This window comes from Streptomyces sp. NPDC017056, assembly GCF_044332485.1.
Lineage (GTDB): Bacteria > Actinomycetota > Actinomycetes > Streptomycetales > Streptomycetaceae > Streptomyces.
Window position 1 is genome coordinate 1 of sequence record NZ_JBIRPD010000034.1, and the last position, 55860, is coordinate 55860.

Genomic DNA, 55860 nt, shown 5'->3' on the forward strand with positions numbered 1-55860 from the left:
CCCGCGGAGCGGGTACCACATCGCTGCGCGATGTGCAAGCGAACACCCGCGCTGCGCGCGGGTGTTGCGCTCCCGCTCCGCGGGAGCGCTGGCGGGACGCTCCGCGTCCCGCTCACTAAGCCCGCTTCGCGGGCTTAGTGACGCTCCGTCCGCTGCGCTTCCGGAGCTGCGGGGCTTCGCCTCGCTGACCCTGGGCTTCGCCTCACTCCGCCCTGGGCCGGCGGGTCCGCTGCGCTCCCCCGCCTCAAGGTCCTTACGGCTACGCCTCCAGGACCCAGAGGCCCGCTTGCGCGGGCCTGGCTGGCTACGCGGAGCGGGTGTCGCTCATTCGTGTCGGGTTCTGGTGCAGTGGCTGCCTCAGATAGATGCAGCATGTATTGTTGGCAGAAATCTGGGACACCCGCCAGTCACTCGGGAATCTCCCAAGTTCCGAGAGGATGGCCAGATGACCGGTCACTACGAAGCTACCGGACCAGATCCCACGCTGGGCAGCGATTCGATGCGCCGGGTGACGCAGTATCAGACGGCGGGTGTGAACGACCGGTTGAGACTGTTCGCGCTCCTGGAGCTCCGGGCGTGCCCGCGAGCGAGGCGGACAACCTGGTGGCCGGGGCGCAGTGCGAGGTGGTGGAGCTGGACGGCATGGCGCCGGCTTCTCGGGGTGTGCTGTGTTCGCGGACGGCGGGGACGAAGGCGTGATGGCGGTGAGCGAGGCCCTGGGGGCATCGCGGGCCGGGACTGGCCACGGCGCGGCGCCGGTCGGGCGGGGCGGCTGAGCTGGCCGTACATTTCGCGGACGTGAGGCAGCGTGAACGGGCGGACATGGTGCGGCTGGAGGGGTTCGTCCGGGAGTCCGTGCTGCCGCGCGCCCATCCGCACACCACGGCGCGGCGCCAGGTTCTGGAGGTGCTGGGCGAGGCCGGCGGTCTGTGTACGGCGCGGACGGTGAACAGCGACGAGGTCTACATCCTCTGCACGCACGGTGTCGGGCATTACGACCCGGACGACCAACCGCCCTTCAAGGACGGGAGGCCCGGCTGACACAGGGCGGGTGCGTCGATCTGGAACGGATCGGGTGCCGCCTGCATTCCACACGCGGCCATCGAAGGACCATAGAAATAGGAATCGGGGAGGGCTTGGAAATGATTTTGATTCCGCTCAAGGAACACCAGGTCGACCAGAAATTGCGCTTTCGTAACTGGGTCGGATTTCCTACAAGATCCTTTGTGCCTCCGGAGGGGGCGCGTGCCATGGGGGTGTCCGCGACCGGGTCCGGTAAGACGATCACCACCGCTGCGTGCGCTCTGGAGTACTTCCCGGAGGGGCGGATCCTCGTCATGGTGCCCACGCTGGACCTGATCGTGCAGAGTGCCCAGTCCTGGCGGCGGGTCGGGCACCGGGCGCCGATGGTCGCGGTCTGCTCGGTGGACAAGGACGAAGTCCTGGAGCAGCTCGGAGTGCGCACCACCACCAACCCGATCCAGCTCGCCCTGTGGGCCGGCACCGGGCCGGTGGTCGTATTCGCCACGTACGCCTCTCTCGTGGACCGCGAGGACCCCGCCGACGTCACTGGTCGCCGGACTGTCCCTGGGCCGTTGGAATCGGCTCTGGCGGGCGGGGAGCGACTGTACGGGCAGCGGATGGCTCCGTTTGACTTGGCCATTCTGGACGAGGGGCACATGACGGCCGGAGACATGGGGCGGCCGTGGGCGGCGATCCACGACAACAGCCGGATCTCTGTCGACTTCCGGCTCTACCTGACCGCCACCCCGCGCATCCTCGCCGCGCCCCGGCCGCAGCGCGGGCGGGACGGGCGAGAGGTGGTCATCGCGTCGATGGAGGACGACTCCAGCACCTACGGCACCCGGATTTTTGATCTTGGGCTGGCGGAGGCGGTGGAACGCTCGATCCTCGCGGGGTTCGAGATCGACGTGCTGGAGATCCGCGACCCAGATCCGGTCCTGGGCCTGTCCGAGGACGCGCTGCGTGGCCGGCGCATGGCCCTGCTCCAGGCGGCGCTGCTGGAGCATGCGGCGCAGCAGAATCTGCACACCACCATGGTGTTCCACCAGCGGGTGGAGGAGGCGGCGGCGTTCGCCGAGCAGATGCCGCACACGGCCGCCGAACTGTATACCACCGAGGCCTCCGCGGCGGCGCTGGTAGGTGCGGAGGAGCTGCCCGCGTCGTCGATCGACGCCGAGCTGTACGAGCTGGAGGAGGGCCGTCACGTGCCTGCGGACCGGGTGTGGGCGGACTGGCTGTGCGGGGACCATCCCATCGCGCACCGGCGTGCGGTGATCCAGCGGTTCGCCAACGGCATCAACGCCCAGAACCGGCGGGTGCACCGGGCGTTCCTGTCCTCCGTACGCGCTCTCGGGGTCGGGGTCGACATCGCCGGCCTGCGCGGGGTCGAGGCCGTGTGCATCGTCGGGTCGCGCAGCTCCCAGGTGGACGTCGTCCAGAACATCGGACGTGCCCTGCGCCCCAACCCGGACGGCACGACCAAGACCGCGCGGATCATCATCCCCGTCTTCCTCCAGCCCGGGGAGGACCCGAAGGACATGGTCGCCTCGGCCAGCTACCAGCCCCTGGTCGACATCCTCCAAGCCCTGCGCTCGCACTCCGAGCGCATGGTCGACCAGCTCGCCTCCCGCGCCCTGACCCGCGGTACCGAACGGCGGCGTATCCACGTCCGGCCCGCCGCCGCGGCCGACCCGGAGAACGGGGACATGCCCGAGGAGAGCAGCGAGGCGCAGCAGGAGGTCGACCGGGTCACTGCGGTCGTGGTCAACTTCGCCTCCCCCCGCGATGCCGCCGACATCGCGGCCCTGACCCGCTGCCGTGTCATCCGTCCCCAGTCCCTGGTCTGGCTCGAGGGCTACCAGGCCCTCATCCGGTGGCGCACCGAGAACGGGATCACCAGCCTGCACGCCGTGCCCTATGACGTCGAGACCGCGGTCGGCGTCACGAAGGACTACCCCCTGGGCCGGTGGGTGCACCAGCAGCGCCGCGCGCACCGCGCAGGTGAACTCGACCCCCACCGCAAAGAGCTCCTCGACGAGGCCGGGATGGTGTGGGAGCCGGGCGACGAAGCATGGGAGAACAAACTCGCCGCACTCCGCTCCTACCGGCGCGCCCACGGGCACCTCGCACCCCGCCAGGACGCGGTGTGGGGCGAGGGCGAGGCAATGGTGCCCATCGGGCAGCACCTGGCCAACCTCCGCCGCACAGGCGGTCTCGGCAAGGACCCAGAACGAGCCGCGGAGCGGGCGGCGCAGCTGGCCACGATCGACCCGGACTGGAACTGCCCCTGGCCGCTCGACTGGCAGCGGCACTACCGCGTCCTGGCCGACCTCGTCGACGCCGACGGCCCCACCGTCCTGACCGAAATCCAGCCCGGCGTGACCTTCGACGGCGACGACCTCGGACGATGGCTGAAGCGGCAGACCAACGCATGGGCTGAACTGTCAGAGGAACAGCAACGGCGGCTGACCGAACTGGGCGTCAAACCCGCCGAGCGGCCCGCTGCGGCCCCGACAGCCAAAAGCGCCGGGAAGACGGCCGAGAAGGCCGCAGCGGCCTTCCAACGCGGCCTCGCGGCCCTTGCCCAGTGGGTCGAGCGGGAAGGCAATCGGCCGGTACCGCGCGGTCACGCCGAAAAGGTCTCGGTCGACGGCGACACGGAGCCGGTGATCGTGAAGCTGGGCGTATGGGTATCGAACACCAAATCGAGGCGGGGCAAACTCACCCAGGAGCAGATGAATGCGCTGCGGGAACTGGGGGTGGACTGGGCCTGACTCGGTCTGGCGCTGAGCCGCAGCGCGCGATAGCCCGGGCCGCAATGACCTGGGCTGTCGAGCTTGTACCCGCTCCGGCTTTGGAGGTGACGGCAGCTTGTATGGCTTCCTCGTGGGGGGCGGAGCTTATGGAGCCAGCAACTGGTCGAAGAACCCGCTCAGCATGAGCTTGGCAGCCTGCCGATCCACGAACTCGGCTCCGCCAAACCGGTACACCTCGTACCCCTGAAGACGAATCCGCCGATCTTCTCGGACCATGTCGGCGTATAGGTCGGGTGCGGCCTTCCCCTCACGCGAGTAGTGCTCCTTCCCGTCCAGCTCGAGAACGTATCGGCGACCGCCGGGAGCGAGCATCAGGAAGTCCATCCGCTGCCGCGTCAGCACCTTGCCTTCCGCTCGTTGGTTCCGCTGATGTTGCGCCAAGGGGTCGTAATGGAGATAGACCTGTGGCAACAGAGCAGGACAGTCGCCGAAGCCTCGCTGCATCGCGTGATCCCAGTAGGTGTTGAACAACAGCTGCTCCGGGGCGTTGAGTGCCCCCCTCAGCCGCTTCAGAAGCGCCTGCAGCCTGAGGTGCTCAGACATCCCGTACATGCCGTCCTGGAGGTGCCACCACTTGCTGAGTTCGCTCCAGGTGAGGCCCGAGGCTCCCACTGGACGGTCATACAGCAGGCAGTGGTCCTTGTTCTTCGTGATCTCGATGACACCACCTGCGACGTCCCTCCAGACGATCTCTGGCTTCAGCTCGGCGGCGAAGATGAGGTTGCGCAGCTCGCCGCGCAGCCCTCGCAAGCCTCCGGTGAAGGTGGTCTGCTCGCGTCGTTCCAGCGCTGCGCGTGCTGGGGCAAAGACCCTGGTCAGGTCAGTAATGAGGCCATTCTTGTGCTCCATCCGGAACGAGTAGTAGCCCTGCTTGTCGTGAAAGGGGACCTCGAACTCGATACCGAGGCGGCGCAGAACGGCCTTGAGACACCGTATGACCGCTCCCGTCTCCGAGTTGTCCATCAGTCCGTCGTGCTCAGGGGCCTGGGGCAAGTCGTCGATCAGCAGGTCGATGAGAGCGTACGCAGCCTCTTCGTCACCGCCGGCGGCCGGGGCGGTGCGAAGCTCGTTGATGGCCGCGCGGTTCAACCTCGTGTATGAGTAGTTGTCACGCTGGACAGTTTCAAAGAAGAGTTCCTGCGGCACCCTGTCCCCCTCAGCCCTCGTCCGGCAGAGCCCGAACGCCGGAATGATGATCTCGCAGGCCACTGACATCGAGCAGGAACTTTCGAAGGCTTTGCGTTGCGGTGGCAGGCACAGATCGACGGCACCTGTGGCAGGTCCGGCTCTCTGCGTGTGTCAGCCGAGGCAGACCCTGGCTTCGGTACTAGCACGCCTGTCAGGGCCGGTGCTCCCGCTCAAAGATCGGACCGTTCGCCTGGGCGCTGCACCTGGTCGCCACGCCCTGACCTTGATCACCAGGTACGTGAGGCCGGTACCGTGCGCAGGGTCGCCAGATCGATCCGGTGCTGGTGGTGAAGTCGGCATCCACGTCGCCCCCCGTCCCAACCTCTCTCCCGCCGATAGCCACCCTGCGGTCGTCAGCGGCGTCGTGACCAGAACCGTGAGACCCATATCAGCCTCGGGCTGACAGCGGCACTCGAGATGGACCGGCGGGTGGGCGGTCAATGAGTTTGGTGAAGAAGCCGGCGAGCAGCGGCTGGGCGCGGTCCCGGTCGCGGAGTTCGTCGTGGCCGAAGCGGAACACCTCGTAGCCGCGGAACTTCAGGTCGCGGTCCCCGGCCATGGTCGCAGCGTATTTCGCGCTGTCGGGTTCGGTCCCTTCGTTGCGGGTGTAGTGCTGCATGCCGTCGACTTCCAGCACCACTCGCCGGTTTCCCGGGAGCAGCATGAGGAAGTCCATCCGCAGGTTCTGCATGGCATGCGCGCCGCGTTGGCGAAGGTTCTTGGGGTCCCAGTGCAGCCAGATCTCCGGCAGGAGGGCGGGCACGTCGTTCAAGCGGTCCCGGTTGGCGTGGTGATAGTGCCAGAACAGATTCTTCTGTCCTGGGGAGTTTGGTGGCAGAGAAGCCTCCATGCGGCTGTAGAGGGTTCGCGCCGCCTGCTCCTGATCAGTGATATCCCGGGTTTCCTGCCACCAGTCCAGAAGGTCTCGCCAGAGCAGTCCCTCCTTGCCGACGGGGCGGTCGTAGACCAGCACCTCGTCGGCGCGCTCGGCTACCTCGATGTCGTTGTCGAGGGCGCTGGTGAAGCGGATGTCGGGCTTGCCCAGGGTGGCGAAGATGAGGTTGCGCGGTCGGCGTGCGGTACCGCGGCCATGCTCGACAAGCTGGAAGTGGGGGTAGCCGTCTACTTCTCCGTGCTGGCTCAGTTGGGCGCCGGCGAGGTTCAGGTGCCGGTTAGCCATCTCGACGAAGCGGCGCTGCGCCGGCTCGTCGGGTAGAACGGCGGGGGATGCCAGGTCCTCGAGGAAGTGTCCGAAGCGAGGGTGCGGTGCTTCGAAGGCACCAAGCTGCTCGAAGAACTGCTCGGTCGTCCAGTCGTCCGGGAACCGAATCACGTGGCGCTCGATCTGGCTGCGCAGGCTGTTTGTCGGGGTGGTCCACCCGCCGAGTGGATCGTTGTCCAGGTGCCACAGTCGGCCCAGCAGGCTCATGAAGCGGTCCGGGTAGCCGAGGTGGTCGGACAGGTCGAGGTCTCTGGCCAGCTCGCGCCTGGTCCGGCCCGGGATGTGCACGTGGTGGCGGCCGATCCATAGAACATCCTGCAGCGCCATCCGCTCGGCCTGGTCGAGCTCCTCCTGCTCAAGAACCGCTGCGGCGACATCCGGCAGGCGGTCGTCGGGGCAGGCTTTCAGGCCGGCTACCAGGCGCTCGTGCTTGGTACTGCCCTCGCTGGGCTCGGGAAGGCCGAGGCGCTCGCACAGCGCCGGCAGTTCCTTCTCGGTGTAGCGCCTGTACAGCGTGAGGAGCACGCCGTCGATCAGCCTCCGCAACAGCGCGATGTCTATCTGGTCCCCCATCCCATGATGATGGGGGACGCCCAGACACGATTCCACATGTCCGCTCACCTTGCCTGGCATCCGAATTCGCAGTGCGCTCCCGCACCGCCCTCTACCTTGATGGGCATGTCGCACGAATCGATTCACGAGCACCTGCTGATATCGGCCCGAAAGTGGGCACGTACGGCTGTCGACGCGTACCTGGAGGAGCCCATCGACCAGGACTTCGCCGTGCACCACATGGCGGTCGCGGTGGAACACGCGTCCAAGGCGTACCTGGCGTCTATCGCTCCTGTGCTCCTCGCGTCGGAGAAGCAGCCGAGCGTGGACGACCTCCTGGTCCTGAGCGGCAACGAAGACAAGTAAAGAAGGGCCGCGCCGGCCTCAAGACCATCGGCGGTGAAGGGGCCATCCTCAGGGCAGCGCAACTCCTCGGCCCCGAGCACAAGACGCCTGCCAAGCTCAAGGAACTGCGGGAGTCCCGCAACGGCATCACCCACATGGGGTGGGGCCAACCCGTCACCGAGTGCCGCGAACTCCTAGCCGCGGGCATCGAGCACATCAACGCGCTCCTGAAGGCCCTGTCGACAGAACCCGACGGATTCTGGGGGCCTCACCTCGAAGCCTGCACCGCACTGGTGGCCCAGGCCACCAGCGAGATGGAGATCCGGTACCACGCGAAACTCCGCCAAGCCCGCGAGCGCTTCGCCGAGACCACCCGACGCCTGTCCGAAACCGAGATCGCCGAACTCGTCAGCAGTCTCTCCGCGCTGCCGACGGCCGCCCCGTGGCCGCTGTCCGCACCCGCGGAATGCCCCGCATGCGGCCACACCGGCTTCGCAAGCGGCCGGGACAAATCTGGAGAGTACGGCGAGGTCTGGTTCCTCCCCCGGCACTTCGGGTGCCGCGTGTGCGGGCTCAGACTCACGCAGTGGGAACTTGACCTTGCGGGGATCAAGGGCCAGATACTCAACGACGACGAAAAGCCCGACCTTTACTGGGAATCCGACTTCGAGGCGTACTGAGGGAGCAGGCTGAGGCTCCTCCGCGGTCCACCCCCATTCGCCGAGGAACTCGGACAGTACGCGGCGCGGCTGTTCCTCGCGGGCAAACTACTGGGCGAGGACGTCGCGGTCGGCGTACGGGGCGACGGCGGTCAGGACCATGCTGGAGTTCGGCCGGCTCCAGCGCCTCCACCTGCCACTGCACCGGGCGCTCAATGTCGAAACCGGCGGGCAAAGGCCGGCCACCCCGGGTCGCCGCGCTTGCCCTCGGTTAGGGGCAGCTCGTACGCGTAGATCTGGTCGTAGGTCAGCAGCACCCGCTCCGTCGCAGGACGATGTCGGCGAGCGCCCGGGGGCCGCTGTCTTTCGGCAGCTGGTCGGCGCGACGGCGACCTCGGCCGGGACGGCGCGAGTCCCCGCCGCAGGTGAGCATGCAGTCACCAGCTCCAGGTCCGTGTCAGCAAGGGTATGAATGCCGAAACGCAGGAGGTAAGGGCGTTCCGTGCCGCGCACTACGGGTCAGCGTTGAGGCCACCAACGGTGGCGCGGGCGGGTGGGAAAGCTGACCGGTGCACTACGGCGGTGGGGGGCGATGACGTGGACCGGCGAGTAGTCGCCGACAGTGATGTTGATCGTCTGCACCGCTTGGTGCACCTGGCCCACCGTGGGCTCCTGCTCTCCCGGTTCCATGGTGGCACGCAGTTCGGCAACGAACTCCAGCAGCCGGTTGCGTACCTGTTCGAGGATGTCGTGGAGAGCCGAGGCGTGAACCGACCAGTAGATTCTCTCCACCACCACCCCGTGGCCGGAACGCTCGCTGGTCATCAGGCGGGCCAGTTCTGCACTGCCGGGTATGCCCAGTTTGAGCGGTGCGTGGGGGTCCTGACCCGCTATCAGGTTCTGGATCTTGCCGACACTGAACGTGACGGGCAGCTGCTCGGATATCAGGTCGTGGGCGATGTCGGGGAGATCGAGAGCACTGATGGTCTCGTTGCGTCCCTGCCAGAATCGGGAGTGGGAGTCCGCCTGCAGGGGTGCGGAGATCGTCCGGTAGGTGGGCAGCGGCGCGTCGGGGCTGGGGTAGCCCTGCAGTTCGTTGCGTGCCCAGGAGCGCAAGGGCTCGGAGAACGCGCGGCCGCCCAGGACGATCACGAGCCGCAGAAGTTGCTGAATGGGAACCGACGCGTCCAAGACATCCTGCTCGAACTTGTCCAGGGGCGGTTGCTTGGGCATGCGGACTACTCGCTTCTTGCTTCTTGCGTGGGGGACGGACAGGACGCCAAGACCTGTTACCGAGGGAGTTCCAGTGGGGCGCCGGCCGGGACGGTGGCGGTGGCGTCCTGTTCCGCGTAGGCGACCGGTGCGCTCACGGTCACGGGAGAGTTATCCCCGACGGTGATGTGGATGCTGGTGAAGGCACGCTGGACCTGCTCAGACGTCGGCTCTTCCTGCCCGTTCGGCAGGGCAGAGCGCAGTTCGGCGACGAATTCAGTGAGCCGTGTGCGTATCTGGTCGAGGATGCCTTCCAAGGTTGCCGTACTGACGGACCAGTACACCGACGTGACGGCCAAGGTGGGATTGCCCTGCCGCTGACGCTGGTCATGGCTCATTAGCCGGGCAACCTGCGCCATGTTCGCCCCCGCGAGTCGGATGTGCTCCCCTTCCCTGGAGCCTGCGGTCACCTGGATCTCGTGGACGCCCCAGGTGATCGTGATCTCGTTCCCGACGCCCTCCACTGTTTCGGGCAGGTCCCGGGGGCTGATCTCCTGCCCCTTGAAGTGGCCGTTCCCCGCGAGCACGTCGGCCTTCAGTTGCGCCGGGACCTTCCGGTATTCCGGCACCTCTCCCACAGCGTCGCTGTATCCCTTCAGCTCCTGTTGGGCCCATGTGCGCAGAGAGGCGGAGGAGGCGTGCGCACCCATGATCAGAACTTGGCGCAGGATCGAAGCGAGCGCGACTGAGTCGTCCAAGACGTCGCGCTCAAGACGCGCCAGCCTGCTGAGGGATTGGTTCACGAAGGCTCCCTGGTCGGAAGAGTGCGCGTGGAACTCATGTCGGAGGGTTCAGGTCATCTCGAGGATGGCGACGACCGCGGCGACCACAGCAGCAATCGAGCCGACGGCCGTCCAGACGACGGCTGAGCGGTGCCACCACGGCGGGGCGGGGGCAGGTTGCGCCGTCGGATTGATGCTGGTGCTGGCAGTACCTCCTTGCTCGGCATAAGAGAAGGGCGCCGAAACGTTGACCGGAGAGTGGTCTCCTCCCGTGATGTCAATGCGCTGTCCGGTCCCCGAGCGGGACGGCGAAGACGAGGGATCAGCCATGGGTTCAGAATCGGAGGTCATACCGCCTCATTCCAACGACATCAGTTCGCCGGACCGTAGCAGCCGCCACTGACATTGCTGCTTGAACTCAAGGCAGCAGTCCGTACATGGCGCGAGGTACCCAGTCTTTCAAGGGCTTCTGTTCTCTTCTCGGATCATGCGTCGGAGGCTGGTGCGTGCCGCGCCCAGGTCTGCCTCGAGGCTCGTCACCTGGCTGTGGAGCGCGTGATTGTCTTCGGTTGCCTGACGGAGCGCGTCCTGGAGTCGCTGGTTGTCTCGGGCGAGGTGGTCGACGCGTTCAGTCAGGTCCTTGGTGCCGAGGCCGTCGAGTTGCTGTCCGAGCTGGTTCCGGAGCCCCTGCCGCATCCGCTCCTTCTCCTCCCGAAGGTCTCGGACCTCCTGCCTGGCCAGCTCGAGTTCCGTGCGCAGCGTCGCGTTGGGGGTTCGGGTGTCTGCGGGGCGCGTGGCCTTGGGCTGCTGGCGTTGCTGGGCGGCTTCGATGTGTTCGCGGATGCCTTCGGTGTAGGTGAGCCAGGTGGAGACACCGGCGGTGCGGGCGACCGCGGTATGCGTGATCTTTTTGCCCTGTTGTTCCAGAGTGGTGAGGGCGGCGAGGGCGCGCTGGCGTTTGTCGAGGCTGTCGCGGCGGCGGGCCTGGACGAGGGTGTGCGCGTTGCCGTGGGGGTTCATGCCGGGTTCGTCCTCGTGATCACGGTGAGGGGCAGGAGGGTGTGGGTGCCGGCGCGGGCTTTGCGCAGGATGGCGCTGGCTTCTTCGATCTCCTGGCGTTCGGCGTCGGGGAGGGCTGCGAGTTGGCGGCGCATGCGGTCGGTGACCTGCTCGTAGGCGCTGATCTGGGCAGTGAGGGCGGTGGGGACAAATTCGGCGGCGTCCATGGCCTGGGCTGTTTCGCGGTCGGCGCGTAGTTCGTTGATGTGCTGTTCGATCGCTGTGAGGTAGGAGGGGTCGGGGCGGTAGTAGCCGCAGCCTGCGCATTGGAAGCGGATGGGGCAGGAGCTGCCGCCGGCTTTGACGTTGCTGGGTTCGGTGCAGCCGCCGTAGGGGACGGCGACGGAGCGCAGCTCGTATGCGGAATCGGAGCAGGGGCTGGGTCGGCCGTGGTTGTCGACGACGTGTGCGGAGAGTTTGGTGACGGCGTCGCGTTTTCGTTTGAGGGAGACGGTGTAGTAGCGCTGGGTGGTGCTGACGGATTTGTGGTCCATCAGTTCGCGCAGGACGTCGAGGGGGGTTCCGGCGTCTGCGTGGCGTTGTGCGTAGGAGTGGCGGAAGGCGTAGGCGTAGATGAGGGCACGGTCGAAGGGCAGTGGGTTGCCGTGCAGGTCGGCGCCTTCGTCGTGGAGGTGGGGGATGGAGTCGACCCAGTGGCGCAGGGTTTCGCCGAGGTAGCTGGTGTGCAGGTAGGGGCGGGTGGCGAGGTGGGTCAGGGCGGGGAAGAGGAAGTCTGCACCGGCTGCCGGGAGGGTGGGCTGGAGCTGGTCGCGTCGGGCTCTCCAGGTGCGGATGGCTTCGGCGGTGGATGCGGTGATGGGCAAGCGTCGGCGGTACCGGCGGGTCTTGTGGTTGTTCCAGATCAGGGAGATCTGATCGTTGCGGGTCTCCAGGCAGTCCAGGGACAGGGAGAGGACTTCAAGGGGGCGTCGCCCGGTGTCCCTGAGCAGGATGTAGAGAGTGCGGTACATCAGTTGCAGGTCTGCGGGGGCGAGGGTGCGCTGGCCTCGGGCCTTGCCCTGCCCGAGGAGGTCGAGGTGGGCGTCGAGCTGGCGGATCACCGGCTCGGGGATGGCTTTGCCGATTTCTCCCTCGTTGGCTTCCTCTTGTGCGATGCGGTGGGTGGTGGGGTCGCGGACGAAGGCGGCTGAGAGGTTTTCGGTGGTCCCGGAGCGCCGGCTGTAGTCGATCAGGGCGAAAAAGTGGCTCGCGATGGACATCCGGTAGTTCCAGCCGACGGGTTCGCCGTCCAGTTTGAGCGCGGTGCGGAACGCCTCGACCACCGCGGTGACGTCGTCGTAGCGCAGCCGTGCGGGGTCGTCGGTGCCCGGGCGGGGTGCGAGGGCCCGGGAAGCGAGCTCCACCCCACGCAGCGTGCGGCCGAACTCGTCCGCTCCGGGGCGCTGCTGGATCGTCCAGGTCCGCAGCAGATCGCGCAGCCACCGCTGCTGGATCGTGCGCAGGTCGACGGTCTTGGGAGTTCTGATGCCCGCTGGTGTGCGGGACCCCTGGCCCAGTGCACGCAGGTCAAGGATGTCGTCCTGGGCCGGTGCTGTTCCGGTGTACTCGGCGTGGGCGGCCTGGACCGCGGTGCGGACGCGGGTGAGGAGCCTGAGGACGGCGACGGTGGAGCGCGGGCACATCTGCTCGTCGGTGACGGCGCTGACGAGTGTGGTACTCCCGGCCAGGTCGCGGACCATGCGGCGGACCTGAGCGGGCTCGAAGACCCGCAGCCACGGTTCTGCCTGCTGCAGGCCGTAGAGGACCTCAAGGCGCAGCGGCTCAGGCAGAGGGAGAAGACTGAACTGGTGCGGGGCGAGGTACGGGGGCTGCTGCGCAGCCCACGGGGCTACCAGGGCGTCGGGGCGGGAGCGGCGGTGTTCGCGGAAGCGCTGCGCGTGGTGGCGGCACAGGCCCCGGCCGTAGAGGCCCGGCAGCGGGCAGGCGGGTGCCGGGCATGCGGGGATGTCGGTGTAGGGGGCTGCGGTGTCTTCCCACCGTCCGGGGAGTTTGCGGCGGGTGTGGGTCTTCCACTGAGTGTAGTGCGTGAGGCACAGCTGCTTGCAGTGGCGTGGGCGGACACAGCGCTGCCCCTCCTTGCTGAAGCCGCACTGGTCCGGTACCCCGCCGAAGGTCACCCGGTTGCGTTCGGGCACGAAGGTGCGGGCGAACTCGTCGGCCGGCTGGGGCGATGTCTTCTGTTGCTCCCTGCAGAAGGGGCAGAAGATTCCTGCCGGGGAGACCACCGTGTCACACGCCTCCGTGCGGCACAGCGACACCGAGCTGCGAGGCTCATGGACGCTACCGGTGAACAGCCAGCAGTCCGGCCGCCACTCGGTGGGCCGCCAGGCGGGGTCCAGGCGGGCCACTAGCCACGGCCCCCATCCCTCCAGGTGGGAGTCCGGCGAGATGGCGGCGCGCGGTGCGGGCACCAGTGCAGTCATGGACGGGAGGCTCACGGGCGTTCCCTCACAGATTCGACGTACTCGACGGCGGCGCGTGCCTCGGCGTCGTCGACATGGCGATAGCGCTCCATCGACAGTGGTGAAGCGTGGCCCAGCAGCCGCTGCACCACATCCCGGTCCACTCCGTCGCGCAGCCAGCGCGTCGCTGCCGAGTGACGCAGCATGTGCGGGCGGCACGCATGCCCCGCGGTACGGGCCAGGCGGTCGAACATCTCCTTGGTGTTCGGGTACGACATGGCACCGCCCAGCGGCGGGCGGAACAGGTTCACGAAGACCATCTCCGACTCCGCGGCCTGGGCCACCCGGTCCCGCTCGTCCTGGTAGTCCGTGTACAGCGCCACCAGGTCGGCGGTGACCGGCACCATGCGGGAGAAGCGGGACTTCGCCAGAGCCCGGTTGGGGTTGTCGGTGCGGCGGCGGACATGCACGTGCGGGCCCTCGATCCCGCAGCCCACCGCGCGTGAAGAGGTCAGCAGGTGCATGTCGCCACGGTGCAGACCGAGCGCCTCGCCGATCCGCAGACCGGTACAGGCCAGCAGCGCCACCAGGAAGCGGTCCCGCGCTCTCGGGGCGGTGGCGATCATGTGGCGGATCTGTTCGTCGCTGAGGTCCTCGTAGCCCGGCTCAGCGATCCTGAAGCGGAACGAGGCCGCCTGTACCTCGCGCCTCTGGCCGGACTCGCCTGCGTCGTAGCCGGGTGGAGTGAAGCGCAGCAGCTTCGGCTCCGACAGCAGGGCGGTCGTGGAGGCCGGCACCCAGCCATGCGTAGCACCGAAGCGTAGAAACTCCGCCACCGCTGTCATCACCGCGTTCGCCGTCGCCCGAGATCGGAACCGGGCCAGCCCCGGCTGGGCCCTGCTGCTGCGGGACGGCAAGGGCGCCTCGACGAGCCACTGCTGCAGCCCGGCAAGCCCGAGAAAGCCCGGCGTCACCCAGTCCAGTCGCCGCATCAGGCAGTAGTTCAGGTAGAGAGCGACTCTGCCGGCGTAGACCCGCTCGGTATTCGGTGAGCAGTCCCGGGCCCGCAGCGAAGCAAGATAGGCCACCGCCTCGTTCTGCAGACCGTAGGTCCGGGAATCGACCACCACCCACCGGCTCACGCCCGTTGCCGGAGAGACAGCCCGCTCACCCACGTAGATCCGTTCCACGTGCCGAACGTAACCACCACTCCCCCACCCTCACCCCGGGATCGTCACGCAACCATTCCCCCAGGTGACAACCCAAACAAACATCCCTCACACTTCAACCACCCCTAGATAAAGGGCCTGCGGGCTCATGATGAAGAGGCCGTGGAATTGCTGGCCATTCCGCAGGAGCCGCAGAAGGACGTTGCGCAGCCGTCCGTGAATATCGGTACGGAGCCGGAAGAAGGCAAGGACGAAGCCCGTCTGCTGCTGCGTTTCGCGGCTCCGAGGGATCCAGTGATAGTCGCGGACTGGGTGTCCTTCAACGTGATCGACACCGAGCGGCAGGACTGGGCCCGCGGCTGGGCGAAGCTGAAGGCATACGTCGAGCGGGTCGGCAACGCCCGGGTTCCGTACGGACACCGGGAGGGGGCAACACCCCTTGGGCAGTGGGTGGCAGAACAGCGACGGGCGTACGGGGCCGGGCAGATGACTGGCCTGCGCGCGAGGCGACTGGAGAAGCTGGGGATGGTCTGGAGCCTCGCGGATGAGCGGTTCCAGGAGAACCTGGAAGCGGCGAAGGCGTACTACGACGAGCACTGGACGCTGTGCGCGCCCCGGTCCGCGACGATGCTGGACCGGCCGATCGGGCAGTGGCTGTCCAACCTGCGCCGCCCCGGCGCCCTGGAGGGCCACCCCGAGTGGGAGACGGCGCTCGAGGAGGTCGACGAGGACTGGAGCCCGGACTGGTCGGCGGAGTGGCAGCGGCACTACGCCGCGGTGCGCGAGATGCTCGTGGAGGAGAGCGTGTCGGCGTACGTGGAGCCGGGCGTCACCGTGCACGGGATGGACGTCGGCCGGTGGCTGGCCAAGCAGCGGCAGCACGCGGCGTGGCAGGCCCTGACGGACGGCCAGCGCGAGCGCCTGGAGCAGCTCGGGGTCCGGCCGCTGCCCCCAGAGCAGGAAGCGCCCGCGAAGCCGTCCAAAGGTGCCTCCGACGCCTTCGCGCGGGGTGTTGCGGCCCTGGCCCAGTACAAGGACCGCACGGGCTCCGTGACGGTCCCCAGAGCCCACGTAGAGCGGCTGGAGGACGGCACCGAGGTCAAGCTCGGGGTGTTCCTGTCCAACGCCAAGGCCAGGCGCGCCAAACTCACCGCCGACAAGCTGCAGCAGTTGGCCGAGCTCGGACTGGAGTGGGCAGCATGAGCACCGGGCAGCACGACGCGGACGCGTACGGCCAGGAGTTGGCCGGCATCAGCCATCATCAGCACGAGGCCACGGCGGCGCGGTTCACCGTCTTCCAGGCCCTGGCCGCCGCCGGCATCGCGGACGACCAGGCCGACGACATCGTCTCGAAGCTGGAGGCTGGCGCGGTGGCCGGCGCCCACACCTGGATCTCCGGGAGCAGCGCCCCGCACGGCTCCGAGCCGCGGTTCGAGGACGGCTGGCACGCCGGTGTCCGCGACGTCGCCAGCCACCTGCTGCGCATCGCCGACACCACCGCCACCGTGCAGCGCGGGCGCGCCGCGTCCAGCGCCCTGTTGGCCGTACACCTTCAGCAGCCCGCCTCCCCCCGCCCCGCAGAAGGCTTCGGTAGAGGACCCGGGCTCAGCTCCGGCGCTGGACGCGACGGACGTCCTGGCGGCCGCGGAACGCTTCCCGTGGGCCCTGGCCGCACCGGGTGAGCGGCACTGGCCGGACGGGGAGTTCCTAGGCGTCGCGCTGAGCGCGGTGCGCACCGAGGAACGCCAGGGGTACACCGAGCGCCTGGAGGCGTTCGTGGAGCAGCACCGCGCCCGCCTGGAGGAGCTGCTGCGGGCGTACGGGCGGGCAGCAGGCCCGCCTCGCGCGGCCGGTACGCGCTGATCGGGCAGCCCGAGACCCTGGGCCTGGAGCGGATGGAGGCCAACCCGTTCGGTCTGCGCGGCCAGTGGGAGAAAGAGCTGGAGACCGTCTTCCTGGACGACCTCGAGTTCGCGTGGGGGCCACGCATCCGCCTCAGCCGGTGAACAGCCATGAACGAGCAGTGGGGCCAACAACACACCGGCCACCCATTCGGGTGATGGATGTTGAGGTATCCCTCCCCACGGAGGAGGGAGGGAGTTGGCTGTCCGGCGTGGAACAGCGGGGAGACGGCACGCGTTCGCAGCAGGCTGCCGCAGGGGGCAACGGTGCGGGAATCGAAGCCGCTTTCGCCACGGCCGCCGGGCAGGTGACGCAGTTGCCGTGGGATCAGGCGGCGGCGTCGGTGCGGTTCGAGGACCTCGCGCCAGTATCCGCGTTTCCGGTCGTTCCGGGCCGCCGGTGGGGGCCGGGCTGGTGGTGGTCGGCGACCACCGGACGGCACGTCGTACACGGTTCGGCAGCGATGCGCACCCAGCTGATGCTCCTGGACCGGGACCCGGACGTGACCAGCCTGTCCGCTCGTCCGGTACGGCTGCTGTGGCGGGACACGGCCAACGGGCGGGTGCGCTCGTGGGTGCCTCAGCTGTTCGCCCGCCACACGGACGGCACCGGCCTCCTCGCCGACTGTCCCTCCAGCCCGAGCGCCGGTGGAGACAGGGTGCAGCGGGCACGGGTGGTCCTGGAGGCGGCGTGCGCGCGCGTGGGCTGGTCTTACCGGCGTCTCGTGCCACCTCCAGCGGTGGTGGCGGCGAACCTGCGAGGGCTGGCCGGCTACCGCCACCCCCGCTATCAGGGACCGCCCGGGATGCGGGCCGCGCTGGCCGAAGCGTTCGCCGGTCCCCGGCCGCTCACCGACGGCGTAGCCGCGGTGGGCGATTCCTTGCAGGTCCTACCAGCCGCCTATCACGCGCTGTGGTGCGGGTATCTGACAGCGTCTCTCGATGAGCCGCTGCACGAGCGGGCGCTGGTCTGCGCTGACGGAGACCGTGGACGGGGCGTCGATGGGCGGATGAGCAATGCCGGCGGCGATCCGGAGAGAGGTTGAGCTCAGTGGGCGGCACACACGGTAAGAGCCGGCGGCCGGTGGTGGAGGTCGGCGCGCACGTCGTCTACCGGGGGCAGACCTGGCAGGTCGCCGCGCTGCAGGGTCAGCGGGTCTACCTGCTGCAGGAGGACGGTGCCGAAGCGAGCCTGCTGCTGGGGCGGTTGTTCGCCGACCCGGGCTTCGAAGTGGTGGGTGCGCGGGCGCCGGACGCGGTGCCGCAGTGGGGGCTGTTCGAGACCGTTCCGCTGGCGGCCCAGCAGCGGGCGCTGGCGTGGCTGCCGCACATCCGGGAGGTGGAGACGGGGTGGCCGCACCCTGACCGCGGCCGTGACGGTCAGGCGATGCGGGCGGAGTACGACCCGGAGCGGTGGACGCTGGCGCAGCGGGATGCGGCCAAGGCGAAGGAGCTGGCGGCGCTCGGCTTCGCGCGGGTGACGCGTACGACGGTGGAGCGGATGCGGCACGCCTACCACAAGCAGGGCTTGTGGGGGCTGGTCGACAAGCGTGCGGTGCCGGCCCGTGGACGACATCCGACGGGGTATGCCGACGAGCGGGTCGTGGCCGCGGTGCTGGAGGCGCTGCGGCGCCAGCGGGGCCGGTCGAAGGGGACGGTGAAGGGGCTACAGGTATTGGTCGGGCAGGTCCTGGAGGACACGCACGGACGCGGGGTGGTGGAGATGCCGTCGCGCTCGACGTTCTACCGGCTGGTGAGCGTGCTGGCTGACCCGGCCGACCGTCCGGGACGCCCGGCGCGTACCGCCACCGCGCCCACCCGCACCACGTCGGCAGCACCGGTGGTGCTGCGGCCCGGGGAGCAGGTGCAGATCGACACCACCCGTCTGGACATCATGGCCGTCCTCGAGGACGGCAGCCTGGGCCGGCCGGAGCTGACCGTCGCCGTCGACGTCGCCACCCGCTCCATCCTGGCCGCCGTCCTGCGCCCGCACAGCACCAAAGCCGTCGACGCCGCCCTGCTCCTGGCCGAGATGGCTGTTCCGTATCCCGCCCGCCCCACCTGGCCCGCAGCGCTGCATCTGTCGCGGGCCGAAGCGCCCTATGAGCGGATGCTGTCGCTGGACGAACGCCTGGAAGGCGCGGCCGCACGGCCGGTGGTCGTGCCCGAGACGATCGTCGTCGACCGCGGGAAGATCTACCTTTCGCAGGGCTTCGTCGCCGCCTGCGAGACGCTCGGGGTGAGCGTCCAGCCCGCTCCTCCGAGGCGTCCGCAGGCCAAGGCCGTGGTGGAACGGACCTTCGGCTCGATCAACGATCTGTTCTGCCAGCACGCCGCCGGCCACACCGGATCCAATCCCCAGCGCCGCGGCTTGGCGACGGCGGCCGAGACTCGGTGGACGATCCCTCAGCTGCAGGACTTCCTCGACGAATGGATCACCTGCGGCTGGCAGAACCGGCGCCACGACGGGCTGCGCCACACCACCCCGAACCAGATGTGGGCCGCACTGATCACCGTCAGCGGCCACGTGCCGGTGCCGCTGAGCGGGGCCGACTACCTCGAACTGCTGCCCGTGCGCTGGCAGCCCATCACCGAACGCGGCATCCGCCTCGACTACCGAACCTACAACCACGACATCCTCGACCCCCACCGCGGCCAGCGCTCCCCCGTCGCGGCCAGGGACGGCAAGTGGGAGGTCCACCACAACCCCCACGACGCCCGCCAGATCTTCGTCCGCCTCACCGACGGCCAGCTCCACGAAATCCCCTGGGTCCACCACGACCACGTCCACCAGCCCTTCAACGACGCTCTCTGGCGTCATATCCAGACCGAGGTCGAACAACGCGCAGACCGCGAGACGCACGAAGCCGACCTCGCCGACGCCCTCGACCAGCTCCTGCGCCGCACCCGCAGCCCCGCCGGTACGGAACACGAAGCCAGCCCTCGCAAACGATCTCGCGCCCGCAGTACGGCCGTGCAGCTGCCCGACCTGCCCGGGCAGCGGCGCCCCCTCGCAGCAGAGACCGCACCAGCCCCGGAACCGGACTGGAGCGAAAGCCTGGACGACCTCACCAGTACCGACCCGGCCACGGAGCCGGGCACTGGCGATCCGGAAGGCACAAGCGCGGCACCGGCCGAGACAGGCGGCTACGGGCTGTGGGACGCCGAAGCGGAAGCCGAGCAGTGGTGAACCCCTCGCCGGGCACGAGCGATGCACCGGCCCGCAGGTCCCCACGGGCGGCGGACCGGTCTCCCGGGGGCGCGGCAAGCACCACCGATGACACCCCTGATCCGCAGCAGCGATCGGTGACCACCTGGGACGGCTTCCATGCCTTCGTCACCACTCCCGTGGCCGCTCCTCCCCCACCCGGCGCGCCGCCTCGCAGCCTCGCCGAACGCCTGGCCTACCACTCACGGTTCGTCACCGTGCGCACCCCCGCCATCGACGCACTCGCCAAGAACGTGCGCACCCTGATGATCCTCGGCCGCCACCAGGCCGTCACCGCACGGCCGTCCCTCATCGTCACCGGATCCGCCGGCGCCGGGAAAACCACCGCCCTGCTCCAGGTCGGACGCGCCTGCCACCTCGCCCACACCCGCCGCCACGGCGCTGCGGCCACAGCCGGACAGGCCCCGGTCGCCTACGTCCTGGTTCCGCCCGCCGCCAGCGCCAAGACCCTCGCCATCGAATTCGCCCGCTACCTCGGCATCCCCGTCACCGCCGGCATGTCCCAGGCCCAGATCACAGGCGCCGTCTGCCACACCTACACCGCCGCGGGCGTGCAACTGGTGATGATCGACGAGATCCACCGGCTCAACCCCCGCACCACCACCGGCGCCCAGAGCGCCGACCTGCTCAAAGACCTCAGCGAACGCATCGGCGCCACCTTCGTCTACGCCGGCATCGACGTCACCGCCACCCCCTGTTCACCGGCGTTCGTGCGAGGAGCCCAGCTCGCCGGCCGCGCCTCCCTCATCGACTGCGCCGCCTTCCCCGCCCGCCTCGGCGACCAAGAGCCCTTCCGCGACCTCATCACCGCCATGGAAGGCGCGCTCGACCTGCGCCACCACCGGCCCGGAACCCTCCCCCGGCTGGCCCCCTACCTCCACGAGCGCACCGCCGGCCGCATCGGCAGCCTCGCCCGCCTCATCCGCCAGGCCGCCATCACCGCCCTGGTCGACGGCACCGAACGCATCACCAAAACCACCCTCGACGCCATCCGCCTCGACCACCTCGCCGAACAGTACTACCAACCCCGCACCCGGCCCCGGATCCGGAATACCAGCACCCCGTGAGCCGGACAGACATCACCGACCGTGCCGCGGCCGCAGCCATCCCCGCGCAGCAGCGCGGCGTTCTCACCACGCAGGCATGGCTGCAGATCCCGTCAGCCGCACCGGGCGTGCTCCGCTTACGGCCACTGCCCGGCGAAGCGACCGCCTCCTATGCGCAACGCCTCGCCACTGCCTACCGGCTGACGCTGCCCCAGCTCCTCGACGGCGCCGGCATCACCCTTCACCGCCACGGCGCCCCACCAGTGGCCGAACTCCACCTCAACCACAACGCGGCCCAGCACCTCGCCGGCCTGACCCGCACACCACTGCCCCACCTGACGCGCGCCCTGCCCCGGCTCGTCCCCGACGACGACGCCCACCACACCGCTGCCACCGCGTGCTGAAAACGGCTCAACGCCGGGCAGCAGCCCGTCCGCGCCTGCACCCTGTGCACCCGCCACCGTAGCCAGAACGCCACCGGCACCGCCTGGGTCCACCCGGCACCACACCGGCTGGTGTGCCCGCGCCACCAGCAAGCCGCCCCCGACCCGCGGCTCACCTCCACCGTCCGCACCTGGGCCGCGCCGGAGCTTGTCACCGCGCACCACACCCACCAGCACCTCCTACGACACCCACGTGCCACCACCGCCTGGACCGCAGCGCGCGCCATCACCACCCGCTGGTACGACCACCAGCAACACCTCACCCACCGCTGGCACACCCGCCTGACCCGGCTCAGCTCCACCAACCCCCACCTCACCACCACCAGCAGCGCCTCCCCCGCCCTACTGACCCGCGACCTGGTCACCTACCCCGAAACCGTTGCCCTCGCCCGCGCACTCGCCACCCTGCCGAAACGGCCCCATCGCACCACCGACGACGCCCTCAGCCTCATCGCCCAGCGACTCGGGCTGCCCCGTCTGGCCAGCAACGCCAACGAGCCCCCCCCGGGCCTTCCTCATCCACACACGCCACTGACCAGCACCATCCGGGACCCCAGGCTCCCAGAGAGCGCAGCCTCCGATAGACGCGCCACCACACCTACGAGAAACCCAAGATCAATCCCACACAACTACCGGACCACAGACCAACCACCCGAACAACCAAACCGAACACGACCCCAGCCCACACCCACCACGCCCGAACGCAACCACTTCAGCCGCCCCAAGTCCCACCCCAAGGACAGGACACCAGACCACAGCAGCCCAGCCCCCTGAACATCACCGCTCCGTCACATCAGGCGACGCTAGAAGGCCCCAGCGGCGACGCCGAGAGGCCCTGAAAGAAGTCGTTCGCGCTCCGCCTCACCGCCGGCGACGGACGCTCACTTGGGGAAGGTCCCCACCATGGTCGGTGAGGTCGCTTCCTAGAGGGTCGCCACGGTGGTGCCGTCGGCGGAGCGGGTCCTTGGGTCCTCGGTGAGGCTGGTCGAGCCACGATAGCGTGCGAGTGGTTCTTTGGAGTGATGAAGGCCCGCGTGCGAGGTCATAGTGTCGGGCGGATGAGAGTAATGGACGGCAGGTGGCCCGGGTGGGGCGCTGACGCCGGGCTGGTCGTACTGACGTTTCTGCCGGCGCTGCTGTCGCAGCCGTACGTGGACACCTCCGAGCCGGCCTGGACGTCGCTCACCGTGTACGAAACGGTGGGCGTGGGGGTCCTGCTGCTGAGGCGGCGGCTGCCGACCACCGCTTTCGTCGTGGGTTTCGGGGCCTTTTTGGCTGCGCTGGTGGGGAGTGCGAGCGCGGGAGCCAAGCTGTCGCCGCTGGTCTTCCTGCCGCTGGCGGTGCTGCTCTACAGCCTGGGCAACCACGTCGCGAGCTGGAGGCGGACCGTATCGGCGGTCCTCGGCGTCAGCGTGCTGAGCGCGGTCGGTCTGTGGCTGAATCGGATGACGACCGACTCCGGTGACTTCCAGGGCGGCCTGGACGTCCTCGCCGCGCTGGCCCCGATGCCGCTGGCGTGGGCCATGGGGTTCGCCGCGCGGACCCGGCAGGAACTCCTGGCCGCGGCCGAGCGGCGGGCGGCCGACGCACGCCGGGCACAGGCCCTGGAGGCGGCGCAGGCCACGCAACGTGAGCGGGCCCGGATCGCCGGAGAGATGCACGACGTGGTCGCACACTCGCTGACCCTGCTCGTCGTGCACGCGGAGACCCTGCGGGCCCGCGGCGGCGAGCTGCCCAACTGGGCCCGCGTCCAGGCCGACGGGCTGGCGGCGGCGGGCAGGCAGAGCAGCGGCGAGCTGCGTGACCTGCTGCGGGTACTGCGCGACCCCACAGACGCGGCCCCTCTCCAGCCCGTGCCGGGCCTCGATGAGCTGGAGGCGTTGCTGGACAGTCACCGTGCCGCGGGAGGAACGGCCGGGCTGACGATGGGCATCGCGCCGGAGTCCGTACCGGGGCCGGTGCAGCTGGCGACGTATCGCGTCGTGCAGGAGGCACTGGTCAACGCGCGTCGGCATGCGCCCGGGGCGCCGGTCCGGGTGAGTGTCGACGGCGTCGCGGGAGAACTGCGGTGCGAGATCGTGAACGGTCGCGCCCCGCGGCGCGGCACGGCCGGCGCGGGCATCGGGCTCGGCCTGGTCAGCATGGAGGAACGGGTGGGGGCGCTGGACGGCGGACTCACCGCGGGCCCGACTGGTGACGGCGGCTTCCGCGTCGTGGCCACGATGCCGTTGGAGCGTGTGGATGTCTGAGCAGATCAGCGTGTTCGTCGTGGACGACGAGCCGGTCATCCGCGCCGGACTGAGCGCGATCCTGGAGACCCAGGCGGACATCACCGTGGCGGGCACCGCGGGCGACGGTGCGGAAGCCGTCGAGGCGTGCGCGCGGCTGCGGCCGGACGTGCTGCTGATGGACATCCGGATGCCGCGCCGCGACGGGCTGTGGGCGCTGGCCGAGCTGGGCCGCCGCAGACTGCTCGGGCCGGGGCGCAGCCGGGTGCTCATGCTGACGACGTTCGACCTGGACGAGTACGTCGACGACGCGCTGGCGGCCGGGGCGTCCGGTTTCCTGCTGAAGAACAGTTCGTACGAGGAGCTGGCCGGGGCTGTCCGTGCCGCGGCGGCCGGTCACAGCGCGCTGAGCCCGGCGGTGACTCGGCGGATCATCGAGGGCCATCTCAGCGGTCGGCGCCGGCCCGGCGACCAGGAGCTGGCCCGGCTGCGGGACCTCACCGAGCGGGAGGTCGACGTGCTGCGTCTGATCCGGGACGGGCTGAGCAACGCCGAGATCGCCGGCCGGCTCGTGGTGAGCCTGCACACGGTGAAGACGCACGTCAGCCGCGTGCTCACGAAGACCGGCTGCCAGAGCAGGGCGCAGGCGGCGGTACTGGCCAGGGACACCCTGCCCTGACCCGGCCCCGGCGGGCGGGCGGGGCGGGGTGCCGGGTAGCGCGGAGTCATTCCTTGGAGTGACCACGCGTCGCCGGGAAGCCCGCCTTCGAGCGATGTAGCGGGGGCGCGCCGCTGACTGAATGGTCGGTGTGCGCGGGACCCGCGAAAGGCCGCCCGGCGGGTGTCGGCCCGGTCCTCTGCGCGCGCAGCAGCTGTCACGCCGAAGGGAACTTGTCATGTCCTCATACACGCCGTCGCGCCGTCACCGGATCCGTCGGGGGGCGCTGGCCATGGCGTTGGCGACCTGCCTGGGCGCGGCGCTGGTGAGCTGCTCGGATGCCGGGTCGGACGGGGCCGGACGGAGCGCGGCCGGCACAGCGGCCGCCGCGCGGCTGGCCGGCCTGGCGCAGAAGGCGGCGGACACCGGCTCCCTGGGCGTCATCGTCCGCGTCGACTCCGGCGACGGCAAGCCCGTCGAGCTCGCCCGGCAGGCCGCCTGGACAAAGGACGACCACCGCATCGCCGCCGGCGACCGGTTTCGGGTCGGCTCCAACACCAAGACGGTCACCGCCACCCTCGTCCTGCAACAGGTCGCCGACCAGAGGATCGGCCTCGAGGACACGGTGGAGCAGTGGCTGCCCGGACTGGTCAAGGGCGGCGAGGACATCACCGTACGGATGCTGCTCAACCACACCAGCGGCCTGGGCGACTTCCTGCTGACCCCGCAGTTCCTGCCCTCCCTCACCGGTCAGGACAAGCGCGCCTGGACACCGCAGCAGCTGCTCGCCATCACGCCCGCACAGGACCCGCCGGCCGAGCCCGGCGCGAGGTACTCGTACAGCAACGCCAACTACGAGGCGCTGGGACTGATTCTCGAGAAGGCCACCGGGAGCGGCCTGGCCGAGCTGATCAAGAAGAAGATCACCGGGCCGCTCGGCATGAAGGACTCCTACCTCGCCACGAAGGCCGGCTGGAACACCGGCCAGCAGCACGTGACCGGCTACGAGCCGGACGCCGAGCGCCTGAAAGCCATCCTCTCCGGGACCGTTGACCTGCCCGAAGGCGTCGCATTCGCCGGTCCTGAGCGTTCCGGGGACAACATCGACACCTCTGCCATCGACCCGAGCTGGTCCTGGGCGGCCGGCGGCATGGTCTCCACCGCACACGACTGGCAGCGCTTCCTGACCGCGCTGATCTCCGGCGAACTGCTGCCCAAGGCGCAGCTGGAGCAGATGCGCACCACGGTCGACGCTCCCGAGGAGGGCGGCGGCTACGGACTGGGGCTGATGCGGGTGGATACCACCTGCGGCTCCGTCTGGGGGCATACCGGCGGCCTGCCCGGCTACTCCAGCGAGATCTACACCGACGCGAGCGGCCGGCGCAGCGTTGCCGTCCTGACGAGCACGAACTTCGGCATCAAGGAGAAGAAGGCCGCCACCAACAACAAGGCCCTCGTCGAAGGGGCCATCTGTCAGATGCTCGGCAAGCCCCAGCCCTCGGACAGCCCGGCCGGATGACGGCCGCGGACACCAGTGGGCATCGCCTTCGCCGGCGACGGCCGGACGCGGCCGCACCAAGCAATCCCCTACGACCGACCGAGCGCGAAAGTTGCACACCTCACGGCCACTCTGCTCCACAGGATCGGCCGCCTCGCCTTCCGGCGACGCGGACTCACGGTTCTCCCGTGGGCTGTCGTCCTGGGCGCCCTCGGCGCCGCCGTCAGCACCACGAGCACGAACACCAGGCGGGCGGCGCGGGCGAAGACGGCAGCCGGTCAGGCGGGCGGCCAGCTCCGCAGCGCCATGTCGGCCACCTGCCGCAGGTCGTCACGGGTAACGCCACTGGCGGCCTGGACGGCGATGCCGTTCGCGACGGTCATCAGGTAGCGAGCAAGTTGTCCGGAATCGGTGTCGGCGGGCAGGTCGCCTTCGGTGACGGCTCGCCGGAACCGGTCGCGCAGACGCGCGGTGCCCTCGTTGCGCCAGGCGACAAGGGCATCGCGGGCATGGCCCGCGGTGTCACCGGCGGCGAGGGATGCCTGGACACCGAGGCACCCGGCGGGGCACCCGGGGCAAGTGGTGGCCCGCACGGAGCCGTTGAGGAACGCGGTGGCCACCTGCCGGGCGGTCGGCTCCTCCAGGGCACGGGCCACATAGGAGGCGGGGCCCTCGGTGTAGCGCTCCAGCGCCTTGCGGAACAGATTCTCCTTGTTGCCGAAGGCCGCGTACATGCTGGTGCGGGTGATGCCCATGGCACCGGTCAGGTCGGTGAGGCCGGCACCTTCGTAGCCCTTCTCCCAGAAGACCCGCATGGCCCGTTCGAGGGCCTCGTCCGCGTCAAAGCCCCTCGGCCGGCCGATCCGCGCCTGTCGCTGCGTTTCCATGCACCCACCCTACTAGTTCTGTACCGGTCGATACGGAAGCCTGTTACTGTTGCGTTCTAAACCGATCAGTACTGAAGTTTCTGGAGGTCAAAAGCATGTACCTCAAGGACAAGACCGCGGTCGTCACCGGCGGCGGCACCGGGATCGGCCTGGCCACCGCCGCACGACTGGCGGCCGAGGGCGCGCACGTGTTCATCACCGGCCGGCGCAAGGCCGAACTCGACGCGGCCGTCGAGACCATCGGTGCGTCGAGAGCCACCGCGGTGGCCGGAGACATCTCCGACCTGACCGACCTGGACCGGCTGTACGACGCGGTCCGCGCCCGCGGCCGGGGCCTGGACGTGATCTTCGCGAACGCCGCGACCGCCTCACTGGTACCACTGGAGCAGATCACCGAAGAAGACCTCGCCCACGTCTTCGACATCAACGTGCGGGGCACCCTGTTCACCGTGCAGAAGGCGCTGCCGCTGCTCAACGACGGCGCCTCGGTCATCCTGAACGCCTCCACCGCCGCCGACAACGGCGCCGAGGGGTTCGGCCTGTACGCAGCGTCCAAGGCCGCCGTACGGTCCTTCGCCCGGGTCTGGGCCAACGAGCTCAAGGGCCGCGGCGTCCGGGTCAACGCCATCTCGCCGGGCCCGGTTGACACCCCCGGGGTCACCAACCTGGCCGGACAAGAGAACGCGGCCGACCTCCGGGCCAAGCTCGCCGCGGACACCGCACTGGGCCGGATGGCACGCCCCGAGGAGATCGCCGCGGTTGTCGCCTTCCTCGCCTCCGACCAGAGCAGCTTCATCCTCGGCGCCAACCTCTACGCCGACGGCGGCGAGAACCAGATCTGACGCAGCCACTACCCCAACGGCCAGGCACCCGCCGCTGCCCGCAGGGTGCGGCCGGCTCGCTCATCCCCTGGCTCTCAGAACGAGTCGTCCGCAGGCGTCGGCAGCGTACGCAGCACCGCCTCCGGCTGGCAGATCGCGCACGTGGTGGCCACCTCCGGGCCCTGCGCCAGGAGCCGCAGGGCATCCGCGTCGGTGGCCAGGCTGCCGCCCTCCGATCCGGCGGCGCAGTCCATGCGGTGCACCAGGCGCCGCCCGTCCCGCGTCACATCGACGCGCCAGCGGGTGCGCTTCTCCGGCGGCGGCGGATCCAGGACGCTGTAGTCCTGGCCCTCGAGGGGCTGCACGATCGGATGCGGAGCGCTGAACTCGACGACGTGCGGCTGCTGGATCGGGCCGCGCGCGGTGTCCACCCGGCCGGGCAGCGTGAGCTGGTAGGTGTACCACCAGGTGCCCGAGCGGTCACGGCGACGCCGGGTGACGACGACCCGGACCGTCTGCCCGTCCGGCAGCGTCACCTTCACCAGGGGGCCGTCGCCCCAGTGCGCCGACGACTCGTCGTACTCCTCCACATCTCTGGCCCTAAATCGCCCGTCCTTCGGCCGTGGCGCCTGCCCCGCACAACCGGAGGGCGGCCCATGCATGGCGGCACGGGCGGCGGGGCAGGATCGGCCCGCCTCATTGCTGGGGAAAACGAACGAGGTATGGCGGGCCCGGGCCGGCGGCGGCCAGATGCCGGTGACGATCCGGCCCGGCCCACCCATCCCTCGGCGCACGTCCTCTCCCCCGCTGCCCGACCCAGCCAGCGGACGCGGCGGAGGCTGGACGGCGCCGCGCCGCCGGACCGGGCCCGGGCCAACGGCGTCCAGATACCGGTGACGACACCAGCCCGGCCCGCCTACGCCTCCGGACCGCTCGCATCGTCGTCCTCATCGAACTCCGGCATCGGCAAGGGCTCGGCCTCCCGCATCAACTCCGCCGTCCAGAACCGCTCCACCGCAGCGGGACCCTGCACCACCGAAGAGGTCACCGTGGGCTCGGCTGCCCCAACTTTCTCCGCCTGCTCGGCAGGGGCGCGGGAGCCGTCCGGCCAGCTTCGGGCGAAGCGCCGCAGGGCGCGCCGCTGTTCGGCTTCGTGCGCGATCCGGCGGGCCAGGACCGTGCGGTCGACGTGGGGTGCGACGGCGGCGAGGACCAGGCGCTGCAGTTCGTCCGGGTCCAGGGCTTCGACCTCCCACTGCACCGGGTGGGCGGGGTCGAGGCCGTGACGGCGGGCGAAGGCCGGCCAGCGCGGGTCGCCGCGTTTGCCCTCCGCCGGGGGCAGACCGTAGGCGAGGACCTGCTCGTAGGTGAGGGCGACACGTTCGACCGTGGACCAGCAGCCGGTGCGGGCAACGAAGTCGCGCTCGATGTCCTCCCCCGACGCATCGCAGTCGCCGACGAACAGCAGCCGGTGTTCGCGTTCGTCGTGGGCCGCGCGGGTCCGTACGACGTCGACGTAGGACTGGGAGCCGAAGCCGCGGACCACCAGCACCGGGATGCCCAGCTCGCCGACCCAGCTGGTCATCAGCGTGCGCAGCGTGTCCTTCTCGGCCGCGAGGTAGAGCGCGCACGGCTGGCCTTGCGTACGGTCCAGGCCGAACTGGTCGACCGCCTCCCGCAGGAACGCTCCGGCGTCCGGCCAGGCGGGTGGGACGTGGACCTCGCGCAGGGTGTCGACCAGGTCCGGGAAGTCGCCCCGGCGCCGGGCCTCGGCGCACCGCGCCGACAGCCGGCGGTACATCGGCGGCGAATTCGCGATCATGCCCTCGGCGACGAGCCGGTAGTGGAGCTGGCGCAGCGTGCAGTTCGCCGGCCCGTAGCCGTTCGCGATCTGCCGCGCTCGCTCCACCACCGCGGCCCATCGGACTCGCCGTAAGCCCATACCGGTACACGTACCGCTGCGCACCGCTCAGCGCCAAGTGCGCCGGACGGAGCCACGTCGCAGCCGCTGCGTTCTCCCGGCGGCAAACCGGTTTTCAGGGAATGTCACCGTCCCAGTCCCACCGGCTCGCGTCTCCCGGCCGGGGCTCGTACAGGGCCCGCCCGCCGGCGCCGAACTGTCCGATCTCCGTCATCAGCGCGGCCCCGGTGGCGATCTCCTGCGGCGTCCAGCCGGTGATATCGAGCAGCAGGCCATCCAGCGGCCCGCCCACCAGCTCCGCGTACGTCCGGCCCGGCCGCGGGCCCGGGCGGGTCGTCGAAGTCCGTGCCGTAGACCCGGCCGCGCAGCAGCTCCTCATCCCTGTCCCTGTCCATACCGGCCAGGCTCCCAGCACCCACCGACAACGCGGGCGTCCTTCATCCCGGTCACCGAACGACAGTGGACCGGCCCGTCGGCCCCGGTGTGGCCGCCCCGGTCAGCGGTTGAACCCCTGCGGGTAGCGGGTGAGCCGGCGGTGGTAGTCGTCGACGGCGAGCTCGTACCACGGTTCGCCGCGCTGCAGGCGCGGGAGCGTGGTGGCGAGCACCGCGATGGTGATGCCGTCGACGTCGCGGGTGAGAGCTTCCAGGCGGCGCTGGAGGAGGTGTTCGGGCAGGCCGGTCAGGACGACGTGCAGGGTCAGGAAGTGGCGGCTGCGGGGGTAGCGGTGGCGGGCCCAGAAGTCGTACGAGCGGCCGACAGTGTTGCGGGCGCCTTCCCATGCGCGGGGGCCGGCGTAGCGCTCGTAGTCCCAGACCTCCTTCGCCAGGCGGGCGCGGGTCATGGTGCCGTTGTCGACCTCGAACAGGCGCACTTCGCTGGTGGCGGTGGGCAGGGTGAGGACGGCGTCGGTGCTGAAGCTCAGGCCGATCGCTTTGATGGCGTGGTTGACCTCCACCTGCCAGCCGGTCAGGTGGTGGCGGCCGCCGTAGGCGAGGATCGTCTCGGTCACCGCGATGCCGTGCGGCCCGAACCCGGCCCGGATGTCCTGGCCCCGGTACCGGCCCTCGGGCGCGGCGGCAGTTCGTTGCCTTCGGCCAGAGCCTTCAACCCCGCCGGGGTCAGGTTCCAGATCGAATCTCGTCCGTGCTTGCCGTTCGTCTCCGCCAGGCCCTGGGCCTTCAACTGCTGCATCGCCCTGCGTACGTACGACCGACCATCCGAACCCTCCGCTGTGATGACCTGAGCCATCTGCCTGCCGACTCGCATGAAAGTGACCTGCGATTTTGCAATCCATGTTCCGGGCACCTCGCACTCGCTGCGCCACACGGCCCGACATATACGCACGTCAAAGGCCCCGCCGTCAGGACACCGTGATGAGAAGCCCACGGACGCTGAGCCGCGAGTCGGCACCAGCAGCCGCGCAACCAGCACCGGCCTGGACACCCGAAGCCCCGCCGTGACCACACCCCACACGCCCGGCTCCCCCCGCCCCGGCCCCTTCCGCCCGCGCACAACCGGCACGGACCACCGTGCCGCCGCGCAGCCCTCGAAAGGATCAGAAGCGCCGTTCTCAAGACAGCGGAGCGGAGCGGTGCGGGGTGTACCGCCCCATGACAGCCGCGCCCCGGCATACACCGCCCCACGGCAGTGACCCCGCCCTTGCTCAACACCTGACCATCGAAAACACTCAGCCCTGACGTGCCGTCACTTATACCCACCCACCGACACCAAACCAGCACATCGCAGCCTGGGCGACGGCCGCGGCCATCTGTTCGTCTGCGGCGGTCACCTCAACGGCGACGAAACCCGGCTCGTTCAGGCTCGGATGCTGAGGGATCGGCTTCATCTCCGGCTGACGCCATCGCGGGGACGGGCGGTTCGCCGGCCGGGGCATCGACCCGGTCGTGGCCGGAGTGGCCGTACGACGACAGGGCGGGCCGACAAGGTCTGCGGCCGGCCGGCAGCTGGGGTAGGTGCCGTAGCGCGGTTCGGCGAGCAGTGCGCGGGCCTGTTCGGTGATCGCGGTGAGGGAGTCCAGGGGGTGTGACCAGCAGTTGGGGCGTGGCCTACTCGGCGGCGCTGGACGGGTTCGCGCCTGGATCTGACAAACCAATCCGCCGCCGGTCCGCACACCTGCCGTGTCGTGGTTGTGCTCGCGCAGCCATGTGATCACTTTGCCTTTGTCGTACCACTGCGCCGACGACTCAGCGAGATCCCGGCGGGGCGCCTTCTCCAGTGCCACAAGGACGTCGTAGGTGTGCCTCGGCGTGCGCGCCAGCTCGGCGGCGCGGCCTCTGTTCCCAAGCCCCGGGGCAGCATCCCGGGGCTTGCACCAGACACCAGAAACAGGCCCCAGGGCTCGCGCCATGACATGAGCAAAGCCATCGAACGCCCCGAAACGCTCGTCGATCTGGGTGGCTCCGGAAGGTAGGGGCAAGCTCGCTCGCATACGGGGCACGACACGCTTAGATCGAGTTAGAATAAAACGAACTGTAACTTTATTGTGGTGTACCGCTGCAGAGCAGCAGTCGAACCGACCACCCGAAGGCTCACCATGACTAGCTCCCCGAAGCGTCCCCCCTCGCACCCGTCCGCTCCGCCTACCGCAGAAACTCGCTGGGCCCGCTCCGCGCGGCCCCGCACATTGCACATGGGAGAGTTCCGGATCAGCTACGTGCCCGACGGCGTCATCCACCTCAAGCCTGCCTGGCTGCCCGACTCCGCCGCACACCACTGGGCTGCACACCCCGAACACCTCGACAGCTCCGGACACCTGGTTGCCAGTGTGGGCGGGCTCCTGGTGGAACTCGGAGACCGTGCGCTGCTGATCGACGCAGGCTTCGGCCCGCATGAAATCCCGGCAGACCCAAAGAACCCCCTGATAGGAGGCGTCTACGGTGGGCAGTTGCTGACGAGCCTGGCCGCGCTCGGTCGCACACCGGAAGAAATCGAGGCAGTGGCTATCAGCCACCTGCATTTCGACCACATCGGCTGGGCTTGGAGCCCCGCGCCCGGCGGCGAGCACCCGGCCTTCCACCAAGCGAGCTACCTGCTCACAGAGCCCGAGTGGGCACATCGCGACCAAGCTGCTGCACACGGCGTCACCACCACCATGCTGGCCGCACTCGAGCCGCGAGTACGCCTCATCTCACAGAACGAAGAGATCTTCCCCGGAGTGCGCGTGCTCCTCACCCCAGGGCACACACCCGGACACGCCGCCTTCGTACTGACTTCCGGCGGCCAGCGGCTCATCGCCTTCGGCGACGCCCTGCACTCGCCGATCCAAGTGCGCTACCCCCACTGGTCCGCTGCCCCGGACCAGAACCCGCGAATCTCGGCCAGCCATCGTCGCCGGCTTTTGCACGCATTGCAGCAGCCCAACACTCTCGGGTTCGGACCCCATTTCGCCGATGTGGTGTTCGGCCGCGTGCGGCGGGACGCCAGCGGACTCGCGTGGCACCCGGAGCCCTGAGCCGACCACAGTGCACCATTTCGGGGCGCACCCGGTCCACCACATGTCCGGCACGACAACGTACCGGTAATGCCCCAGCGTCATGCTGCGAGTATGCCTAGCATGACCCTGGGCGCAGGACGTTTGGCACGGGGCGGTGCCGGTCTGCCCTGTTCAAACAAGTCGGGTGATATCCATCATCCGAGACGAGCAATCCGCGAGGCACGGCCGCGATGTGAGCGCAGGCCCGGCCGGATGAACTGTTCGTCGATGAGGATTTTGCGGACTGGTATCCGGCTGACGGGAGAAAGGGGCTGTCACCGGCCAGGCTCACGTTGGCGTCCGTGCTGCAGCACACCGAGAACCTGACCGACCGGCAGGCCGCTCAGGCCCTGCGGTGCCGTCGATTGGAAGTACTGCCTGGGCCTGGAGCCGGACCATCCGGGGTTCGACTTCTCCGCACTCAGAGGTCGTTTTCTCCCGTTGTTTCATCCCGTGATGCGTATGTGATCCGGTGATGTCGGGGCGCGCCAGGAGATGGTGTTCTCGCCGGTGAGGCGGCGGGCCATGAGGTCGGTCATGGCCGGGTGGGTCAGGGCTTCGGAGCGGGCCGGGAGGGTTTCGCAGTCGCGGACCAGGCGGCGGCGCAGCATCGGCCAGCCGTAGGTGCGCTCGACCGTCCACCGCTTCGGGATCGGGGTGAATCCCCTGGTCCCGGGGGTGCGTTCGACGATTTCCCTATCGATGCCGAGGGCGGCGGCGTGCTCGACAAAGTGCTTGCGGTAGCCGCCGTCGCCCCAGACCTTGCGCAGGCCCGGGTGGTCGGCGGCGACCTGGTCGAGCAGCCGAGTGCCGGCGGTGGAGTCCTGGACGCTGGCCGCGGTGACCAGCACCGCAAGCAGGAGGCCGAGCGTGTCGGTGATGATGCTTGGCTTGCGGCCCGCGATGTCTTCTTGCCCGCGTCCGTGCCCTGGCTCCTGGCGGGGACGCTGGTGGCGGTCTTGACGCTCTGCGCGTCGATCACGCCGGCCGATGGTTCCGCGTTCCGGCCCTGCTGCTGGCAAACCAGGTCCCGCAGCAGGCCGTTGAACTGGACGAAGACGCCGTCCTTCTGCCACTTGGCGAAGTAGCCGTGGAAGGTTTCCCAGGGTGGGAAGTCGTGCGGCAGGTAGCGCCACTGCACGCCGGTGCGGTCGACGTACAGGATCGCGTTCATGATCTCGCGCAGGTCGTGTTCGGGCGGTCGCCCGATGTCCAGGGCCCGGCCGCGGCGCTCGAAGCGCCAGGCCGTCAGGACAGGCTCGATCAGCTCCCAGCGGGCATCGGACAGATCGCTCGGGTAGGGGCGTCGTGCACTCATGACTGGGGCGTACCGCCGGTGCGGGCGCGCGCCCAGGCATGCGTCCGCCCCTGTGGCAGTGCGGCCGCGGAACGGGCGTCCTGGGATGAGACAGGCGCAAGCCGCCTCGCCCCCCAGGCGTCGTCGCCCCCTCCGGCTCCCAAGAACCAACCGCGCCTCAGATCCCGTCAGCACCACGTTCTCGCAGTTCAAAAAACGTGTCTATTGCAATGAGACAGGAGAAAACGACCTCTTGGTGCGTTCATCGGCAGCGCGGCGACTGCGCGTAGCTCCACCCCTTGGGGCAGGGGGCGACGTGGTCGACGGGCACGACAATGTACTCGGCCTGTGCGCCGCCCGCGGCGCGGAAGGGGTTGACCAGGGCCATGACGGCATCTCCGTGGATGAGGTCGCTGCCTGGCCCGACGGCGTCGATGGTGCCCGAGGCGTCCATGCCGGGCATGGAGGGCCCGGCCACTGCGGCCGGGTGCGCTGCGAGCTCCCGGAACGAAGCATCACGTCCGTTGGGTTGACGGCCGCGGCGGCCACCTTGAGACGGACCTCTCCAGGCCGGGATCGGCGATCGGCAGGTCAATGACTTCCAAGACCTCGGGGCCGCCGAAGCGGTGCAGCGCAGGCACGCATGTCAGAGGGTCTGCTTGCTACGGAGCGGTGGTGGATCGAGAGCGCTGGGCGGGGCCAGCGGCTGTGCACTGCGCCAGGTCCAGGCGCGTTGTCAGGCGTGGAGGGAGCGAAGTCTGCGGGGAGAGTGCGTGTAGGGCAGGGGGAGCGAGGGAGCGGCCGGGGCGGCTGGCAGGCTGCGCCAGCCGTGGTGACGGGCATGCTTTGCCATCTCTGGGTCAGTGCCGACGATCACGCTGGCACCGGCCAGGCGCAGCAGGGGCAGGTCGGAGACGTGGTCGCCGTAAGCGGCGGGGGCGTGCAGGTCGATCCGGTGCCGGTCGGCCAGCTTCCGCACGGCCGCTGCCTTTTCCTCACCGATCATTGGCCGTTCGATGTGTCCGGTGTACCGGCCGTCGACGATCTCCGGCTCTGAACACAGCACAAAGTCTGCGTCCACATAGCGGGCGATCGGAGTGAGGCAGGCGGGGAACGATCCCGACACCAAGACCGTCACCTCTCCGCTCGCGGCGTGCCGCCGCAGGGATTCAAGGGCAGCGGGGTGGAAGAAGCCGCCGAGTCGGAGTTCGGCGACGAACCACTGTTCGGCGAGCTCTTCCACTTCGGCCGCCGGCAGTCCCTGGTAGTTGGTGAAGTAAGCGCGGTTGGTCTCGGTCCGGGAGAGACCGAGAGCCGTCATCGCCCGTAGGCGTCGTCGCTCTTGCGCATAACGGTGCGGTGGCAGGCCGTCAGCGGCCATGCGGTATTGCAGGAACCGGAACATGCTGGTGGCAGTGGTCAACGTGCCATCGACATCGAAAAAAGCTGCCGTGGCTAGCGCGTCCATACTCTGTGGCCTCCTGGAGGTGGGTGATGAGAGCGCGGCGGCACCCGGAGGAACCTGCGCCGCCAGGCCCGCCGACAGTGGCGAGTTCAGGGTCTCCCTTGCACTGTCGTGACGTCGGCACACCTCAGCCCGACCGTCAGACGCAGAGTTCCGGAGGTGGCAGGGGTGCGCTGCGGTGAACCCGCCCGCACTGCTTGGACTGAGGGAGCGTAACGCTCGGCCACATCCCTGCCGCGTCGGTGACGACGACCGCGGTGCCAGGTGCTTAAGGACCTCCGGTGGCTGAGCCACGAGTGATTCCTAGGCCGGGCTGATGTGCACGGCGGTGATCTCTCTACCGTTGAGGAGAGTGGGCCAGGTCGAATTGTTGGGGTAGAGCGCCGGGAGCGCGCCCGGTGTGCCGCCGAAAGAAGGCGGCCTGGAGCGCCGGGGCGGAAGGGGTGAGGCGTTGCCGATGCACCCCACCACCTCCGCCGTGGGCCGGGGCTCCGCGTGCTGCTCGGGGCAGCCCGGCAAGGGCATCGTTGTCAGGCGAGGGCCGGCTTGATGTTCTGGTTCATGCGGAACACGTTGTCCGGGTCGTACTTGCCCTTCAGCTGTGCGAGCCGCTCGTAGTGCTGCGGTCCGTAGGCCGACCTAATGCGCCGCTCACCCTCGTCGACCAGCTCGTTGACGTACACGGCACCCGAGGTGAACTTCTGCAGGGTGTCGTAGGTGTGGCGGCACCAGGCGATGTTGGCGGTGTCGTCCTCCTGGTCGGTCCACCCGGCCAGCAGGGTCACCAGGTAGCCGTCCTGGCGATGCGGGAAGGCCGTGTCCTCGGGGGCGACTCGGGCCATCTTCCCGCCGAGCAGCATGGTGCCCACCAGGGTCAGCTCCGAGGGGCGGCGGCGGAAGCCCTCGGCGAGGGTGGTGAGGGCCTCGTCGGTCAGACTGGGAATCATGAACGAGCGGGTGTAGTAGCGGCGGTGGTGCACCGCATCCGCGTCCAGGAGCTGCTGCACCTGGGGGTAGGTCATGGTCTCACTGGTGCGCGTCACCGGCTCCGGGCCGAAGCCGGCCAGGGAGTCGATGAGTGCGTCGGTGTCCTCGGCCGGGGCGGTGTCGACGTAGCGGATAGCGATCAGCGTCTCGCCGTCCTCCTGATTGAAGAAGGCCACTGCCAGGCCCATCCGGTCGGGGGCGGACGCAGTGAACTCGGCAAGTCCGGCGGCGACGGCTGCGTGGTCGGTGAGCCGGTAGGCGACGATGCCGGTGCGGCAGGGGCCCTGCGGGTGCAGCTGGTACTCAAAGGAGGTCACGATCCCGAAGTTGCCACCGCCTCCGCGGATGGCCCAGTACAGGTCGGCGTCATCGTCCGGGCCGGCCCGCCGGACCTCGCCGTTCGCCAGTACGACGTCCGCGGCGAGCAGGTTGTCGACGGTGAGGCCCTGGGCGCGGCAGAGCCAGCCTACGCCGCCGCCCACGGTCAGCCCGGCGATGCCGGTGTGGGAGACCTGGCCGCCGGTCACCGAGAGACCGAACCGGTAGGCCTCATCGTCAAGCTCGGCCAGCACCAGGCCGGGCTCAGCAATCGCCACCCGCCGCTGCGGGTCGATGCGGATGCCCTTCATCTGGCTCAGATCGATCACGAGACCGTCGTCGATCGATGAGTGGCCGGGGTAGCTGTGCCCCCCGCTGCGGACGGCGATCGGCACATCGTGCTGGGTGGCGAACTGCACGGCCGAGACCACGTCCGCGGCGCCCGCGCACCGCACGATCAGCCCAGGGTGGCGGTTGAAATACCCATTCCAGACCAGCTTGGCGGAGGCGTACCCGGCGTCCTCCGGTGCGAAGACGTTGCCGCGGATGACGGTGCGCAGCTGCTCGATCTCGGCGTCCGGGACGGCCTGCCCGGCACGGTCCTGCAGGGTCATATTCTCTCTCCTTGTGTTCGGTGAATTGCAGCCGGGCGTTCATCGCAGGTGGCTGAGGAAGTCGCGGACGGACTGGACGCGTTCGGCGACGCTGCCGCTGACCGTGATGCTCGGCACGGGCAACCGCTTGACGGTCTCGGCGGACAGTTCGTCGATCAGGCCCCGGAAGCGTTCGCTGATCGGCGGTGGGGACACCGTGAGGGGGAACTCGGCCGGCACGAGCACTGCCCCGTCGTAACGGTTTCTGCAGAAGGACTGCACGACGTGGCCGATCTGCTCCTCGAGCGCCGCGTAGCGGTGCGGTGCGGTGGCGGGCCCCTCTGGCCACTGTGCCTCCTGAGCGGGGTGCAGCCCGTGGGCCAGCCGCGTGCGAAGATAGATCCATTCGTGGAGGACCGAACCGTCGGACACGAAGGTCCCCTGAGCTGCCTCGCCCAGGAGACGCTCACCGAAGCGGCGGATAGTGAGCTGGAACAGCTCCTCGTCGGAGGACTGCTCAAGTGAGGTGCCCTTGCTTCCCTGCGGGTCACGCATGGGGTTGGCATGTGCCTTGGGCAGACCGAGTTCGGCGCTCAGAGCATCCGCGAGGGTGGTCTTGCCGTTGCCGTAGGCGCCGATGAGGGCAAGTCGCACTGTCATGTGAACTCCCAATGGCGTGAGGGGCGGTTACGTGGTGCCGGTCAGGCACTCACGAGCTCGGAGCGAACGTGGTCAGCCACGTCGCGCACGGTGCCGAGCTCATGGAGCTGCGCAGTGTCCAGCTCTAAGCCGTACTCGTTCTTGAGCCGGAGGGAGAGTTCGATGATCACCAGGGAATCGACGCCCATGGCCTCGAAGTCGCCGTCCAAGGTCACGTCCCCGGCGTCGATGACATCGACGTTGGTGAGGAAGTCCGTGATGAGTTCGACGATGGAATCAGTTGAAATATCGGGGGTAAGCACGGTATTTCCTCCCGGCGCGTGCTCGGATGTGGGCTTGGAAGGGGGGCTCAGGTGGTGCGGCAGGTCACCGAGACCGGCTCGAGGGTCGGCCACCGCAGCGCGGAAGCCCCCCAGGTGAAGCCGCCGCCGAAGGCGGTCAGGACGACGCGGTCGCCGGCGGTGAAGGCGGCGTCGTGCGCGAAGCGGGCCAAGGCCAGCGGTATCGATGCCGCGGAGGTGTTGCCGACCCGATCAAGATCAATGACGACCTTCTCGCGGTCCAGTTGCAGCCGGTCGGCTACCGCGTTGAGGATCCTGCGGTTGGCTTGATGGCCCACAAACCAGTTCACGCTCTCGACAGACCAGGCCAGATCCTGCAAGAGCGCCTGAGTGGATGCGGTCATCCGCTCGACCGCCGCCGGATAGACGGCACCGCCGTTCATCGTGAAGTAGCGGCCCTGCCAGCGGTCGGGCTCCGTGGCGGTGCGCTGCCGAGCACCGCCGGCCGGCAGGAGGATGTCGTCCTTGCCGGCCCCGTCGCTGCCCAAGTGGAAGCCGAGGAGAGCACCGGGCTCGTCCGGCTCTCCGGCGCGCAGTACCACCGCGCCCGCCCCGTCGCCGAAGATGACCGCGGTGGTGCGGTCTTCCGGGCTCAAGATGCGCGAGTATGTCTCGGCGCCGATGACCAGCACCTGACGGGCCGCGCCAGAGATGATGTGGGCTGCAGCCACTGACAGGCCGTAGACGAAGCCGGAGCACACCGCGGCAAGGTCGAAGGCCGGCACCCCGGACAGACCCAGCCGGGTGGCCACGTCCGGGGCCGTGGCCGGGCAGGGGTGATCCGGTGTGGTGGTGCACAGCACCACCAGATCGACGCTATCCGTCTGGGCCGACTTCAAGGCAGCCTGCCCCGCTTCGACCGCCAGGTCGCTGGTGGCCACACCTTCCCCGACCCAGCGGCGTTCCTGAATGCCGGTGCGGGCGCGGATCCACTGGTCACTGGTGTCATACTGCTGCGCCAGGTCGTCGTTGGTCACAACCCGCGGGGGCAACGCAGTGCCCAGCCCGCAGAGGACTGCTGCCGCAGTCACGAGGCCACCGCCGGCGCGGCACGGTCGGTCTCGGAGGTGGTGTCGAGCTGCGCGTAGTCCGCTTCCGCCCGCCGGATCGCCTCCTTGACGGACAGCGCCGGGGTGAACCCGAAGATGTCGGTGATCTTCCGCAGGCGTTCCTCGACCGTGCCGCCCACCACGTGCACCGGCATGCCCATCTCCTTGAGCTCACGTAACAGCTTCTCGTCCGCGAGCTGCCGGAACCGTTCGTTGACCGGCCGGTGGCCGTCCAGCACCAGCGGGAACTCGATGGGCAGGTGCACGAACGCGTCGTAGGAGGCCTTGGCGTGCTGCTTCGCCGGGATGCCCATCTGCTCCATGACATCTGCATAGAAGGAGAGCTCGTCGGTCATCTCCACCGACTCCAGGTCCACCGACTCGTTCGGGTTGATCCCGAGGAGGACCCGAACGGTGCCGTAGCACCATTCGTGCAGCGAGGAGCCGTCGGAGATGAACCCGTCGGCCAGATGGCTCTCGTTCACCGCGCGTTCCTGGTTGCGGCGCATGATGAGCATGATGATCTCGGCGGCGGTGCACTCCTCCAGAGTCTTGCCGGGCACCGAGATCGGCAGCAGCTCGCGCATGGTCTTCGCCGAGCTACGCGGGATCCCGGTCAGGTGGGCCACGGCCATCGTCGTGAGGGTCTTGCCCACCGAATACGTGCCAGAGATGGCGAGTCGCATAGGTGTCCTTGGGATCTAGTGACGAATGAGGGAACGTTCCAGCAGCCTGTGGGCGACGGCGCAGCGCACCGTCAAGTCGCCCACAGCGGAGACCACGTCGGCGGTACGCCAGGTCTCCCCCGCTGCTGTGGGCAGCGCCTTGGCTGCTTGTAGGGACGTCGTGATCGGTTCGCTGCCGTGCCAGGGGCGGGAGGCGCCGGCACGCGTGATGTGTGTGCTGCGCATCCACAACGTGTTGCTCTGCGCACGGGTCAGGCCGTCCAGTTCGTACAGGAGCACCTGGCCCAGCTGCAGGGCGGCGACGAACGCGTCGATCATCGAGATCGACTCGAGCAACTCGCCGTCCAGCCCGGCCCCGCGCGCCGGCCACTGTTCGAACCGGCGGGGGCGCAGCAGGGCCGCAAAAAGGCGCGTGACCCGGGGCCACGCGCGTTAAAAAGCACACTTAACTCCGCCGCAGGGATTGCGGCGGAGATAAAAAAGGACCCTGCAGTATTCGCAATCAGCTGTGGGAGGTCGCCCGCAGAAGCAGGTCGCGCAGCTCGCCCTGGGCGTTCTGATCGAGGCTCTGCAGGGGCGAGTCGGCATTGAGGTGCTTGAGGAGCTCCCTCCTGATCGAGGTGCCCTTCGCCGTCAGGTGGAGCTCCTTGGAGCGGCGATCGGTCGGGTGCGGCTTGCGCTCGAGCAGCCCCATGGCCTCCAGCCGGTCGGCCACGAAGGTGATGTTGGACGCCTCGCAGCACATCCGTTTCGCCAGGGCGCGCAGAGTGGTCGGCTCGGTCAGCTCGCGCAGGGCCACCGCCTGTGTCTCGGTCAGGTCCAGCTTCTCGGCCGCTCGCCGGACGTGACGGTTGATGGTCTGCGACAGCTCGTTCACCAAGCTGCAGACCTCGCGGTCGGTGGACGTCGCCATCCGTGCTGTGTCGCGCGTCATGCGGCAACCCTACGGAACCTTCTAGCTCATTGCAATGCTAGCTAGAAATACACTAGCTGATCCGTTTCGGCGCCTGGGTGCGCCATCCCACGCGACCCGGTCCCCCTCCTCTGTCACGCCAAAGGTGCAGGTCAGGGCTGGGGGTGCGTGCCGGCCAGCGGTGCGCCCGGGGCAGTTCGCCTTTCGCCTGCCGGCCGGCGGCGGCGCGCCTGAGGCAGGACGGTTGCGCACATGCTTCTAGTTCGGAATATTTGAACTGCTACGCTCTGCGGGCTGCACGGAGCACGACCGTGCTCGTGAACGTCATGCCCATGCCTTCTCTGAGCCTCGTTACCCACCCTCACCAAAACGGGACAGTCATGCATTCAAGCTCCCCACGCCACCCGGGCCTGGTCCTCACAGCGCTCGCCCTGGCACAGCTGACCATCGGCATCGACTACAACATCGTCTTCGTCGCCCTGCCGGACATCGGCACCGGCGTAGGGTTCTCCGACCAGCAACTGCAGTGGGTCGTCAGCGCCTACGCCGTAGTCTTCGGCGGATTCCTGCTCTTCGGCGGGCGCGCCGCCGATCTGGCAGGCCGCCGCCGCGTGTTCACTATCGGCCTGTCCCTGTATGCGATCGCCTCGCTGATCGGAGGACTGGCTAGCGCACCCGGCCCGCTCATCGCCGCCCGGGCCCTGCAGGGACTGGGCGGCGCCTTTCTCGCCCCCGCCACCCTGTCGCTGGTGACCACCACCTTCGCCGAAGGCCGCGAGCGCAACCGCGCGCTGGGCATCTGGGGGGCCGCGGGCAGCAGCGGCATGGTTCTCGGCTCCCTCCTGGGCGGCGTGCTCACCCAGGCCTTCGGCTGGTCCTCGGTGTTCTTCGTCAACGTGCCTCTCGCCGCCGCCATCGCGCTGCTCGGCTTGCGCGTGCTCCCCGCCGACCCGCCGGCCGACACGAGCCGCTCGTTCGACGTGCCCGGCAGTCTCACCGTCACCGCCGGCGCCACACTGCTGGTCTTCGCCATCGTCGAAGGCCCCGAACTCGGTTGGCTCGCGCCGGTCACCCTGGCCGCCTTCGTGGCGGCCGTGGTCCTGCTCGGCGCCTTCGCCCTCATCGAAAAGCGCAGCTCGGACCCCCTGGTTCCGCTGGCGGTCTTCACCCAGCGCAACCTCAACATCGGTACCGCGATCACGTTCCTGTTCATGGCCACCTTCGGCGCACTGGCCTACTTCCTGACCATGGACCTGCAGCAGGTCCACGGATACGACGCACTGACCACTGGTTTCGCGTTCATCCTGCCCTGTGCCTGCGTGCTGATCGGCACGATGATCGGCGGACGCATGTCCACGGCGTTCGGCGTGCGCGTCACCTTGCTCACCGGCCTGGTCACCGGGGCCATCGGCACCGCCGCCTTCGCCGCCTCCCTGGACGCCCAGGGCAGCTACTGGCTGATGAGCCCGGGCATCGTGGTCTTCAGCCTCGCCCAGGGCGTCGTCTTCACCGCCATGTTCTCCGCTGCCACCGCCGGGGTGCGTGAACAGTTCCAGGGCCTGGCCTCCGGCATCGCCAACAGCGGACAGCAGATCGGCGCCGCGGTCGGCCTGGCCGTGCTCGTGGCCATCACCAACTCGGTCAGCGGCAGCCACCCCACCCCCGCCCGGCTCTCAGCCGGTCTGCAGGCGGCCGTCTTCACCGCAGCCGTAGTCATCCTGCTCGCTACCGGTGCCGCCCTCGGCCTCAAGAAGCAGGCAACAGCCAGCGCCGGCTCCCCCGGCGAACAAAACCCCGCCGAGCCGGCGCCCCGGACGCACGACGCGCTCGCCTGACACGCACCAACCCAAAGGAGGCACCTCCATGGCGGCACCACTCGGTGTGGGCATCATCGGACTCAGCGCCGACGGCGGCTGGGGAGCCAGGGCCCACCTGCCCGCCCTGCAGTCCTTGGACGGATTCGTCGTCCGCGGCCTCTCCGCCAGCAGCAAGGAGGCGGCACAACGGGCACAACGACAGTTCGGCATCGATCTCGCCGTCGACGATCCACACGAACTCGCCCATCACCCGGACATCGACCTGGTCGCCATCTGCGTGCGCGTGCCCCAACATGCCGAACTCGTCCGGGCCTGCACCGAAGCGGGCAAGACCGTCTACTGTGAGTGGCCGCTCGCCCGGACCCTGGCCGAGGCCCAGGAACTCGCCGCCCTCGCCTCCGGGGCCGGCCTGCACACCGCCGTCGGGCTCCAAGCCCGCAGCACCCCCACCGTGCGCTATCTGCGCGACCTGATCGCCGAGGGCTACATCGGCGACGTGCTCTCGACCACGCTCGTCGGCTCCGGCGGCGGCTGGGCCGATACGTGTACCGTCCGGTCGAGTTACACCTTCGACCGAGCCAGCGGGGCGTCGATGCTGACCGTCCCCCTCGGGCACACCCTCGACGCGCTCACCTACGTCCTCGGGCCCATACACGACGTCTCAGCCACCGCCGGTATCAGACGCCCCTACGGCACCAACACCGAGACCGGCGAACAGGTCATCAAGACCGCCCACGACCAGATCGCCGTACACGGCACCCTGGACAGCGGCGCGATCTACGCAGCCCACTACCGGGGCGGCCTTTCGGCCGGCACCAACTTCCTCTGGGAGGTCAACGGCACCGCCGCAGACATCGTCCTACGCGGACCCACAGGGCACCTCCAGTTCGGGCAGGCGCGCATCTTCGGGGCACAGCACGGCGCCGACCTCGAACCGATGCCCGTGCCCACGACGTATCTGCGCACGCCGGACCCTCTCGCAGACAGCGGCGCCTCCACCGTGGCGCACGCCTACGCCCACCTGCTGCAAGACATCGAGGAGGGCACCCACACCGTCCCGGACTTCGAGCACGCCGTCGCACACCACCAAACTCTCGAGGCCATCGAGGCGTCTGCATTGCATGGTTCCCGGAGCGTCCTGTGAACCGAGTGCCCGCCCGGGCCCGAACCGGGCCGAACCTGACGGTCAGCCCGCAGAAAAGCCAAACACAGTGAAAGAACCGAGTCAGTGCCCCTCTGTCCACCAACCATCTGGGGCCCGGCTTACTTCAACGAACCACACCCGTACGCCGGGCCCCCCGGAGACACGCCACGGCTGCGACGGGCCGCTGGACCACCCCAGGGCACACCCCGCCCGCGCGGCCGCAGAAGCGGTCTATCCGTCACCGGCCACCATCTCCACCGCGACCGGCCCCGGCGCGGCGAGATGCGCCTCGTTGATCGGTTTCACGGATCACCAGACGGCCCGGTGGGTGCGGCGGTCCGCTCCACGACGATGGATCACCCGGACGGGCGGCAGGCGCTCACCGCACGACCGTTACGCCGGGCTGCCGGGCAGGGACCACACATCCGGCCCGCCACCGCCCCACTCGACCTGCGGACCCTGCAGATCGACCTGGTCCGGGCCGGCGCCGGCCCGGCGCAAAAACTCCAGCACATCGGCCGGCCGGTAGGCGACACCCAGAAGGGTGCCGTCGACGCGGACGCGCCGCCCGCCGGACGACGCCGGCAACCGCACGACCCCCCAGGGCGACGGAGCACCCATCACCCCACCCTGCGACCCCCGCCGCGACCGTGCACCCGGAGCCCGGCCGGGCGGCGTACGAAGGCGCCGGGCCGCGCTGCCGCCGTACGGCCTACCGCCCCGGGCGGGAAGCACCCCGCCGCGAGGGACTGGGGCAGGACGGGCGCGTCCCGGCCGCCGGTGCCCCAGCGCACACCCCGAGAAGGCTCGGGCACCGGCCACCGCGCCGACGTCAATAGCCGTGACCGCCGAGGACGCCGGCGAACTGACGGTGCTCAAGCAGCCGCCGGCATACGACTCCCAAGGCCCGCAGCGGCGTCCCGGTCTCCCCGTAGCACTTCCCCGCCACCTCCCGCGCCACCCTGGCCGCCAGCTCACCGGTGACACGCAGCACCCGCCCCCACCGGTCCCGGCCGTCCAGCCGGCCCGCGTGCTCGGCCAGCGCACAGCGCAATCCGCTCGGCACGGCCCCGCTCGGTGCCCTCCTGGTCAGGCACGCCCCGGACGCATCCAAGGGCCTGCCGGGCCAGCAGCCCGGTCACTCCGCGGCCCCGTGTGCGCACAGCACCACGTCGTTGGCCCCCTCCCCTACCCGGGCCGACGTGGACGCCTGCTGGCAGACGGCGGCCGCGAGCAACACGTCGGCCAAGAGCCGGCCCGGCTCCGCCAACGTCAACGCCCACTCCTCGGCAGGCACCGTACGGCCGGCCTTCTCCACGTAGCCGATCATCAACGTGCCCCAGCTCAGGCAGAACTCCCACCCCGACTCCGGCGCCCGCCCCCGGCCCTGCCCCCCACCTGTCACGCCCCACACCGCACACCGCCCACCGCGGACCAGGCAGACCGACCAGGGCGGCGGGTCAGCGAAGTGGCAGCAACATGGCGTGGAAGACAGGCGCGTCGGACAGACGGGGCCGGAGGCCGCCGAGCACCCGCCAGCCCCATGACCCCTACAGCGCACGGACCTTGGGATGCCTCTGGTCGACGAGCAGCCTGGCGCGCTCTTCGGTCCGGCCTTCGAGCAGCGCGTCGTACAGCTGCTTGAAGACACCGGTCATGCGCCACGGGACACCGACCATCAACTCACTGAGCGCATACGTGCGCCCGCCCGTCTCCTCGACGGTGTTGGGATCGACGCCGGCCAGCAGACCGCCCCACCACGGGGCGCCGACCGCCAGCAGGGCTCCGCAGGCGTACCCGACGGCCTGGTCACCGTCGTAACCGACCACACACATCCAGCCGGGCCTCGGGCCCCAGACGCCAAGGCCCTGGGCGAAGCGGCCGACGGCCGCCAACGGAACGGTCTTCGCCGCCTCGGTGCACACCTCACGGCAGACCACCAACAGCACCGGGCACAGCACGGCGACATGACAGTGGTCATAGCGCCGTAGGCCACGCCGGCGGCCACGAACGACTCCAAAAACGGTGCCCTATGCGATGAAGCGGAGTAGCACTACAGCACGGGGCAGGAACGTGGAGTGGGATCGTTGCGGACGGACTGCGGGAAATCACGAAGCCGCTGCTCCCGCCACCGAGAGCGCGACCGCAAGGCGGCGGGACCTCGGATACACCTGATGAGACGCTGTTCGCCGCCATCATCTATGTGCTGGTCACCGGATGCGCCTGGCGGCACCTGCCGCCCTGCTTCGCAATCTCGAAGTCGACCGCTCATCGGCGGTTCCTGACCTGGTCCAGAGCCGGCGTCCGGAGCCGGCTGCACAAGGCCGTACTCCACCCACTCGATGACGCCGGCCCCATCGACATCACCCGCGTGGTACTCGACACACCGCCCACATCCGCGCCAAAAAAAGGGGGGCGAACACACAGACCCGAGCCCCGTGGACCGGCGCAAACCGGGTACCAAGATGCACCACCTGCCGGACGCAAACACACTGCCCCCGGCCGCCGGGACCTGTCCGGCGAACATCCACGACAGCAACGGACTGAAACCGACGGCGGCGCGACCCCACACGCAACACGACCCGCACCGCGGCCGCTACTTCAAGCCCCAACGCCTCCCTGCGGACAAGGCATACGACATCCCCACCCTGCGGCGATGGCTCTGGGGCAAACACATCGGCGTCCGTGACGCACGCAAGGGCATCGAACCCAGCAAACGACTCGGGCAGCGCAGGCGAGTGATCGAGCCGACCCTGTCACGGCTGACCGGCTACCGCCGCCTCAGCCCCCGCCACAAACACCACCCCTCCAACTACCCGGCCTTCCTCGGACTGGCAGCCACCCTGTGCTGCTACAAACAACTACTCCGCCTCACCACATAGGACACCGTCTTACCGCCGCCCGTGGAGGCGTTGACCAGGATGTGCGGGGACTCCGCGTCCAGGTCGACGGTGACGATCCGCCCGGCGGCTTCGCGGAGGATGACTTCGGCAAAAGCGCCGCGGCCGTCGCTCTTGGGCAGGGCGGCGGCGAGACGCCGGACGTCGGCGGCGACCGCGCGGGCGTGCCCGGTCAGATGGAGGGCGCTCTGCTCGTAGTCGCCCGGCGCGAGGTCCGGGTCCTTCCACGCGAGGACGGCGGTGACGAGGGCCCCGTACGGGGCGCGGTCCAGGGGGAGGACGGCCTCGATCAGGCCCTGGGGTCGTAGAGCACGGTGTGGGTGTCGCTCACCGGGCGCCCGCCGCGCCGTCGTCCTGGTCACGGTCGCCGGTGCCGGCGTCCGGGACCTGGACGGCGAGGATGCGGGCGCAGCCGCGATCGGCGCGGGCGAACAGCGCCGGGGAGGGCCGGCCGAAGGCGGACGGCTGGACCAGGAGCCGACAGCGGAGGACGCTGAAAGCGCACCGTCCGCACCGCACCACCAGGAGGCCGCCATGGGCTGGGTGGACCCGCAATACGCGCGCCTGCTGCGCGAGGACGGCCGCTACGGCCGCTTGATCGATATGACGCTCCAGCTTCTCCGCGAGCGCGAACGCCAGCACGAGGGCCAGGAGGACACCGTGCCCGGGTGCGGCTCGTGCCAGGACGGGCAGATCACCGTACGGGCCGCCGACGGCACCGAGACCACCGTGCAGTGCCAGCGCTGCGACGGCACCGGCACCGTCCCGGAGCCGCCCGACGACCCGCGCGACGGCGCGGCCGGCAGCTACGGACCCGACCTCGACTGACCGCAGCCCCCAGGCCGACGATGAGGCCCCTCCCAGCGGCCCGCATCGTCGGGCGCCCGTACGCCGTACATCCGCCCGTTCCGAAGGACCCGAGCTCCGTCGTCAAAGGGACGCCCCGCTTGGGTCAGAGGCCCCGGTCAATGAGGATGTCGGCGACGCCGCAGCGCTGGAGCGTTCCCGGCGCAGAATTGCGAACGCGTTCGGCAGCAGCTCGGTCTCCCCAATGACCCTCGTGCTCCGCAACCCCACCGCGGCCGGGCCGGGTGGAGCCAGCCGGGGTGGTGCGCGGTCAATCAGCTCCAGCGCTGGTGCTTGATGCCGCCGTCGAAGCCGGCGTACACCTCCTCGCTGTTGACACCAATGGTCTTGCCGGTGACCTTGTTGGTGAGACGCCAGCCCAGCGAATCCTTGATCTCGCGCCACTTCTGGTTGTTACCGCCGTTGCACGAGTGGGTGTAGACGGTGCCGTTCTTCCTGCTGTCCAAGCACCACCCGTCGGTCGAGTTCTTGAGGATGAAGGTCCCGTCGGCCTGCTTCGTCTCCCGCCAGTTGGTGATCCGCAGGTTGCACTTGTCTGTGCTGACCGTGTCGTGGATGGACGACAGGCAGTAGCCCGTGGCCTTGTTCTTCCACTGAACGGTCTTGGTGGCAGCGAAGGCTTGCCCCGAGCCTCCGACGACAAATGCCGGGGCGAGAACGGCCGCGGCCGCAACCGCACCTATCAGACGCTTCATAAAAGTGCTCCTCCTGGGTCTCTGGGCGACCCCGGCCGGCAGCGGCTGCTTCTCGGCGGATACACGGCGACGGGTACCCGCCCCCCAGAGGACGCAGGCGCCGCCGCGCCCGTGCATGCTCAGACACCGACTGCGTCAGAAGTCGCCGGTCGACGTTGGAAGTTCGAAAAGGCCCCGTTCGCCGCTACACCCGCACCGCGAGCGCTCACCTGTTGACGTGTCCGCCCACTGCCGCGGTGACCGTGGTCTATAGCGGTAATGACAGCCTTAATGCCCACAAAGGCGCATCAAGACCATCGTCAGACTACCTTGCCATGATCATGCCGGGAAAGCGCAGGCCAAGTACCTGACCGATCTGTCAGTGCTCGCTCGCATCATGAACGGCGTGAGCGAGCAGATCGAGGAACCCGAGCAGGTCCCGCCGTGGCGGCCCGAGAACGGGCCCAGCCACGGGTGCGGTGCCGGCCGGCCGGCGACCGGCCGGCCCTGTACGTCTACGGCAGCGGCACCCGGAAGTACGCGCCCGTCATGGCGCGCCTGGACCACGCCAACGACCGCACCGAATACCAGGTCGCCCTCCAGACCAGCCGGGACCGCGGCACCGTGCACCGGGCGTACTGGTGGCCCCGGCCCGGCCTGCGCCCAGCTCACAGCAGCACCTGCGAGCCCACCGACCGCGAGCCCATCCCGACGACCACGCCCGGCTGACCTGCCGGCAACCGAGCAACGGAGCACTGGCCGTGCATGGCGGGCCGGGCGGCGGGACAGGAGCGGTCCGCCTTGTTCCCGGGGAAGATGAACGAGGTACGGCGGGCCCGGGCCGGCGGCGGCCAGACGCCGGTGACGAACCGGCCCAGCCCGCCCCGGATCCTGTCTCAGCGTTCTCGGTACCGGCCCAGGGGCCTGGGCCGGTACGGGACACTAGTGCGGTGACCACCACCCCCGCACCCCGGGCCCTCGGCCGGGGCGTTGCTCAGCTCATCCCCCAGCCCGGCGACGTCTCCGCGGCCGGCCGCGCCACCGCCTCCCTGGCCGCCCTGCGCACCGTTCCCGTCCACGCCGGCGTCCTCGAAGCCGCCGTCGCCCTCCTCGAAGACCTCCAGGACCCGGCACGCGGCGCGGACGACGCCACGGTGGCAGCCGCGGCCGCCACCGTCACCCTGCTGCGCCAGGCCCTGCACCCCGACACCTGACCGGTCAGGCAGCCACTGCGGCATGGGCCTGCCCTGCGCGGCACGGACCGGCGCCAGGCACCGCAGGCAGAGCGGATTCTCTGGGGTAAGTGGTGTGGCGAGAGGCGGGCTTCGAGAACTCAGTGCAGCTCAGCGCCAGTGTGGCCGACGCTACCGGACACAACAGGTGTGGCGCCATCGCCGCCCCACCCCGCACCGCACCCGATGCGCGGACCCCCGAACCGGCGGCAGAGGGTGCGGCCGGGCCGGCATCTGAAGATCCCGCCCCCAGCGTCGCCGGCGGGCGGCTGGATGGTTGACCAGGGTGAGGCGCGGAAGGGGGATGTCGCAGCCCGCCGCGAGTGCCTCGGCCACCGGGTCTCCTCCACCCACCTCCGACCGTGGCCCCCCTTGGTTTCAGGCCAGTGGCGGGAGTGGTTTTCCGGTACGGGGGTGAAAGGTGCGCCGCCGATCGCGGCTGACCGGCGGCCACGTGAGTGACCTGGTGTCCTGGGCCTGCGGCGCTGTGCTCGCAGCACGCCCCGACCCGCTTCGACTCATTGTCTGTAAACGAGCGATTACTCTCCGAGGTCGTCAGGGGAGGATAGCGGCGCCGCTGCGGTTCGCGTTGCGGCCCGGACGAGGGAGGACCGCGTGGCAGCAAGGCTCTACACCCAGAACGAGCGCATCGAGAACCTGCGGGCGCAATTGCAGGGAGCACCGGCAGGGGCACGCGCACAGCGGCGTGCGCAGGCTCCGGTGGAAAGCGGGCTGCTGTACGGCGTGCTGTTGCGGGCCGCAGCCCGGCTGGACGCGGGGTTCGAGCTGACGCCGCTGGAGCGGGACCTGCTGACCCCCCTGGAGAGCCTGCTGTCCCGGGAGGAGGTCCGCGAGATCGGGCGGGTCTACGCGGAGGCCAGTGAGCACAAGACGGCTGCTCTTCCGCAGGCAGTCGTGGGGCGTGCGCTGCAGGAGGGATACACGAGCGAGGACCTGCTGCGGGACGTGAAGGCCATGCCGGCGGTGACGCAGCCCAATGTGTCCGTCATCGACGTGGACGCGCTGGAGAAGGGAACGGAGTGGGACACCGAGGAGTTCCGCCAGGGGTGCGCCGACTACGGGTTCGGCGTGACGCTTGTGGGCTCGTCCGCGCCGCGGCCCGCACCGGACGCGTTGCTGGGGGTGGCTGACATCGGCCTCACGCTGGATCACTTCCGGTGTGTCGACGACACCGACGAAAGCACCAGGGACGAGATCTACTGGGCGCTGAGCAGTTCCAGCGACACCGGCGCGAACACCGCCCGGAAGACACGTGAATACGGCGAGATCGTGAAGGGCAGCGTACGGGACTTCGACGCGGGCACGGTGCTGTTCTCCGGCACGCTGCGCAAGTCGGTGGCCGTGCACATCGCCTGCTGGGAGGCCGACGACAGTTCCAGCGAGTTCTACGACGAACTCATCCGCAGGACCCACCTGATCTCCGAGGAGCTGTGGAAGTTCGCCGAGATCATCGAGTTCTTCCCGGTGGGCCACTACGAGAACATGACCGAGTGGATCAAACTCGGGTCGTTCATCGCCCGGCTGATCGCCGAACTCATCGAGTGGTTCCGCAACGACGACGACCTGGTCCAAGAGCGCACCATCATCTTCGAGCGGCCGGCTCTCGAGGCGCTGGCCGCCAAACCGGAGAAGATGGACTGGTGGTGGTTCGTCGGCGACGGCGGGCAGTTCAAGCTGTACATCAAGATCACCCATGAGACGGGCAGGTTGATGTACATCACCTGTCACAACGACGAGCAGTGGCGCAAAAGCACGCTCTTTCCCTCGGGCACCACGCAGCTGACCCCGGCCGTGGCGGCCCAGCCCGGGCAGTACTCCAAGATGTACTGCGTCCTGCGCACCAACGACAGTTCCGATCTGAAGATCAGCCGCTTCAACGGGCTTTACTGGAACGCATTCAGCAAGCTCGCCGCCACCAGTCCCTCGACCCCGGCGCTGGCCGTCCACGACGGGAAGTTCTACCTGGTCGCCCGCTCCGCCGCGGGGCAGCTGCACTGGGCTCGCGAGGACGACTCCGGGTGGGGCACGTTCCAGCCGCTGCCCTCCGGCTCGACCGCCGTCGCCCCCGCCCTGGCCTCCCACGACGGCAAGCTGTACTGCGTGGTGCGCGGCAACAGCGGCCACGAGCTGTACTGGGCCACCTTCGACGGCACCCGCTGGAGCGGGTTCCAGGAGTTCCCCTCCGGCTCGACCGCCGTCGCCCCCGCCCTGGCCTCCCACGACGGCAAGCTCTTTTGCGTGGTGCGCGGCGACGGCAACCACAACCTGCACTGGGCCACCTTCGACGGCACCCGCTGGAGCAGGTTCAGCCAGTTCCCCTCCGGCTACACCCCGCTGGCCCCCGCACTCGCCCCGTACAACGGCAAGCTGTACTGCGTGGTGCGCGGCAGCAGCGGCCACGAGCTGTACTGGGCCACCTTCGGCGGTTCCACCTGGAGCGCATTCAACAAGATCGACGGAGCGACCAGCCCCACCACTCCCGCCCTGACCTCCTACAACACCTATCTGTGGTGCGTCTACCGCGGCTGACGCACCACCTGCCCGGGTCATGACCTGGACGGAGGGTTCGATGACGGATCCCAGTGAACTACCCCGGCGTCTACATCGAGGAGAACGTCTCGTGAGCCTTTCGGTGTCCTCTGGCCCGACTGCCGTGCCGCTGTTCATCGCCGACTTCGGTACGGGGTTCGAGGGTGTGGTGCGCGTCGACAGCTGGCAAACCCTGCCCCGTGCTGCCGGTGAGGGCGCGGCCTCCGCGGTAACCGGCGCGGCGCTACGCAGCTAATTCGAAAACGGGGGTGGCTTCTGCTGCCTGGCCAACACGGCCGGCACGTCCCTGCAGGAGGTGTTGGCCTCTATCGAGTCCTTCGACGAGGTGACGATCCTGGCGCCGCTCGGCCTGTGGGACAGCGGCGCCGATGAGGCCGACGAGACGGCGAGGGCTGTGACCGCCTGGGCGGCGGCCCACCGGGCGATGGCCATTCTGCACGCCGGCCCGAACCACGACGCCCGGCAGGCCCATGATGCGGCCAGGGCGTTCAAACTGCACGCCGACCAGAGCGCGCACGCGGCCCTCTCCGCGGGGGCTTTGCGGGTGTGAGCGAGTAGGTTCGTTGGTCCCCGGGCTCTGCCGGTCCGTGTCCCTGACAGGCGCGGGTCGGCAGAGCCCGGCCTCGTCATGGATGTGTCAGAGGCGGTGCCTGTCCCGCGCCCTGCCTGGTCGGGTGCCCCGGCGCCCCACTTGCCTATAGAGGTGCTGCGCTTTCATCCGTACCGACCGGTGCACGTGCGTTCGGTTGTACGTCGGCACCTGCCTTTCTAAAATCGGCGGTATGGCGAAGGAAGATCTCAGTCCAGGGACACGGCAAACAATCGAAGACACGCTGGCCGCACATGACATCGTGGTCTACATGAAGGGGACAGCAAGTCTTCCTCAGGACGGCTTCTCGGCACGCATGGTCGAGGTGGTGAAGAAGACGGGCGTCGACTTTCATGTGGTCAACGTCCTCACGGACCCCGTGATCCGCCAAGGCATCAAGGACTTCTCCGACTGGCCGACGATCCCGCAGCTCTATCACAAGGGTCAGTTCATCGGCGGCTCGGACGTCGTCGCCGAGAAGTATCAATCCGGTGAGCTCCAGAAGCTGCTGTCCGAAGCCAAAGGCTGAGCCTGCGGCTTCCCCTCGCGCTTGACGACGAGAACACGGTTACGGTCCTGACCGCGGCCCTCGAAGACCCAGATCTCGTTCGCCCGCAGCTTGACCCGCACCTTCATGCCGATGAACCGGGCGGGCACCGCGTAGTCGCACTGGCGGACGGTGAACCGCCCGTTGCGGTGGGCCAGCGGCGTCAGGTTGTGGCTCTCAATCTCGTTGCCCAAACCGTGGCTCCCTATCCCGCTAACCTGCTGGCTCTAATTCACCTTGTTAGAAACACACAACCCGTTCTCACTCAAAAGCGGGGCGGCTCCCCTTCTGAGACTTGCATTGTGCGAAGTCTGCTCTCCCGCTGGATGACGAACTTTGGGATTCTTGAAGCGTCCTCATCTGCTCCGACCGATTGACGGCCCGGGTGAAGGTGAAGAGGCTCGGGTTGGCGGCACTGGCGGTTGTGCGGGACCTCCGCGATGTGCGGGCTCCGGTCTCGGCGGAGGAGCTGGAGCAGTTCGAGACCGACGCGCTGGCTGGGTTGTCAGCCTGTGCGCGCCAGATCACTCCCGCTGGTTGAGGGCCCTGGTCAACTGACGGTTGGCGTCCCGCGCCGCCTCCAGTTCAGCCTGCCGCTCCTCCAAGAGGCGGCTCAGTTCGGTGTTGCGCTGTTCGTGACGGACGACCGCAGCCTGCAACTCGGCGACGTCGTTGGCTGCGCCGAGTCCAGCCTCGTGCCAGGCCAGGCTCCCGAGTTGTCGGGAGAGGTGGTTCTCCAGTTGCTGGACGCGCGCAGCCAGTCGGGCGACGCGGGCATTGGCGTTGGCGAGGTCTGCCTGCAACGACACGGGGGTGACGGTCGGCCCGGCTGCCGGTGCGGGACGGGCGGATCGGCTTCCGGTCGTGTGCAGGATGTCCAGCAGGTCGCGGTGACGGTAGAGGAAGGTGCGGTCGACGCATGCTGCCCGGGCGATGGCCGAAGCGGTCAGCGGGGTGCCGTCGCGTACGGCGGTGGCGATGGCGTTCTGGACTCGTTGGCGGCGGCGGTCGGTGCCGGCGTGGCGGCCGTTGTTCATCGGGGTGGTCACATCAGGGTCCTTGGGGGGCGTACGTCGGGCAGGGGCTGGCGCGTGCGGGGCATGCCGAGATGGACGGTGCGGCTGCGGCGGACCAGGGCGACGGCCTGCTCGATGTGGGCGCGGTCTTCGGGGGTGAGATCGTCGAGGTCGCTCTGGACGCGGTCGATGAGGCGGCGCACCCGGCGGATCTCCTCTTCGGAGGGCATGGCCTGGGTGCGGGCCCACTCGTCGGCCTCGAAGGCGGACATGAGACGTTCGCGGCTGCGCAACAGGTCGGCGAGGTGGGCCTGGAGGTCGGGGAGGTAGGAGACGTCGGTGGAGAAGTGTTCGCAGCCCAGGCGGCGGAAGCGCAGCGGGCAGGCGTGGCCGCCGGCGGCGACGTTGCTCGGTTCGCGACAGGTGCCGTAAGCGGTGGCGACCTCGCCGATGGCGCGGCGGACGTGTTCGGAGTCCAGCAGGGTTTTGGCGGTGCGCCGGTCGAACTGCAGGGCCGTGACCCGGTCGACGGCCTCGCGGCGGCGTTCGGCGCCGACGCGGTAGTAGCCCTGGGTGGTAGTGATCAGCCGGTGGTCCATCAGCTCCTTGAGGACGTCGACCGGCACACCGGCATCGGCGTGACGCTGGGCGTAGCAGTGGCGGTAGGCGTAGGGGAAGATTCTTTTCTTGTCGAAAGGCACCAGGTGCGTGACACGGGTGTCCGCTTCGACGGTGACGAGGGGAACGGTGAAGTCGGGCAGGGAGTCCACCCAGGCGCGGTGGATGGCGCAGATGTCCTTGAAGCCCTTGGTGCCTTCGGGGTTGGTCTTCGGCCGGGGCAGCAGTTTGAGCCGGGCCGGGTCGGTGGTGGGAAAGCGTTCCCTGACCCGTTGCTGCTGGCGGCGGATCGTCGTGGCTGTCTCGCGGCCGATCGGCAGGCGGCGTCCGAGCCGGTAGGCCTTGTGGTTGTCGTAGACCAGGACGTCCGAGCCGTCCGGGTCCTGTTGGAGGCAGTCGAGGGCGAGGGTTAAGACTTCGTCGGGACGGCGGCCGGTGTCGATCAGCAGGTCGGTGGTTACGCGGGTCTCGACATTGCTCATCGCCTCCAAGCTCGGAAGATGGGTGCACAGCTGGCGCATCACCTCCTCGGGCAGACTCCGGCCAGCCTCGGTGTCCTCCGGCTCGTCCGGCATGTCTTCGGGCCAGAGCGCGAAATCCACTGGCATCCCGGCCAGCACCTGACCGGGCCCGGTCAGCCCCAGAGTGCGAAAGCGCAGCAGGACCCGGCGCACGAACCGGATGAAGGCCAGGCGCCGGGCGGCGCTGAGCTTCCCGGTTTCGGTCAGGTAGCCCATGCGGTTGCAGAAGGCGACGATGTCGCTGCGCCCCCACGCCGCCGGCACCGTTCCCCGGGCCCGGGCGCTGGAGCCGCAGGTTCTGCGACAGCAGGGCCATCGCGGAGATGACGGCGCGAGCGTGGTGGACAGCGTTCTTGTTCCGCCGTCGGGGCAGATCGTCGTAGACCCAGACCTTCATGGCCTCCCGCAGCGGCTCCTGCACCAGAGAAGTGAACGGAAGGACCCCGGGGTGGCCGAAGACGGCCATGTCCCACACGT

General features: G+C 69.2%; 57 protein-coding genes and 5 pseudogenes. 28 read left to right on the top strand and 34 right to left on the bottom strand.

Annotated features, from left to right (window positions below; all coding sequences use genetic code 11):
* Positions 1-576 precede the first annotated feature (576 nt).
* The 3 genes from ACH4OW_RS37720 (at position 577) to ACH4OW_RS37730 (ending at position 3797) form a co-directional block, all read left to right on the top strand.
* The gene (locus ACH4OW_RS37720; protein WP_363134826.1) at positions 577-699 is read left to right on the top strand and encodes a hypothetical protein; all 123 of its coding nucleotides are present in this window, start codon (positions 577-579) and stop codon (positions 697-699) included.
* Between the two features lie 99 nt (positions 700-798).
* Positions 799-1041 (top strand): hypothetical protein, encoded by a 243-nt coding sequence (locus ACH4OW_RS37725; protein ID WP_398033176.1) that lies wholly within the window; start codon positions 799-801, stop codon positions 1039-1041.
* 101 nt (positions 1042-1142) lie between these two features.
* Positions 1143-3797, top strand: coding sequence for a Helicase associated domain protein (locus tag ACH4OW_RS37730; RefSeq protein ID WP_398033179.1), 2655 nt, complete (start codon positions 1143-1145; stop codon positions 3795-3797).
* A 126-nt stretch (positions 3798-3923) separates the two neighbouring features.
* On the opposite strand, the gene ACH4OW_RS37735 is transcribed toward ACH4OW_RS37730, so the two are convergent.
* Both ACH4OW_RS37735 and ACH4OW_RS37740 read right to left on the bottom strand, forming a co-directional pair.
* Complete coding sequence (locus ACH4OW_RS37735; RefSeq protein ID WP_398033182.1) at positions 3924-5048, bottom strand: hypothetical protein; 1125 nt, start codon at positions 5046-5048, stop codon at positions 3924-3926.
* Positions 5049-5415: 367 nt separating this feature from the next.
* A complete protein-coding gene (locus ACH4OW_RS37740; protein ID WP_398033184.1) occupies positions 5416-6822 on the bottom strand; it encodes a hypothetical protein in 1407 nt (468 codons plus the stop codon).
* A 105-nt stretch (positions 6823-6927) separates the two neighbouring features.
* Here ACH4OW_RS37740 and ACH4OW_RS37745 point away from each other — a divergent pair, with 105 nt between their 5' ends.
* Together ACH4OW_RS37745 and ACH4OW_RS37750 are read left to right on the top strand one after the other, a co-directional pair.
* Positions 6928-7167, top strand: a complete 240-nt coding sequence (locus tag ACH4OW_RS37745; RefSeq protein WP_398033187.1) for a hypothetical protein — start codon at positions 6928-6930, stop codon at positions 7165-7167.
* Between the two features lie 134 nt (positions 7168-7301).
* Positions 7302-7826 carry a hypothetical protein gene (locus ACH4OW_RS37750; RefSeq protein ID WP_398033188.1) on the top strand — a complete coding sequence of 175 codons (525 nt, stop codon included), beginning with the start codon at positions 7302-7304 and terminating at the stop codon, positions 7824-7826.
* 498 nt (positions 7827-8324) lie between these two features.
* On the opposite strand, the gene ACH4OW_RS37755 is transcribed toward ACH4OW_RS37750, so the two are convergent.
* The 6 genes from ACH4OW_RS37755 to ACH4OW_RS37780 form a co-directional block, all read right to left on the bottom strand.
* Positions 8325-9038: a hypothetical protein gene (locus ACH4OW_RS37755; protein ID WP_398033189.1), complete on the bottom strand. Its 714-nt coding sequence runs from the start codon at positions 9036-9038 to the stop codon at positions 8325-8327.
* 56 nt (positions 9039-9094) lie between these two features.
* Positions 9095-9820 (bottom strand): hypothetical protein, encoded by a 726-nt coding sequence (locus tag ACH4OW_RS37760; protein WP_398033191.1) that lies wholly within the window; start codon positions 9818-9820, stop codon positions 9095-9097.
* A 48-nt stretch (positions 9821-9868) separates the two neighbouring features.
* Entirely contained in the window at positions 9869-10129 is a 261-nt protein-coding gene (locus ACH4OW_RS37765; RefSeq protein WP_398033194.1) for a hypothetical protein, read from the bottom strand.
* Between the two features lie 129 nt (positions 10130-10258).
* Positions 10259-10819: a DUF6262 family protein gene (locus ACH4OW_RS37770; RefSeq protein ID WP_398033197.1), complete on the bottom strand. Its 561-nt coding sequence runs from the start codon at positions 10817-10819 to the stop codon at positions 10259-10261.
* Positions 10816-13302, bottom strand: a complete 2487-nt coding sequence (locus ACH4OW_RS37775; RefSeq protein ID WP_398033200.1) for a tyrosine-type recombinase/integrase — start codon at positions 13300-13302, stop codon at positions 10816-10818. Before ACH4OW_RS37775 ends, ACH4OW_RS37770 begins: the two co-directional genes overlap by 4 nt.
* Positions 13303-13313: 11 nt before the next feature.
* Positions 13314-14471, bottom strand: a complete 1158-nt coding sequence (locus tag ACH4OW_RS37780) for a tyrosine-type recombinase/integrase (RefSeq protein ID WP_398033203.1) — start codon at positions 14469-14471, stop codon at positions 13314-13316.
* Positions 14472-14612: 141 nt separating this feature from the next.
* Between ACH4OW_RS37780 and ACH4OW_RS37785 the strand changes: the two genes are divergently transcribed.
* From ACH4OW_RS37785 to ACH4OW_RS37830, 10 genes are all read left to right on the top strand, one after another.
* Positions 14613-15653: a helicase associated domain-containing protein gene (locus ACH4OW_RS37785; RefSeq protein WP_398033205.1), complete on the top strand. Its 1041-nt coding sequence runs from the start codon at positions 14613-14615 to the stop codon at positions 15651-15653.
* Positions 15650-16132 (top strand): hypothetical protein, encoded by a 483-nt coding sequence (locus ACH4OW_RS37790; RefSeq protein ID WP_398033207.1) that lies wholly within the window; start codon positions 15650-15652, stop codon positions 16130-16132. Before ACH4OW_RS37785 ends, ACH4OW_RS37790 begins: the two co-directional genes overlap by 4 nt.
* A gap of 46 nt (positions 16133-16178) precedes the next feature.
* The gene (locus ACH4OW_RS37795) at positions 16179-16313 is read left to right on the top strand and encodes a hypothetical protein (protein WP_398033210.1); all 135 of its coding nucleotides are present in this window, start codon (positions 16179-16181) and stop codon (positions 16311-16313) included.
* Between the two features lie 250 nt (positions 16314-16563).
* On the top strand, positions 16564-17397 hold the full coding sequence (locus tag ACH4OW_RS37800) for a TnsA-like heteromeric transposase endonuclease subunit (protein WP_398033212.1): 834 nt from the start codon (positions 16564-16566) through the stop codon (positions 17395-17397).
* A gap of 5 nt (positions 17398-17402) precedes the next feature.
* A complete protein-coding gene (locus ACH4OW_RS37805; RefSeq protein ID WP_398033215.1) occupies positions 17403-19541 on the top strand; it encodes a Mu transposase C-terminal domain-containing protein in 2139 nt (712 codons plus the stop codon).
* A gap of 116 nt (positions 19542-19657) precedes the next feature.
* The gene (locus ACH4OW_RS37810; RefSeq protein ID WP_398033217.1) at positions 19658-20647 is read left to right on the top strand and encodes an ATP-binding protein; all 990 of its coding nucleotides are present in this window, start codon (positions 19658-19660) and stop codon (positions 20645-20647) included.
* Positions 20644-21030 (top strand): TniQ family protein, encoded by a 387-nt coding sequence (locus ACH4OW_RS37815; RefSeq protein ID WP_398033220.1) that lies wholly within the window; start codon positions 20644-20646, stop codon positions 21028-21030. The genes ACH4OW_RS37810 and ACH4OW_RS37815 overlap by 4 nt, the downstream gene beginning before the upstream one ends.
* Before the next feature lie 1106 nt (positions 21031-22136).
* On the top strand, positions 22137-23318 hold the full coding sequence (locus tag ACH4OW_RS37820) for a sensor histidine kinase (RefSeq protein WP_398033341.1): 1182 nt from the start codon (positions 22137-22139) through the stop codon (positions 23316-23318).
* Positions 23311-23976, top strand: a complete 666-nt coding sequence (locus ACH4OW_RS37825) for a response regulator (protein ID WP_398033223.1) — start codon at positions 23311-23313, stop codon at positions 23974-23976. Before ACH4OW_RS37820 ends, ACH4OW_RS37825 begins: the two co-directional genes overlap by 8 nt.
* A 271-nt stretch (positions 23977-24247) precedes the next feature.
* Positions 24248-25474, top strand: a complete 1227-nt coding sequence (locus tag ACH4OW_RS37830; RefSeq protein ID WP_398033344.1) for a serine hydrolase domain-containing protein — start codon at positions 24248-24250, stop codon at positions 25472-25474.
* 257 nt (positions 25475-25731) lie between these two features.
* Here the strand turns inward: ACH4OW_RS37830 and ACH4OW_RS37835 are convergent, their stop codons facing one another.
* Positions 25732-26340 (bottom strand): TetR/AcrR family transcriptional regulator, encoded by a 609-nt coding sequence (locus ACH4OW_RS37835; RefSeq protein ID WP_398033226.1) that lies wholly within the window; start codon positions 26338-26340, stop codon positions 25732-25734.
* A 95-nt stretch (positions 26341-26435) separates the two neighbouring features.
* On the opposite strand from ACH4OW_RS37835, the gene ACH4OW_RS37840 reads away from it, so the two are divergent.
* Entirely contained in the window at positions 26436-27182 is a 747-nt protein-coding gene (locus ACH4OW_RS37840) for an SDR family NAD(P)-dependent oxidoreductase (RefSeq protein ID WP_398033228.1), read from the top strand.
* Positions 27183-27256: 74 nt separating this feature from the next.
* On the opposite strand, the gene ACH4OW_RS37845 is transcribed toward ACH4OW_RS37840, so the two are convergent.
* The 5 genes and pseudogenes from ACH4OW_RS37845 to ACH4OW_RS37865 all read right to left on the bottom strand — a co-directional run bounded on the left by ACH4OW_RS37845 (position 27257) and on the right by ACH4OW_RS37865 (position 31327).
* On the bottom strand, positions 27257-27751 hold the full coding sequence (locus ACH4OW_RS37845) for a DUF6233 domain-containing protein (RefSeq protein WP_398033230.1): 495 nt from the start codon (positions 27749-27751) through the stop codon (positions 27257-27259).
* 326 nt (positions 27752-28077) lie between these two features.
* On the bottom strand, positions 28078-29073 hold the full coding sequence (locus tag ACH4OW_RS37850; protein WP_398033233.1) for a hypothetical protein: 996 nt from the start codon (positions 29071-29073) through the stop codon (positions 28078-28080).
* 124 nt (positions 29074-29197) lie between these two features.
* Positions 29198-29477, bottom strand: a pseudogene (locus tag ACH4OW_RS37855) (hypothetical protein).
* A 101-nt stretch (positions 29478-29578) separates the two neighbouring features.
* Positions 29579-30351 (bottom strand): annotated as a pseudogene (locus ACH4OW_RS37860) (replication-relaxation family protein).
* A 442-nt stretch (positions 30352-30793) separates the two neighbouring features.
* Positions 30794-31327, bottom strand: coding sequence for a DUF6207 family protein (locus ACH4OW_RS37865; RefSeq protein WP_398033236.1), 534 nt, complete (start codon positions 31325-31327; stop codon positions 30794-30796).
* Positions 31328-31735: 408 nt separating this feature from the next.
* Here ACH4OW_RS37865 and ACH4OW_RS37870 point away from each other — a divergent pair, with 408 nt between their 5' ends.
* Together ACH4OW_RS37870 and ACH4OW_RS37875 are read left to right on the top strand one after the other, a co-directional pair.
* Positions 31736-32557, top strand: a complete 822-nt coding sequence (locus ACH4OW_RS37870; RefSeq protein ID WP_398033239.1) for an MBL fold metallo-hydrolase — start codon at positions 31736-31738, stop codon at positions 32555-32557.
* A gap of 239 nt (positions 32558-32796) precedes the next feature.
* Positions 32797-33001, top strand: a pseudogene (locus tag ACH4OW_RS37875) (transposase); the annotation flags it as partial.
* A 23-nt stretch (positions 33002-33024) separates the two neighbouring features.
* On the opposite strand, the pseudogene ACH4OW_RS37880 reads toward ACH4OW_RS37875, so the two are convergent.
* From ACH4OW_RS37880 to ACH4OW_RS37925, 10 genes and pseudogenes are all read right to left on the bottom strand, one after another.
* Positions 33025-33896, bottom strand: a pseudogene (locus ACH4OW_RS37880) (IS5 family transposase).
* A 241-nt stretch (positions 33897-34137) separates the two neighbouring features.
* Positions 34138-34470, bottom strand: coding sequence for an alcohol dehydrogenase catalytic domain-containing protein (locus ACH4OW_RS37885; RefSeq protein ID WP_398033242.1), 333 nt, complete (start codon positions 34468-34470; stop codon positions 34138-34140).
* Positions 34471-34611: 141 nt separating this feature from the next.
* Positions 34612-35343, bottom strand: a complete 732-nt coding sequence (locus ACH4OW_RS37890) for an HAD family hydrolase (RefSeq protein WP_398033244.1) — start codon at positions 35341-35343, stop codon at positions 34612-34614.
* A gap of 527 nt (positions 35344-35870) precedes the next feature.
* On the bottom strand, positions 35871-37259 hold the full coding sequence (locus ACH4OW_RS37895; RefSeq protein ID WP_398033247.1) for an FAD-binding oxidoreductase: 1389 nt from the start codon (positions 37257-37259) through the stop codon (positions 35871-35873).
* A gap of 39 nt (positions 37260-37298) precedes the next feature.
* Positions 37299-37898 (bottom strand): AAA family ATPase, encoded by a 600-nt coding sequence (locus tag ACH4OW_RS37900; protein ID WP_398033249.1) that lies wholly within the window; start codon positions 37896-37898, stop codon positions 37299-37301.
* 41 nt (positions 37899-37939) lie between these two features.
* Entirely contained in the window at positions 37940-38200 is a 261-nt protein-coding gene (locus tag ACH4OW_RS37905) for an acyl carrier protein (RefSeq protein ID WP_398033252.1), read from the bottom strand.
* A gap of 47 nt (positions 38201-38247) precedes the next feature.
* Complete coding sequence (locus ACH4OW_RS37910) at positions 38248-39270, bottom strand: beta-ketoacyl-ACP synthase III (RefSeq protein WP_398033255.1); 1023 nt, start codon at positions 39268-39270, stop codon at positions 38248-38250.
* The gene (locus tag ACH4OW_RS37915) at positions 39267-39974 is read right to left on the bottom strand and encodes an AAA family ATPase (RefSeq protein WP_398033258.1); all 708 of its coding nucleotides are present in this window, start codon (positions 39972-39974) and stop codon (positions 39267-39269) included. Before ACH4OW_RS37915 ends, ACH4OW_RS37910 begins: the two co-directional genes overlap by 4 nt.
* Before the next feature lie 15 nt (positions 39975-39989).
* Positions 39990-40370, bottom strand: coding sequence for an AvrD family protein (locus ACH4OW_RS37920; RefSeq protein WP_398033347.1), 381 nt, complete (start codon positions 40368-40370; stop codon positions 39990-39992).
* Positions 40371-40476: 106 nt separating this feature from the next.
* A complete protein-coding gene (locus tag ACH4OW_RS37925) occupies positions 40477-40908 on the bottom strand; it encodes a MarR family winged helix-turn-helix transcriptional regulator (protein ID WP_398033261.1) in 432 nt (143 codons plus the stop codon).
* Between the two features lie 359 nt (positions 40909-41267).
* On the opposite strand from ACH4OW_RS37925, the gene ACH4OW_RS37930 reads away from it, so the two are divergent.
* Positions 41268-42722 carry an MFS transporter gene (locus ACH4OW_RS37930; protein ID WP_398033264.1) on the top strand — a complete coding sequence of 485 codons (1455 nt, stop codon included), beginning with the start codon at positions 41268-41270 and terminating at the stop codon, positions 42720-42722.
* 28 nt (positions 42723-42750) lie between these two features.
* A complete protein-coding gene (locus ACH4OW_RS37935; RefSeq protein WP_398033267.1) occupies positions 42751-43848 on the top strand; it encodes a Gfo/Idh/MocA family protein in 1098 nt (365 codons plus the stop codon).
* Between the two features lie 393 nt (positions 43849-44241).
* On the opposite strand, the gene ACH4OW_RS37940 is transcribed toward ACH4OW_RS37935, so the two are convergent.
* The 4 genes from ACH4OW_RS37940 to ACH4OW_RS37955 all read right to left on the bottom strand — a co-directional run bounded on the left by ACH4OW_RS37940 (position 44242) and on the right by ACH4OW_RS37955 (position 45809).
* Positions 44242-44469, bottom strand: coding sequence for a hypothetical protein (locus ACH4OW_RS37940; protein WP_398033269.1), 228 nt, complete (start codon positions 44467-44469; stop codon positions 44242-44244).
* A 211-nt stretch (positions 44470-44680) separates the two neighbouring features.
* The gene (locus tag ACH4OW_RS37945; protein WP_398033272.1) at positions 44681-44914 is read right to left on the bottom strand and encodes a hypothetical protein; all 234 of its coding nucleotides are present in this window, start codon (positions 44912-44914) and stop codon (positions 44681-44683) included.
* A 72-nt stretch (positions 44915-44986) separates the two neighbouring features.
* Positions 44987-45253, bottom strand: coding sequence for a hypothetical protein (locus ACH4OW_RS37950; protein ID WP_398033275.1), 267 nt, complete (start codon positions 45251-45253; stop codon positions 44987-44989).
* A 145-nt stretch (positions 45254-45398) separates the two neighbouring features.
* On the bottom strand, positions 45399-45809 hold the full coding sequence (locus ACH4OW_RS37955; RefSeq protein WP_398033277.1) for a hypothetical protein: 411 nt from the start codon (positions 45807-45809) through the stop codon (positions 45399-45401).
* Positions 45810-45931: 122 nt separating this feature from the next.
* Between ACH4OW_RS37955 and ACH4OW_RS37960 the strand changes: the two are divergent.
* Positions 45932-46730, top strand: a pseudogene (locus tag ACH4OW_RS37960) (IS5 family transposase).
* On the opposite strand, the gene ACH4OW_RS37965 reads toward ACH4OW_RS37960, so the two are convergent.
* Both ACH4OW_RS37965 and ACH4OW_RS37970 read right to left on the bottom strand, forming a co-directional pair.
* Positions 46700-47110 carry a hypothetical protein gene (locus ACH4OW_RS37965; RefSeq protein ID WP_398033279.1) on the bottom strand — a complete coding sequence of 137 codons (411 nt, stop codon included), beginning with the start codon at positions 47108-47110 and terminating at the stop codon, positions 46700-46702. The pseudogene ACH4OW_RS37960 and the gene ACH4OW_RS37965 sit on opposite strands and share 31 nt — an antisense overlap.
* Complete coding sequence (locus ACH4OW_RS37970) at positions 47076-47270, bottom strand: hypothetical protein (RefSeq protein ID WP_398033282.1); 195 nt, start codon at positions 47268-47270, stop codon at positions 47076-47078. Before ACH4OW_RS37970 ends, ACH4OW_RS37965 begins: the two co-directional genes overlap by 35 nt.
* Before the next feature lie 12 nt (positions 47271-47282).
* Between ACH4OW_RS37970 and ACH4OW_RS37975 the strand changes: the two genes are divergently transcribed.
* The gene (locus tag ACH4OW_RS37975; protein WP_398033285.1) at positions 47283-47576 is read left to right on the top strand and encodes a hypothetical protein; all 294 of its coding nucleotides are present in this window, start codon (positions 47283-47285) and stop codon (positions 47574-47576) included.
* Between the two features lie 293 nt (positions 47577-47869).
* On the opposite strand, the gene ACH4OW_RS37980 is transcribed toward ACH4OW_RS37975, so the two are convergent.
* Positions 47870-48310: an RICIN domain-containing protein gene (locus ACH4OW_RS37980; protein WP_398033288.1), complete on the bottom strand. Its 441-nt coding sequence runs from the start codon at positions 48308-48310 to the stop codon at positions 47870-47872.
* 423 nt (positions 48311-48733) lie between these two features.
* On the opposite strand from ACH4OW_RS37980, the gene ACH4OW_RS37985 reads away from it, so the two are divergent.
* The 6 genes from ACH4OW_RS37985 (at position 48734) to grxD (ending at position 53210) form a co-directional block, all read left to right on the top strand.
* A complete protein-coding gene (locus ACH4OW_RS37985; protein ID WP_398033291.1) occupies positions 48734-49018 on the top strand; it encodes a hypothetical protein in 285 nt (94 codons plus the stop codon).
* 221 nt (positions 49019-49239) lie between these two features.
* Positions 49240-49503: a hypothetical protein gene (locus ACH4OW_RS37990; protein WP_398033294.1), complete on the top strand. Its 264-nt coding sequence runs from the start codon at positions 49240-49242 to the stop codon at positions 49501-49503.
* Between the two features lie 633 nt (positions 49504-50136).
* Entirely contained in the window at positions 50137-52071 is a 1935-nt protein-coding gene (locus tag ACH4OW_RS37995) for a hypothetical protein (protein WP_398033297.1), read from the top strand.
* A 91-nt stretch (positions 52072-52162) separates the two neighbouring features.
* Positions 52163-52327, top strand: coding sequence for a hypothetical protein (locus ACH4OW_RS38000; protein WP_398033299.1), 165 nt, complete (start codon positions 52163-52165; stop codon positions 52325-52327).
* A gap of 63 nt (positions 52328-52390) precedes the next feature.
* Entirely contained in the window at positions 52391-52642 is a 252-nt protein-coding gene (locus ACH4OW_RS38005) for a hypothetical protein (RefSeq protein WP_398033302.1), read from the top strand.
* Between the two features lie 232 nt (positions 52643-52874).
* Complete coding sequence (grxD, locus tag ACH4OW_RS38010; RefSeq protein ID WP_360138978.1) at positions 52875-53210, top strand: Grx4 family monothiol glutaredoxin; 336 nt, start codon at positions 52875-52877, stop codon at positions 53208-53210.
* On the opposite strand, the gene ACH4OW_RS38015 is transcribed toward grxD, so the two are convergent.
* From ACH4OW_RS38015 to ACH4OW_RS38025, 3 genes are all read right to left on the bottom strand, one after another.
* Positions 53165-53422: a hypothetical protein gene (locus ACH4OW_RS38015; RefSeq protein ID WP_398033305.1), complete on the bottom strand. Its 258-nt coding sequence runs from the start codon at positions 53420-53422 to the stop codon at positions 53165-53167. The two genes, grxD and ACH4OW_RS38015, sit on opposite strands and share 46 nt — an antisense overlap.
* A gap of 330 nt (positions 53423-53752) precedes the next feature.
* Positions 53753-54277 (bottom strand): hypothetical protein, encoded by a 525-nt coding sequence (locus ACH4OW_RS38020; protein WP_398033307.1) that lies wholly within the window; start codon positions 54275-54277, stop codon positions 53753-53755.
* On the bottom strand, positions 54274-55647 hold the full coding sequence (locus ACH4OW_RS38025; protein WP_398033310.1) for a tyrosine-type recombinase/integrase: 1374 nt from the start codon (positions 55645-55647) through the stop codon (positions 54274-54276). The genes ACH4OW_RS38020 and ACH4OW_RS38025 overlap by 4 nt, the downstream gene beginning before the upstream one ends.
* Between the last annotated feature and the right edge of the window lie 213 nt (positions 55648-55860).

What these genes read in the sequence shown, in the direction of transcription:
- ACH4OW_RS37730 (WP_398033179.1), top strand. Translation starts at nt 1,143, where the DNA reads ATGATTTTGATTCCGCTCAAGGAACACCAGGTCGACCAGAAATTGCGC.
- ACH4OW_RS37740 (WP_398033184.1), bottom strand. Translation starts at nt 6,822, where the DNA reads ATGGGGGACCAGATAGACATCGCGCTGTTGCGGAGGCTGATCGACGGC.
- ACH4OW_RS37745 (WP_398033187.1), top strand. Translation starts at nt 6,928, where the DNA reads ATGTCGCACGAATCGATTCACGAGCACCTGCTGATATCGGCCCGAAAG.
- ACH4OW_RS37750 (WP_398033188.1), top strand. Translation starts at nt 7,302, where the DNA reads ATGGGGTGGGGCCAACCCGTCACCGAGTGCCGCGAACTCCTAGCCGCG.
- ACH4OW_RS37755 (WP_398033189.1), bottom strand. Translation starts at nt 9,038, where the DNA reads ATGCCCAAGCAACCGCCCCTGGACAAGTTCGAGCAGGATGTCTTGGAC.
- ACH4OW_RS37765 (WP_398033194.1), bottom strand. Translation starts at nt 10,129, where the DNA reads ATGGCTGATCCCTCGTCTTCGCCGTCCCGCTCGGGGACCGGACAGCGC.
- ACH4OW_RS37770 (WP_398033197.1), bottom strand. Translation starts at nt 10,819, where the DNA reads ATGAACCCCCACGGCAACGCGCACACCCTCGTCCAGGCCCGCCGCCGC.
- ACH4OW_RS37775 (WP_398033200.1), bottom strand. Translation starts at nt 13,302, where the DNA reads ATGACTGCACTGGTGCCCGCACCGCGCGCCGCCATCTCGCCGGACTCC.
- ACH4OW_RS37790 (WP_398033207.1), top strand. Translation starts at nt 15,650, where the DNA reads ATGAGCACCGGGCAGCACGACGCGGACGCGTACGGCCAGGAGTTGGCC.
- ACH4OW_RS37820 (WP_398033341.1), top strand. Translation starts at nt 22,137, where the DNA reads ATGGACGGCAGGTGGCCCGGGTGGGGCGCTGACGCCGGGCTGGTCGTA.
- ACH4OW_RS37825 (WP_398033223.1), top strand. Translation starts at nt 23,311, where the DNA reads ATGTCTGAGCAGATCAGCGTGTTCGTCGTGGACGACGAGCCGGTCATC.
- ACH4OW_RS37830 (WP_398033344.1), top strand. Translation starts at nt 24,248, where the DNA reads ATGGCGTTGGCGACCTGCCTGGGCGCGGCGCTGGTGAGCTGCTCGGAT.
- ACH4OW_RS37835 (WP_398033226.1), bottom strand. Translation starts at nt 26,340, where the DNA reads ATGGAAACGCAGCGACAGGCGCGGATCGGCCGGCCGAGGGGCTTTGAC.
- ACH4OW_RS37840 (WP_398033228.1), top strand. Translation starts at nt 26,436, where the DNA reads ATGTACCTCAAGGACAAGACCGCGGTCGTCACCGGCGGCGGCACCGGG.
- ACH4OW_RS37870 (WP_398033239.1), top strand. Translation starts at nt 31,736, where the DNA reads ATGGGAGAGTTCCGGATCAGCTACGTGCCCGACGGCGTCATCCACCTC.
- ACH4OW_RS37890 (WP_398033244.1), bottom strand. Translation starts at nt 35,343, where the DNA reads ATGGACGCGCTAGCCACGGCAGCTTTTTTCGATGTCGATGGCACGTTG.
- ACH4OW_RS37895 (WP_398033247.1), bottom strand. Translation starts at nt 37,259, where the DNA reads ATGACCCTGCAGGACCGTGCCGGGCAGGCCGTCCCGGACGCCGAGATC.
- ACH4OW_RS37900 (WP_398033249.1), bottom strand. Translation starts at nt 37,898, where the DNA reads ATGACAGTGCGACTTGCCCTCATCGGCGCCTACGGCAACGGCAAGACC.
- ACH4OW_RS37915 (WP_398033258.1), bottom strand. Translation starts at nt 39,974, where the DNA reads ATGCGACTCGCCATCTCTGGCACGTATTCGGTGGGCAAGACCCTCACG.
- ACH4OW_RS37925 (WP_398033261.1), bottom strand. Translation starts at nt 40,908, where the DNA reads ATGACGCGCGACACAGCACGGATGGCGACGTCCACCGACCGCGAGGTC.
- ACH4OW_RS37930 (WP_398033264.1), top strand. Translation starts at nt 41,268, where the DNA reads ATGCATTCAAGCTCCCCACGCCACCCGGGCCTGGTCCTCACAGCGCTC.
- ACH4OW_RS37935 (WP_398033267.1), top strand. Translation starts at nt 42,751, where the DNA reads ATGGCGGCACCACTCGGTGTGGGCATCATCGGACTCAGCGCCGACGGC.
- ACH4OW_RS37940 (WP_398033269.1), bottom strand. Translation starts at nt 44,469, where the DNA reads ATGGGTGCTCCGTCGCCCTGGGGGGTCGTGCGGTTGCCGGCGTCGTCC.
- ACH4OW_RS37975 (WP_398033285.1), top strand. Translation starts at nt 47,283, where the DNA reads ATGGGCTGGGTGGACCCGCAATACGCGCGCCTGCTGCGCGAGGACGGC.
- ACH4OW_RS37980 (WP_398033288.1), bottom strand. Translation starts at nt 48,310, where the DNA reads ATGAAGCGTCTGATAGGTGCGGTTGCGGCCGCGGCCGTTCTCGCCCCG.
- grxD (WP_360138978.1), top strand. Translation starts at nt 52,875, where the DNA reads ATGGCGAAGGAAGATCTCAGTCCAGGGACACGGCAAACAATCGAAGAC.